At 52.9% G+C, this 57,671-nt stretch carries 52 protein-coding genes and 1 riboswitch (1 of these 53 running past the window's edge); of the genes, 12 read left to right on the forward strand and 40 right to left on the reverse strand.

Annotated features, from left to right (window positions below):
* Positions 1 to 141 precede the first annotated feature (141 nt).
* On the reverse strand, positions 142 to 2,118 hold the full coding sequence (locus ACR0KN_RS17760) for a bifunctional 2',3'-cyclic-nucleotide 2'-phosphodiesterase/3'-nucleotidase (RefSeq protein ID WP_480655411.1): 1,977 nt from the start codon (positions 2,116 to 2,118) through the stop codon (positions 142 to 144).
* Between the two features lie 260 nt (positions 2,119 to 2,378).
* Entirely contained in the window at positions 2,379 to 3,293 is a 915-nt protein-coding gene (locus ACR0KN_RS17765) for a LysR substrate-binding domain-containing protein (protein ID WP_480655413.1), read from the reverse strand.
* Positions 3,294 to 3,474: 181 nt separating this feature from the next.
* Here ACR0KN_RS17765 and ugpB point away from each other — a divergent pair, with 181 nt between their 5' ends.
* The 4 genes from ugpB to ACR0KN_RS17785 are packed head-to-tail and all read left to right on the forward strand — an operon-like array spanning position 3,475 to position 7,640.
* Positions 3,475 to 4,785 (forward strand): sn-glycerol-3-phosphate ABC transporter substrate-binding protein UgpB, encoded by a 1,311-nt coding sequence (gene ugpB, locus ACR0KN_RS17770; protein ID WP_010443485.1) that lies wholly within the window; start codon positions 3,475 to 3,477, stop codon positions 4,783 to 4,785.
* Positions 4,786 to 4,842: 57 nt separating this feature from the next.
* Positions 4,843 to 5,724: a sn-glycerol-3-phosphate ABC transporter permease UgpA gene (ugpA, locus tag ACR0KN_RS17775; protein ID WP_010443484.1), complete on the forward strand. Its 882-nt coding sequence runs from the start codon at positions 4,843 to 4,845 to the stop codon at positions 5,722 to 5,724.
* A gap of 20 nt (positions 5,725 to 5,744) precedes the next feature.
* The gene (gene ugpE / locus ACR0KN_RS17780) at positions 5,745 to 6,581 is read left to right on the forward strand and encodes a sn-glycerol-3-phosphate ABC transporter permease UgpE (protein ID WP_010443483.1); all 837 of its coding nucleotides are present in this window, start codon (positions 5,745 to 5,747) and stop codon (positions 6,579 to 6,581) included.
* Positions 6,582 to 6,584: 3 nt separating this feature from the next.
* Positions 6,585 to 7,640, forward strand: a complete 1,056-nt coding sequence (locus ACR0KN_RS17785; RefSeq protein ID WP_480655415.1) for a sn-glycerol-3-phosphate import ATP-binding protein UgpC — start codon at positions 6,585 to 6,587, stop codon at positions 7,638 to 7,640.
* Between the two features lie 60 nt (positions 7,641 to 7,700).
* Here the strand turns inward: ACR0KN_RS17785 and ACR0KN_RS17790 are convergent, their stop codons facing one another.
* The 7 genes from ACR0KN_RS17790 to ACR0KN_RS17820 form a co-directional block, all read right to left on the reverse strand.
* A complete protein-coding gene (locus tag ACR0KN_RS17790) occupies positions 7,701 to 8,633 on the reverse strand; it encodes a phosphotransferase enzyme family protein (protein WP_480655417.1) in 933 nt (310 codons plus the stop codon).
* Positions 8,630 to 9,919, reverse strand: a complete 1,290-nt coding sequence (locus ACR0KN_RS17795) for an aspartate aminotransferase family protein (protein WP_480655419.1) — start codon at positions 9,917 to 9,919, stop codon at positions 8,630 to 8,632. The genes ACR0KN_RS17790 and ACR0KN_RS17795 overlap by 4 nt, the downstream gene beginning before the upstream one ends.
* A gap of 20 nt (positions 9,920 to 9,939) precedes the next feature.
* Entirely contained in the window at positions 9,940 to 11,175 is a 1,236-nt protein-coding gene (locus tag ACR0KN_RS17800; protein ID WP_480655421.1) for a Tm-1-like ATP-binding domain-containing protein, read from the reverse strand.
* Between the two features lie 26 nt (positions 11,176 to 11,201).
* Entirely contained in the window at positions 11,202 to 12,686 is a 1,485-nt protein-coding gene (locus tag ACR0KN_RS17805) for an aldehyde dehydrogenase (protein WP_480655423.1), read from the reverse strand.
* 7 nt (positions 12,687 to 12,693) lie between these two features.
* Positions 12,694 to 14,226 (reverse strand): tripartite tricarboxylate transporter permease, encoded by a 1,533-nt coding sequence (locus ACR0KN_RS17810; RefSeq protein WP_480655425.1) that lies wholly within the window; start codon positions 14,224 to 14,226, stop codon positions 12,694 to 12,696.
* An 8-nt stretch (positions 14,227 to 14,234) separates the two neighbouring features.
* Complete coding sequence (locus ACR0KN_RS17815) at positions 14,235 to 14,771, reverse strand: tripartite tricarboxylate transporter TctB family protein (RefSeq protein WP_480457166.1); 537 nt, start codon at positions 14,769 to 14,771, stop codon at positions 14,235 to 14,237.
* Between the two features lie 62 nt (positions 14,772 to 14,833).
* Positions 14,834 to 15,766 (reverse strand): tripartite tricarboxylate transporter substrate binding protein, encoded by a 933-nt coding sequence (locus ACR0KN_RS17820; RefSeq protein ID WP_480655427.1) that lies wholly within the window; start codon positions 15,764 to 15,766, stop codon positions 14,834 to 14,836.
* Positions 15,767 to 15,890: 124 nt separating this feature from the next.
* On the opposite strand from ACR0KN_RS17820, the gene ACR0KN_RS17825 reads away from it, so the two are divergent.
* A complete protein-coding gene (locus ACR0KN_RS17825; RefSeq protein ID WP_480655429.1) occupies positions 15,891 to 16,676 on the forward strand; it encodes an IclR family transcriptional regulator in 786 nt (261 codons plus the stop codon).
* A 25-nt stretch (positions 16,677 to 16,701) separates the two neighbouring features.
* Positions 16,702 to 18,054, forward strand: a complete 1,353-nt coding sequence (locus tag ACR0KN_RS17830) for an aminotransferase class III-fold pyridoxal phosphate-dependent enzyme (RefSeq protein WP_480655431.1) — start codon at positions 16,702 to 16,704, stop codon at positions 18,052 to 18,054.
* A gap of 36 nt (positions 18,055 to 18,090) precedes the next feature.
* Here ACR0KN_RS17830 and hpaR read toward each other — a convergent pair whose 3' ends face one another.
* Positions 18,091 to 18,531 carry a homoprotocatechuate degradation operon regulator HpaR gene (gene hpaR / locus ACR0KN_RS17835; RefSeq protein WP_010443472.1) on the reverse strand — a complete coding sequence of 147 codons (441 nt, stop codon included), beginning with the start codon at positions 18,529 to 18,531 and terminating at the stop codon, positions 18,091 to 18,093.
* Between the two features lie 332 nt (positions 18,532 to 18,863).
* Between hpaR and ACR0KN_RS17840 the strand changes: the two genes are divergently transcribed.
* A complete protein-coding gene (locus ACR0KN_RS17840; RefSeq protein ID WP_480655433.1) occupies positions 18,864 to 20,018 on the forward strand; it encodes a glycosyltransferase family 2 protein in 1,155 nt (384 codons plus the stop codon).
* Positions 20,019 to 20,095: 77 nt separating this feature from the next.
* On the opposite strand, the gene ACR0KN_RS17845 is transcribed toward ACR0KN_RS17840, so the two are convergent.
* The 19 genes from ACR0KN_RS17845 to ACR0KN_RS17935 form a co-directional block, all read right to left on the reverse strand.
* On the reverse strand, positions 20,096 to 20,746 hold the full coding sequence (locus tag ACR0KN_RS17845) for an energy-coupling factor ABC transporter ATP-binding protein (RefSeq protein WP_480655435.1): 651 nt from the start codon (positions 20,744 to 20,746) through the stop codon (positions 20,096 to 20,098).
* The gene (gene cbiQ / locus ACR0KN_RS17850) at positions 20,743 to 21,525 is read right to left on the reverse strand and encodes a cobalt ECF transporter T component CbiQ (protein WP_480655437.1); all 783 of its coding nucleotides are present in this window, start codon (positions 21,523 to 21,525) and stop codon (positions 20,743 to 20,745) included. Before cbiQ ends, ACR0KN_RS17845 begins: the two co-directional genes overlap by 4 nt.
* Positions 21,525 to 22,106 carry a cobalt ABC transporter permease gene (locus ACR0KN_RS17855; protein ID WP_480655439.1) on the reverse strand — a complete coding sequence of 194 codons (582 nt, stop codon included), beginning with the start codon at positions 22,104 to 22,106 and terminating at the stop codon, positions 21,525 to 21,527. Before ACR0KN_RS17855 ends, cbiQ begins: the two co-directional genes overlap by 1 nt.
* Entirely contained in the window at positions 22,103 to 22,714 is a 612-nt protein-coding gene (gene cbiM / locus ACR0KN_RS17860) for a cobalt transporter CbiM (protein ID WP_480655441.1), read from the reverse strand. Before cbiM ends, ACR0KN_RS17855 begins: the two co-directional genes overlap by 4 nt.
* A gap of 6 nt (positions 22,715 to 22,720) precedes the next feature.
* A complete protein-coding gene (locus ACR0KN_RS17865; protein ID WP_480655443.1) occupies positions 22,721 to 23,506 on the reverse strand; it encodes a DUF4198 domain-containing protein in 786 nt (261 codons plus the stop codon).
* A 130-nt stretch (positions 23,507 to 23,636) separates the two neighbouring features.
* Positions 23,637 to 23,839, reverse strand: a riboswitch (cobalamin riboswitch).
* 112 nt (positions 23,840 to 23,951) lie between these two features.
* Positions 23,952 to 25,337, reverse strand: a complete 1,386-nt coding sequence (locus tag ACR0KN_RS17870; protein WP_480655445.1) for an aldehyde dehydrogenase family protein — start codon at positions 25,335 to 25,337, stop codon at positions 23,952 to 23,954.
* On the reverse strand, positions 25,334 to 27,007 hold the full coding sequence (locus ACR0KN_RS17875; protein WP_480655447.1) for an acetolactate synthase large subunit: 1,674 nt from the start codon (positions 27,005 to 27,007) through the stop codon (positions 25,334 to 25,336). The genes ACR0KN_RS17870 and ACR0KN_RS17875 overlap by 4 nt, the downstream gene beginning before the upstream one ends.
* Before the next feature lie 715 nt (positions 27,008 to 27,722).
* Positions 27,723 to 28,115: a beta-barrel domain-containing protein gene (locus ACR0KN_RS17880; protein WP_480655449.1), complete on the reverse strand. Its 393-nt coding sequence runs from the start codon at positions 28,113 to 28,115 to the stop codon at positions 27,723 to 27,725.
* A gap of 100 nt (positions 28,116 to 28,215) precedes the next feature.
* Positions 28,216 to 28,521, reverse strand: a complete 306-nt coding sequence (locus tag ACR0KN_RS17885) for an ATP-binding cassette domain-containing protein (RefSeq protein WP_480655587.1) — start codon at positions 28,519 to 28,521, stop codon at positions 28,216 to 28,218.
* A gap of 6 nt (positions 28,522 to 28,527) precedes the next feature.
* Positions 28,528 to 28,905 carry a hypothetical protein gene (locus ACR0KN_RS17890; protein ID WP_480655451.1) on the reverse strand — a complete coding sequence of 126 codons (378 nt, stop codon included), beginning with the start codon at positions 28,903 to 28,905 and terminating at the stop codon, positions 28,528 to 28,530.
* 6 nt (positions 28,906 to 28,911) lie between these two features.
* Complete coding sequence (locus tag ACR0KN_RS17895) at positions 28,912 to 29,136, reverse strand: hypothetical protein (protein ID WP_480655453.1); 225 nt, start codon at positions 29,134 to 29,136, stop codon at positions 28,912 to 28,914.
* Positions 29,137 to 29,700: 564 nt separating this feature from the next.
* On the reverse strand, positions 29,701 to 29,970 hold the full coding sequence (locus ACR0KN_RS17900; protein WP_480655455.1) for a hypothetical protein: 270 nt from the start codon (positions 29,968 to 29,970) through the stop codon (positions 29,701 to 29,703).
* 8 nt (positions 29,971 to 29,978) lie between these two features.
* Positions 29,979 to 31,295: a TolC family protein gene (locus ACR0KN_RS17905; RefSeq protein WP_480655457.1), complete on the reverse strand. Its 1,317-nt coding sequence runs from the start codon at positions 31,293 to 31,295 to the stop codon at positions 29,979 to 29,981.
* Between the two features lie 69 nt (positions 31,296 to 31,364).
* Positions 31,365 to 31,547 carry a hypothetical protein gene (locus ACR0KN_RS17910; protein WP_480655459.1) on the reverse strand — a complete coding sequence of 61 codons (183 nt, stop codon included), beginning with the start codon at positions 31,545 to 31,547 and terminating at the stop codon, positions 31,365 to 31,367.
* A gap of 188 nt (positions 31,548 to 31,735) precedes the next feature.
* Positions 31,736 to 32,521: a DUF7056 domain-containing protein gene (locus ACR0KN_RS17915; protein ID WP_480655461.1), complete on the reverse strand. Its 786-nt coding sequence runs from the start codon at positions 32,519 to 32,521 to the stop codon at positions 31,736 to 31,738.
* Positions 32,522 to 32,737: 216 nt separating this feature from the next.
* Positions 32,738 to 33,754: an ACR3 family arsenite efflux transporter gene (gene arsB, locus ACR0KN_RS17920; protein WP_170471912.1), complete on the reverse strand. Its 1,017-nt coding sequence runs from the start codon at positions 33,752 to 33,754 to the stop codon at positions 32,738 to 32,740.
* On the reverse strand, positions 33,751 to 35,016 hold the full coding sequence (gene arsJ, locus ACR0KN_RS17925; protein WP_480655463.1) for an organoarsenical effux MFS transporter ArsJ: 1,266 nt from the start codon (positions 35,014 to 35,016) through the stop codon (positions 33,751 to 33,753). Before arsJ ends, arsB begins: the two co-directional genes overlap by 4 nt.
* On the reverse strand, positions 35,013 to 36,011 hold the full coding sequence (locus ACR0KN_RS17930) for an ArsJ-associated glyceraldehyde-3-phosphate dehydrogenase (RefSeq protein ID WP_480655465.1): 999 nt from the start codon (positions 36,009 to 36,011) through the stop codon (positions 35,013 to 35,015). The genes arsJ and ACR0KN_RS17930 overlap by 4 nt, the downstream gene beginning before the upstream one ends.
* The gene (locus ACR0KN_RS17935) at positions 36,008 to 36,841 is read right to left on the reverse strand and encodes an arsenate reductase/protein-tyrosine-phosphatase family protein (RefSeq protein WP_480655467.1); all 834 of its coding nucleotides are present in this window, start codon (positions 36,839 to 36,841) and stop codon (positions 36,008 to 36,010) included. Before ACR0KN_RS17935 ends, ACR0KN_RS17930 begins: the two co-directional genes overlap by 4 nt.
* Positions 36,842 to 36,962: 121 nt before the next feature.
* Here ACR0KN_RS17935 and ACR0KN_RS17940 point away from each other — a divergent pair, with 121 nt between their 5' ends.
* A complete protein-coding gene (locus ACR0KN_RS17940) occupies positions 36,963 to 37,703 on the forward strand; it encodes a phosphate/phosphite/phosphonate ABC transporter substrate-binding protein (RefSeq protein WP_480655469.1) in 741 nt (246 codons plus the stop codon).
* A gap of 49 nt (positions 37,704 to 37,752) precedes the next feature.
* Here the strand turns inward: ACR0KN_RS17940 and ACR0KN_RS17945 are convergent, their stop codons facing one another.
* Entirely contained in the window at positions 37,753 to 38,424 is a 672-nt protein-coding gene (locus ACR0KN_RS17945; RefSeq protein ID WP_480655471.1) for a DUF1045 domain-containing protein, read from the reverse strand.
* 539 nt (positions 38,425 to 38,963) lie between these two features.
* On the opposite strand from ACR0KN_RS17945, the gene ACR0KN_RS17950 reads away from it, so the two are divergent.
* The 3 genes from ACR0KN_RS17950 to ggt all read left to right on the forward strand — a co-directional run bounded on the left by ACR0KN_RS17950 (position 38,964) and on the right by ggt (position 45,560).
* Entirely contained in the window at positions 38,964 to 41,756 is a 2,793-nt protein-coding gene (locus ACR0KN_RS17950) for a bifunctional aconitate hydratase 2/2-methylisocitrate dehydratase (protein WP_480655473.1), read from the forward strand.
* Between the two features lie 544 nt (positions 41,757 to 42,300).
* Positions 42,301 to 43,458, forward strand: coding sequence for an aminotransferase (locus ACR0KN_RS17955; RefSeq protein ID WP_480655475.1), 1,158 nt, complete (start codon positions 42,301 to 42,303; stop codon positions 43,456 to 43,458).
* A gap of 284 nt (positions 43,459 to 43,742) precedes the next feature.
* The gene (gene ggt, locus ACR0KN_RS17960; protein ID WP_480655477.1) at positions 43,743 to 45,560 is read left to right on the forward strand and encodes a gamma-glutamyltransferase; all 1,818 of its coding nucleotides are present in this window, start codon (positions 43,743 to 43,745) and stop codon (positions 45,558 to 45,560) included.
* Positions 45,561 to 45,655: 95 nt separating this feature from the next.
* On the opposite strand, the gene ACR0KN_RS17965 is transcribed toward ggt, so the two are convergent.
* Positions 45,656 to 45,988: an ArsR/SmtB family transcription factor gene (locus tag ACR0KN_RS17965; protein WP_480457190.1), complete on the reverse strand. Its 333-nt coding sequence runs from the start codon at positions 45,986 to 45,988 to the stop codon at positions 45,656 to 45,658.
* A 105-nt stretch (positions 45,989 to 46,093) separates the two neighbouring features.
* Here ACR0KN_RS17965 and ACR0KN_RS17970 point away from each other — a divergent pair, with 105 nt between their 5' ends.
* Complete coding sequence (locus ACR0KN_RS17970) at positions 46,094 to 47,023, forward strand: permease (protein WP_480655479.1); 930 nt, start codon at positions 46,094 to 46,096, stop codon at positions 47,021 to 47,023.
* A gap of 234 nt (positions 47,024 to 47,257) precedes the next feature.
* Here the strand turns inward: ACR0KN_RS17970 and ACR0KN_RS17975 are convergent, their stop codons facing one another.
* The 9 genes from ACR0KN_RS17975 to ACR0KN_RS18015 all read right to left on the reverse strand — a co-directional run.
* Positions 47,258 to 48,244 carry an ABC transporter ATP-binding protein gene (locus tag ACR0KN_RS17975; RefSeq protein ID WP_480655481.1) on the reverse strand — a complete coding sequence of 329 codons (987 nt, stop codon included), beginning with the start codon at positions 48,242 to 48,244 and terminating at the stop codon, positions 47,258 to 47,260.
* A gap of 4 nt (positions 48,245 to 48,248) precedes the next feature.
* A complete protein-coding gene (locus ACR0KN_RS17980; RefSeq protein WP_260027170.1) occupies positions 48,249 to 49,235 on the reverse strand; it encodes an ABC transporter ATP-binding protein in 987 nt (328 codons plus the stop codon).
* Positions 49,232 to 50,374: an ABC transporter permease gene (locus ACR0KN_RS17985; protein WP_260027172.1), complete on the reverse strand. Its 1,143-nt coding sequence runs from the start codon at positions 50,372 to 50,374 to the stop codon at positions 49,232 to 49,234. Before ACR0KN_RS17985 ends, ACR0KN_RS17980 begins: the two co-directional genes overlap by 4 nt.
* A gap of 5 nt (positions 50,375 to 50,379) precedes the next feature.
* Positions 50,380 to 51,384 (reverse strand): ABC transporter permease, encoded by a 1,005-nt coding sequence (locus ACR0KN_RS17990; protein WP_010443435.1) that lies wholly within the window; start codon positions 51,382 to 51,384, stop codon positions 50,380 to 50,382.
* A gap of 72 nt (positions 51,385 to 51,456) precedes the next feature.
* Positions 51,457 to 53,496 (reverse strand): ABC transporter substrate-binding protein, encoded by a 2,040-nt coding sequence (locus tag ACR0KN_RS17995; RefSeq protein WP_480655484.1) that lies wholly within the window; start codon positions 53,494 to 53,496, stop codon positions 51,457 to 51,459.
* 29 nt (positions 53,497 to 53,525) lie between these two features.
* Entirely contained in the window at positions 53,526 to 54,371 is an 846-nt protein-coding gene (locus tag ACR0KN_RS18000; RefSeq protein WP_480655486.1) for a DeoR/GlpR family DNA-binding transcription regulator, read from the reverse strand.
* Positions 54,372 to 54,547: 176 nt separating this feature from the next.
* A complete protein-coding gene (locus ACR0KN_RS18005; RefSeq protein WP_480655488.1) occupies positions 54,548 to 55,387 on the reverse strand; it encodes an EamA family transporter in 840 nt (279 codons plus the stop codon).
* A 10-nt stretch (positions 55,388 to 55,397) separates the two neighbouring features.
* Positions 55,398 to 56,543 carry an iron-containing alcohol dehydrogenase gene (locus ACR0KN_RS18010; protein ID WP_480655490.1) on the reverse strand — a complete coding sequence of 382 codons (1,146 nt, stop codon included), beginning with the start codon at positions 56,541 to 56,543 and terminating at the stop codon, positions 55,398 to 55,400.
* Between the two features lie 65 nt (positions 56,544 to 56,608).
* Positions 56,609 to 57,671, reverse strand: the 3' portion of a protein-coding gene (locus ACR0KN_RS18015) for an aldehyde dehydrogenase family protein (protein ID WP_170775545.1). Its footprint extends 320 nt past the window's final position; 1,063 of the gene's 1,383 nt are visible here — the last part of the coding sequence; the start codon falls outside the window, past its right edge; it ends in the stop codon at positions 56,609 to 56,611.

Below are 57,671 nucleotides of genomic sequence, written 5' to 3' on the forward strand. Positions count from 1 at the left end.
CCCCGTCAACCGCGTCGACAACGCATACGGTGACAGAAACCTCATCTGCACATGCCCACCAATGTCAGAATACGAAGAAGCCGCAGAGTAAACTCTCAAAACCCCCGCCAAAAAAGCGGGGGTTCTTTAATCTCGTACAGGTCAGAGCTTAATGCGGAACGCTGCAAAGCCATCTGCACCTTCTCCCGCATCTTCGATGACAACGCCTTTAACATCATTCATGTAGTCCCGCGCTTTTGGCCCGGTTTCAAACAATACGGTCGTGTCGGTGAGCGGCGCAAATGACCAGTTGGCATCTGCTTTAGGATCAATTGTACCCTGCTCGACAATATAGCGGACGATGACATCCCGGTTGGTGTCCGGAGCCTCAAAAACAACTGTGTCACCCTTTGCGCCGGGGAAAGAGCCCCCGCCCGATGCTCGGTAGTTATTGGTGGCGATAATGAACTCCATGTCATCCGTGACCGGTGAACCATTAAAGGCAAGGTTCACGATCCGGGCTGCATCTGGATTAAGTTCTTCGCCTTTTGGACCAAAGCGGGACGGTTGTGAAAGGTCGATCTGATAGGTCACACCGTCCATCACATCGAAATTATATGATGGGAATTCCGGGTTCAGCAGGATCGCGTCTTCAGAACCTACCTCAACCTGATTGAACATGCCCGCCGAACGTTCCAGCCAGCCTCGAACCTGCGCACCGTTTACACGCACGGCACGAACTGTGTTTGGATAAAGATAAAGATCGGCCACGTTCTTGATCGCAACGTCACCGACGGGAACATCAGTGTAGTATTCCGGGCCGCCACGGCCGCCAGCCTTGAATGGCGCCGCTGCCGAAAGGATTGGCAGACCCTCGTGCTCGGTGCCTTTCATCATCTCTTCGACATACCATTTCTGCGCGATCGAAACGATCTGCACAGACGGGTCATCAGCGACCAACGCGAAATAGCTGTGCAATGGGGCCGAAGTCTTACCCACAGCGCGGCGGACGTAGGCCAGCGTTTCGTCGTGATCTTTCGCCACCGAGTCGAGAACCTTTTGATCATCTCCGACCAGCGCAGTTATTGACCGATCTTCGTTGCGTTTGGAGATCGGCCGCGCCTCGGAAGTGGTGGTGACCACACGCCAGTCGTTACCATCTCGTTCCAGCAACAGATCAAGCAGGCCAAGATGCGATCCCCAGAATCCACCCATGACGGCGGGCTTACCCATCAAAGTTCCGGTTTCCACGTCAATACCGGGACGGTCCGCAAATGTTGGAGATGGGAAGACCAAATGGTTGTGCCCGGTGACCAAGGCATCGATACCGTCAACACCGGCAAGAACGACCGAGGCATTCTCCATTCCTTCCGAATGATCGGCCTCACCTATACCTGAATGCGAAAGTGCTATGATCAGATCACAGCCTTGCTCTTTCATCTCGGGTACGTAAGCCTGCGCTGTCTCGATGATATCGCGGGCTTCGACATTGCCTTCAAGGTGTTTGCGATCCCAATTCATGACCTGCGGCGGAGTGAAACCGATGACGCCGATCTTGATGGGATGTTTGGAGCCGTCCCCCATTTCAATCTCGCGATCAAGAATGGCATAGGGCTTCACCAGAGTTTCGTCATCGCGCGGGCTGGCCCCTTTTTTCTTGGCAATATTGGCCAGAACCACTGGGAAGTCGGCCCCAGCAAGCGCTTTATCAAGAAACTCCAGACCATAATTGAACTCGTGGTTGCCCAAGGTGGCGGCATCATAGCCGACCGTGTTGAATGCAGTGATAATCGGGTGGCTGTCGCCCGCCTTCATTCCACGCTCATAGGCGATATAGTCACCCATCGGATTGCCCTGCAGAAAGTCGCCGTTATCGACAAGGATTGAGTTAGTCGCCTCTGAGCGGATGTCGTTAATGATTGATGCCGTGCGTGACAGGCCCACGGTGTCCCGTGGCTTATCTGCATAGTAATCATAAGGGAAAACATGCACATGGATGTCTGTTGTTTCCATGATCCTTAGATGAGCCTGATTGTTGGCAGCAGACGCAGAGAAAGGATGCAGAGTAATCGCAGCTGCACTGGCTGTCGTTGTGGCAAGAAACTTACGGCGAGAGAGTTTACTGCTGGAAAAGGGCATATCACACCTTTCTGGAAATATGTTCGAAACGCTTTGTAGATGGCGATTGTAACAAAGATGAATAAAGATCACCTAAGCCGATCAAGCATCGAACTATGGTTAATATTGACGATACTGTGCCGACAAACCCTAAGAGCGTAAAGCTCATCAAGGTCTCAATTTGGAATTTATTTTGTGGCATTAGCCAAACCAAAACTGATGAAGCGCAGGCAGGTATCTGGCAAATCGACCAACACCCCAGAATTACAAGTGCTTAGTGATCAGCGCATAATCGATTTGACGCGAAACGGGTTCAAGCTTTCGCTGAACTGTTCAATAAATTCCAAAGTTACCAAAGATGGTTGTTTCAATATGGGGCGCACTAAGGAAAGTGTATGAGGTAACACCGGTACGAATGGCCTGTAGCACAGTCCAAGATGGGCATATTGAACCGCATCCAGTTTGCTCACTACCGAGACTCCCACGCCTCTTAAGGCGAGTTCACAGGCTGCCGTAAATTGCCTGACCTCGATGTGAGAGTTCAGTGAGATATTTGCGCTTTGGAACGCTTTCGATAGGCGTGCAAAAAAGTCGCTATCACGGCGGGTATGAATGACTTTCTCGTTCTCAAGCTCTTTGGGCGTAACTTCGGAAACGCTTTCCAGCTCGTGACCGCTTGGAAATACACAAACCGTGCGTAAGTGCACATCTGTATTTTGCACAGCCGGGTGGCTGATAAAACTGTCGGTGATCCCAAAATCATATTGTTCACCGATCATCCATTCAAGAATGCGCTCGGGCCGATCCGGCTCAATTGTCATTGTGACGCCGGGGCGATCTTTCAGAAATTCGGCGACAACTTGTGGCAGGTGGCTGGTTGCAAATCCGGGGAGGCAAGCAACGCGAATATGTCCCGCCTTTCGTTGCGTGATATCCTGGCTGACGTCGGTGATCTGTTTCATCAGCTCCAGAACACGCTCTACGCTGGGCTGCAAATACCGAACTTCCTGCGTCGGCACTAACCGCCCCTCGCGGCGATCAAAAAGCTGAAACCCAAGTGACTTCTCCAGATCAGATATTAATCGGCTCACAGCTGGCTGACTGACCCCAAGATCAGTGGCTGCAGAGGTGATCGATCCATTGGTCGTCACTGCCATAAGGGCTTCAAGCTGTCTGATTCTCAGGGTCTGTCGCATGTTCGAACCAGTACTTCTCAGTTTTTCGTTCACGAATATAATGCCGTGTTATTTTTTTTATCAATACTAAGGTCTTGAATTATATTTCTGTAACGCTAACGTCGTGAAATCGTCATGTGTGCCGTTTACCCGTAGCGGTCGGTATTCAACGAAGCATCGAACCTGATGCATGGGAGGAATCATGAAAAAGAGATTTTTCGGCGCTCTCGCCGTAGCAACTGCCTTGTCCCCTGTAGCGGCAATGGCTCAAACCGAAGTCCAGTTCTGGCACGCCTTTACCGGCCGTCTTGGTGATCTGGTGAAAGCCCAGGTTGAAGAATTCAACGCCAGCCAGGACGAGTTTGTCGTGGTTGAAAGCCACAAAGGGAATTACTCGGAAACGCTGAATGCCGGTATCGCCGCGTTCCGCGCAGGCGAACAGCCCCACATTCTGATGGTATTCGAAGTTGGCACCGCAACAATGATGTCGGCTGAAGGCGCCATCAAGCCAGTCTATGAAGTGATGGCCGAAAGTGGCGCGTCATTTGATCCCGACGCGTATATCGGCGCTGTAAAAGGGTATTATACCACTACCGATGGCGACATGTTGTCATTGCCCTTCAACTCTTCCACACCCGTTCTTTGGGTCAATCGCGATGCGATGGAGGCAGCAGGAGTCGATCCTGATACCGATCTTTCCACTTGGGAAAAAGTTGGCGAGGTTCTTGATCAATTAAAGGCAGGCGGTGAAGAATGTCCGCTTGTCACGGCTTGGCAAAGCTGGGTTCACCTGGAAAACATGTCAGCCTATCACGATGTACCATTTGCATCGAAAGATAATGGTTTTGCCGGTCTGGACACCGAATTGATGCTGAATGGTCCGGTGCAAGTGGCCCACCTAAGCGCAATGGGTGATTGGGCCAAGGACGGGAAATTCATCTACACCGGTCGCAGAAACGAAGGTGGAGCCAACTTCCGGGCCGGAGAATGCGCCTTGTTCACAGAAAGCTCGGCGGGTTACGCGGGCATCAGCTCGGAAGCTGAGTTCGATTTTGACGTACGGCCCCTGCCCTATTGGGAAGGTGTCACAGCCGAACCTCAGAACACCATTATCGGTGGTGCCTCTCTGTGGGTGATGGAAGGGCACGACCCCGAAGCCTACAAAGGAGTTGGAGAGTTCCTGAGCTTCCTGTCATCGTCAGATGTACAGGCCAATTGGCACCAGAATACCGGCTATCTTCCGATTACTGCTGAAGCGGGAGATGCAACCCGCGCGGCAGGATTCTATGAAGACAATCCCGGCACAGATATCGCGGTAATCCAGATGACTGCGAAAGAACCAACCGCAAACTCAAAAGGTCTGCGTTTGGGGTCATTCGACCAGATTCGCGGAATCATTGACGAAGAGCTCGAGGCCATCTGGTCTGGTGACAAAACGGCTCAGGAAGCGATGGACAGCGCCAAGGAACGTGGCGACGCGTTGTTGCGCCGGTTTGAATCAGCCAATCAATAAAAATGATATCATGCGGGCCTTTAACGGCCCGCATTTCTTTTTTGGTGGGACACTAAATTGGAAAAACGCGTCACCTTTCGGGGCTGGTTGCTGCCTCTGCTTCTGATCGCACCTCAGGTGATCGTCTCTGCCATATTTTTCTTCTACCCAGCGGCGCAGGCAATCTGGCAGTCGCTGTTTATTCCTGACCCGTTTGGGCTGTCATCTCAATTCGTCGGGCTCGGTAACTTTGAATTCCTTCTCAGCGACAAATTCTATCGTGCATCCTTCTTAACAACGGCGATCTTTTCGACGCTTGTCACCTTGTGCTCGATGATTCCGGCACTTTTTCTTGCAGTCATTGCCGACAGGTTGATCAAAGGCTCGGGTGTTTACCGTACCTTGTTGATCTGGCCCTACGCAGTCGCACCTGCTGTTGCTGGTGTGCTTTGGCTTTTCATGTTCAACACACGCGTCGGAGTTGTTTCCTGGTATCTTGGCCAACTCGGCTATGATTGGAACCACGTTCTGAATGACGCCGAAGCAATGGGGCTGGTCGTTGTCGCATCCGCGTGGGGGCGCATCAGTTATAACTTTTTGTTTTTCTTTGCGGCGCTGCAATCCGTGCCAAAGTCAGTCATCGAGGCAGCCGCAATCGATGGGGCGCATTTCTGGCGCCGGTTCTTCACAATTGTTTTGCCACTGCTGTCACCAACGGCCTTCTTTTTGCTGGTGGTCAACGTCGTCTATGCATTTTTTGAAACATTCGGTGTTATCCACACAATCACCGGAGGTGGTCCGCAACAAGCCACAACGATCCTGGTCTACAAGGTGTTTTCCGATGGGTTCGTCGGGCAAGATCTCGGGTCTTCGTCGGCACAATCCGTCATCCTGTTGATCGTGGTTGGTTTGCTAACGGTGATCCAGTTCAAATACGTCGAAAAAAGGGTGCATTACTGATGGCGGCCCAGCAACACGGAATGGTCGAGAAACGAGGCGCGGGTATCTGGCTAACCCACGCCTTTATGGTCCTGGGCGTCCTGATCATATTCTTTCCGATCTGGCTGGCTTTTGTTGCCTCAACAGTATCCCAGCCTGAAATCGTCTCGCCCCCTATGCCGATCTGGCCGGGTGATCAATTTTGGGAGAACTACCGAGCAGCCCTTTTTGCCGGAGTAAACGTGCCCGTCGCTACCATGCTGTTCAACAGTCTGGTGATGGCTATCGGTATTGCCGTTGGCAAGATTGTGATCTCACTTCTGTCGGCCTTTGCAATCGTCTACTTCCGATTCCCGGGGCGAACGACCTTTTTCTGGCTGATCTTTCTGACACTGATGTTACCTGTCGAAGTGCGGATTGTTCCAACATTCGAAGTTGTGGCCGGTTTTGGCATGCTAAACAGCTATTACGGGCTGATTTTCCCATTGATCGCCTCAGCCACTGCCACTTTCCTGTTCCGGCAGTTCTTTCTGACAATCCCGGATGAACTTGCTGAAGCGGCGCGAGTAGACGGTGCGCGGCCGATGCGGTTTTTTGTCGACATTGTAGTGCCGATGAGTAGAACCAACATCGCGGCCTTGTTCGTCATTCTCTTCATCTATGGCTGGAACCAATACTTATGGCCGTTGCTCATCACCACGGATCCCGAGATGAATACCATTGTGATGGGCATCAAACAGATGTTCCCATCCGGCGATGATGTGGCCGAATGGCCCGTCATCATGGCAACTTCGATACTGGCCATGATCCCGCCGGTCATTGTGGTGGTGTCGATGCAAAAATTGTTTGTTCGCGGCCTTGTCGATAGCGAGAAGTAAGAAATGGCAACTGTAACCCTAGAAAACGTCAAAAAGAGCTTTGGCCCCACAGACGTCATTCATGGTATCGACATTGATATCGCAGACGGCGAATTCATCGTCATCGTCGGGCCTTCAGGATGCGGCAAATCCACGCTTTTGCGCATGGTGGCAGGTCTTGAAACCGTGACTTCGGGTGAAATCTGCATCGGAGACGAGCGGGCAAATGACAAAGAACCGATGGATCGGGATATCGCGATGGTATTCCAAAACTATGCGCTATACCCGCATATGTCTGTACGCCAGAACATGGGATATGGACTAAAAATTGCCGGGTTACCTAAGGCGGAGATCGATCAAAAGGTGACCGAAGCAGCAAAGCTGTTGCAATTGGAACCCTTGCTAGACCGAAAGCCCAGACAGTTGTCGGGCGGGCAGCGGCAGCGGGTTGCAATGGGACGCGCCATCGTTCGTGAACCAGCCGTGTTTCTTTTTGATGAACCGCTTTCGAACCTTGATGCGAAACTCCGCGTTCAAATGCGCCTGGAGATCCGCGAGCTTCAGGAAAAGCTGGGGATTACGTCCCTGTATGTCACACATGATCAGGTCGAAGCCATGACGATGGCAGACAGAATGATCGTAATGAACGGCGGGATCGCCGAGCAAATTGGTACACCTCTGGACGTCTATGAAACCCCAAAAACCCTTTTTGCGGCTCAATTCATCGGCAGTCCCGCGATGAATATCTTTGACGCGCAGCGTGTAGGTGGAGTGATCAAAATTGAAGACGTGGAAATTGGTCCATCTCAAGGCCCAGATACCTCTGTAAAACTGGGAATCCGGCCAGAACACCTGTCAATGGATGAAAATGGCCCGCTGGAAGCCGCAATTCAGATGGCTGAACCTTTGGGCGCAAATACGCTGCTACACGGTCGCCTGACAGGCAGCCAAGATGTGATCACGGCCAGCCTCCCCGGCGTACACCCAATCGAAGGGCGGCATCCTGCGGTAAGGTTCTCGGTCGCCCCCGAGCAGATGCACCTGTTTGATCCGGATACCGGTAAGCGACTTGAGGTTTGATGGCCCTCTGGGCGGTTCTATGGTCGTTGGTCACTCAATATGTCGGTGCACAAAGCACCCCTAACCCAGATACCGAAGCGCAAGCTTGCGTGTTGTATCAATGAATCTCTGATTTCGGAGTTCAGAGCCTTCTTCCGACAGTTTGTCGATTACCCAACCCACGTAGGTCGCCGCACGCAGCAACAAAAAGAGATCAAGCGCGCTGTCATCCAGGGGTCGTTCAGACCGGTAACCCGCAAGCAAAGCCTCTTTTAATTCAGGATAGTCTGGCTCCTGCAAATTCTTGAGTAATGTCGTAGCCAGATCAAACAGGCGAAACCCAAAGCCGCTGTCGTCAAAATCAATGAGTTGAAGACGATCTCCATCAACCAGAATGTTTTCGCGCACCAAATCCGCATGGATCAGACCGTAGTCCAACGTATCTTCCAGTTGGGTCAATTCGGTCGCCATCTTTCCGCGCAAAGCCTCAAACAATTCGCGGTCCTCGGCAGACAAAGTTGGGTTTTCCCAGAATCTGCCCCACAACGGGTTATCCCCCAGCAGTCCATTCCGATCCCAGGAACATCTGTCAAAATCGTCAGGCAACGCCCACCTGTCCGAAACGTCATGCAACCGCGCCATTTCACGCCCGATGCCTAGGAATAGTGAGGTTCGGTCTTTCGTCCCCAGCGGCTGACCCGTTGCGCCCATTGGCGCACCGTTCAGCCAGGACAAAACGTCAATTTGGACCCCATCAACGATATGTAGAAAATCTCCTGACGCCGAGGTAATCGGTGCTGGCACATGTAATCCGCCGCGCGAAACCGCATCCATCCACTGTAGTTCCGATCGCAATTCCTCATTGGTACGATACCCCGCTCGATGCAATCGCAGCGCATAAGAGGAACCATTGATATCGACGCGGAAAACCTGATTTTCGCGGGCCGCGATCAAATGGTAAGATGCACCCTGCATCCCCCATAGCTCCAACACCCGATTAACCGCCAAATTCATGCGTCTAGCGGAGTTTTGGCCAGAACTTCGTCCAGCGTATCAAACAAAAGATCTGCGTTCTCGATCGAGAACGGCATCGGTGGACGTATCTTCAGCGTGTTCTTATGCCGCCCCAGCTTTGAGTGAATGACGCCCCGTTCCCGCATGCCATTGATTACTCGATCTGTGAATGCACTGGCGGGTTGCTTCGTTTCCCGATCCAGCACCATCTCGGCGCCGAAAATCAGGCCTGAACCGCGTACGTCACCAATGAACTCATGCTTTTTCGATAATCGAGTCATCCTCATACGCGCGTGCGCGCCGACTTTTCTGGCGTTTTCAAGCAGTTGTTTGTCCTCGATTTCTTCCAATACGGCCTTGGCCGCAGCGCAAGAGACCGGGTTGCCTCCGAACGTATTGAAATAGCGATAACCTTTTCTGAAAGTTCCCAGTATTTCCAAGTTGGTGACAACACCTCCGATCGGATGGCCATTCCCCATCGGTTTACCCAATGTCATGACATCCGGTACCACGCCCATCTTCTGATGCGCCCACATATGCGTGCCTGTACGACCAAACCCGGATTGAACTTCGTCGCAAATCAGCAGGCCACCTGCCTTACGCACAACCTCGGCAGTAGGCTTCAGCCAACCGTCCGGATTATCCGGGAAACCTTCGTTCAGAAAATACGGGCAGACAACCAATGCGGCAAACCCGATACCTGATTTTTCATGCTCGGCAATCTGTTCAGCTACAGATTCTGCAAATCTCATCCCCTCGGGATCAGGGTTGCGATAGCTGTCTGGCGCAGCGACAAATCGAAAAAATTGACCAAGGCCAAATCCAACCGTCGGAACGTTTGATTTGCTAAGCTGGCTGACAAGTGAGGTATTGCCATGATAAGTCGCATCCGTTGCGATGATTCCACGCTTGCCGGTCATACTTTCGGCCATTCGCAGGGCAATATCGTTGGCCTCGGAACCAGTACAGGTCAGAATGGCGGTATCCAGATGGTCATCCACGGTGCTGGTCAGCTTTTCGACATAGTCGAGAATGCCGTCATGAAGATATCGCGTATGAGTGTTCAGCGTGCTGGCCTGACGACAAATCGCATCGACCACGCGCGGGTTACAATGCCCAACATGTGGCACATTGTTATAGCAATCCAGATACTTGCGCCCGTCTGCGTCCCACAGCCAGACACCCTCGCCCTTCACGATGTGAACTGGGTTGTCATAAAATGTGGAGACATTCGGACCCAGCAGTCGGGCGCGATCTGCGATCAACTCAGCGTTCGATCTGGTCAATTGTTACCCTCCAGATGAGGTTATACTTTGCGCACAACGTCCTCAGCGACCCATTCGTCGAACTGTGCGAGAACGGCATCCGCAAAGGCCTGATCATTGATGTGCGCGTCAATCTCGGTTGTATTTACGACCGCAGGCATGACATTACGTGCCTCGTCAATAAGGGCGGCAAGACCCTCGGGATCGTACGCCTCCTGACCCTCACGATCCCATTCCTCAACTCCACCAACCGGTAGGAAGAAATGGGTCGGACCAGTGGCTTGTTCAAGACGTTTTGCCATCTCCCGGATACCGTTGCGACGCTCATCGGCGTTGAACACGGCACTCTTTATCAGGCGGTTATGCTCGTGGAACGGGCGGTCGGAAAACTGCGGGGGGATGTCTTGCCAACCCGCAAAATCCAGCAAGTCCAGCGCGCCCGGAGCAACCATTTGCGGAATTCCGGCCCGGCCCGCATTGGTCAGGCGATCTTCGCCAGATGAGACCAGCGAGCCTGCCAACATATTGGCAAATTCCTGCATGCAGAAATCCATCACGCACGCAAAGGCGCCTTCGCCCGCGAGCTTTTCGAACGCCATACCCCCCATCCCAGTCGAATGGAAAACGGCCACATCAAAACCGCGGGCTTCCAGCTCCGGTTTCAGGATCTTCATGTAGCGCAAACAGCTTGAACCCAGTGACGTCATACCCACCACCGGGCGTTCGGCCTTTGGTGGCTCAACAGCACGCGCCGCACCAAGTACAGCCCCCGCAGCCTGCGAAAGAGAGGAACGACAGATCGCGTTCATCCCGTACAGGCCTCCGGCCCACAAGATCATCTGGATGTCTGGTGCTAAGCGATGTGGTGGGATCAATGGGGAAAAGCTGACGGTCGACACAATGTATTTAGGCACTCCCATGGGGATCGCTTGCGCACAATCGAGCGCCAAATCGGTTCCCATTGTGCCACCGGTTGCCAACATGGCATCAAAGCGCCCTTTGGACAGGGCGTCGCGAACGACTTTGGCGGCCCCTTCTGACATAACGCGAAAAGCCTTGTTTTCATCGCCCAACGCGATCACGTCTTCGATGGTCATATCGCATGCTGCAGCAACATCATGTTTGGAAATGTCCGTGGTTTGGGACGGGTCGCCCAATACGGAAACATCCATCGTCAGCACTTGCCCCCCCTGCGCTACGATGCATTCCTCTAGATACCGCATCTCTGGATCTTTGGTGTCGTAGGTCCCGATCAACAAAATGGTTTTGTCACCCATGGGGGCTCTCCTTTGAAGTTCCGGGATCAGAGTTGAATCCACGCTGTTTTCAAATCGCTGTATTTCTCCAGCGCATGAAGGGATTTGTCGTGGCCATTACCGGATTGCTTCACCCCACCCAAGGGAACAGTGAGATCCGAACCGCCATATGTGTTGACATGCACCACACCCGAGCGGATGCCTGCCACCATCCGGTGCGCACGGCTGAGGTTAGATGTCCAGACGCCAGCGGACAGTCCATATTCTGTACTGTTGGCCAGTTGAATCGCCTCTTCCTCTGTTTCAAACGGGGTCACGGCCAGAACTGGGCCGAACACCTCGTTTCGAAACAGAGTGTCAGTCGAGCGGACTCCCGTCATAACGGTCGGGGCCATATAGTAACCACCAGTGTCCTTTAGAATTTGGTCACCACCAAGTTCTAGTTCAGCACCTTCCACCTGCGCCTTTTTGACATATTCCAGGTTCGCATCCAATTCGGACAGGGAGTGCACCGCTCCAATGTGGTTGTTCAGGTCTAGAGGATCCCCGACCTGCATCGCTTCGGCGTTCTCGACTAACTCTGCGACAAAATCGTCATGAATATCTGCCTGAACAAGCAAACGTGACGCCGCAACGCAAATCTGACCTGAGTTCCGGAATATCCCCGCGGCCGACACTTTCGCCGCCTGCGCAAGATCAGTTGCATCATTGAATACGATGTTCGGGGATTTTCCACCAAGTTCAAGGTAGCAACGTTTGAGGTTTGAACGCGCCGAATACTCAAGCAGCTTACGCCCCGTTGCGCCCGAACCCGTAAAAACAAGAATGTCCACATCCATCGACAGCGCCAGGGTCTCGCCCACGACCCGACCCGAGCCTGTGACGACATTTAGTACGCCCTCTGGAATACCCGCCTCGACCGCCAGTTCCGCCAGTTTCAACAGCGTCAAAGATGCGCTTTCCGCAGGCTTCAGTACTACCGAATTCCCCGCCGCCAGGGCCGGGGCCAGCTTCCACGCTCCGATCATCATCGGCATGTTCCAAGGCACAATCGCCCCGACGACGCCGACCGGCGCATGGTGGATCAGCCCAAGGACATTTTCGGCAGTGGGTGCGATCTGGCCATAGACCTTGTCTATTGCCTCGGCGTAGTAACGGAAAGTTCCAGCCGCAGACATGGGTTCGGCCTTCATGGCCATCGTTATTTCGGTGCCATTGTCACGCACTCCCAGAACCGCAAGCTCCAGCGCATGTTTCTCGATCAGATCGGCAAGCTTCAGAAGGATTTTCTTACGCTCAGATGGTGCGCGCCGTGCCCAACGACCATCTTCAAAAGCCGCCCGCGCGGAAGCGATGGCCGCATCCATATCAAAAGGTGTACCCTCGGCAATCTGCGTCAGAACCTGACCATCAATCGGCGACAGAACATCGCGTATTCTGCCTTCATTCGAAGGGATAGTACACCCATCGATAAAATGGTTTCGGGGCGTCAACACCTTGCCGCGAAGAGCGTCAATTTCTGACTGGATCATTAAAGGATTACCCTTGTTGGTTTGGGTGGTCTACATCAACAGGCTCAGCTGTAGGCTCGGGCCGCAACTTGTTTCTGAACTCGAAATACAGAGTGCGGAAATGAAGGATTAGGATCAGCAGTATCAGGCCAAACAAGATCGCTGCGATTGGCCGGTCGACAAAGTCGAGTGGGGTTTTCACCCGCGCCATGGCGCTACGAAGTTTCACCTCCATGATACCACCAAGAACCATTCCAAGAATGATTGGCACAATCGGCAAATCCAACCGCTTCAGAATAAGGCCAAAGACACCAAAACCCGCCGCAAGCGCACAATCTGTTATCGAGTTCCTCAGCGAATAAACACCAACAAAAGACAACACCAATATCATGATCCCCAGAAAGCGAGTTGGTATCTGGATAATCTTGAGAAGCAGGTTTGTCGAAAACAGCAGGAACACCAGAACGATAACATTCAACAAGATCAGCGCCATATACAGCGCCATCACAAAGTCCATCTGAGATTCAAACAGTTGAGGGCCAGGAATGACGTTGTGGACATAAAACACCGACAGCATCATCGCCGTCAGCGCTTCACCCGGAATGCCCAACGCAAGCAGCGGGATCATCGCAGCACCCGGCACTGCGTTATTGGCCGCCTCGGATGCCACCAGTCCCTCGGGTGATCCATCGCCAAACTTATCGGGATCCTTCGAGGATTTCTGAGCATAGGTGTATGACAAAAACTGCGAGGTGAATTCGCCAGTGCCTGGCACCATACCCATGAGAACACCAATGCTTGAAGACACCGTCGCGACGCGCTTGATGCCCAAAAGCTCTTTCAGGCCCGCAAAAATGCTGCCGCTGACATGCGCTTTACCGGGTGCATGGTTCTTTTCCAGAAGCAACAGCAACGCCTGACTGATCGCAAACAGGCCTAAAACCACAACGATCAAATCGATACCTGAAGCAAGCCAACTTTGGTCAAATGTGAACCGACGCGTGTACTTGACCGGTTCCAAACCCACAGTGTTCAGAAAAATGCCTAAGGCGGCCAGCATTCCCGCAGCAAATATTTGTCCGCGGTGGGCAAGCACCACCAAGATAATTCCCAGCAAAGCAGCTAGAAAAATTTCGCGGCTACCGAAATGCGGCGCAATCAAAGCCAGCACCGGCGACAGGATCATCAGACAGATGATTGAGAAGACCCCACCAAAGAACGAGGCCGAGTATGCCAGTGAGAGCGCCCGGTGCCCCTGCCCGCGTCTAGTCATGGGGTAACCGTCGTACGTTGTCAGCGCGTTCACGGCCGTGCCTGGCGTGTTGATCAAAATCGCCGGGATTGCGCCGCCATACATGGACGACCCGTATATTCCGAGCAGCAATGTCAGACCGACAATCGGCTCAAAAGCAAATGTTGCTGGCAATAGAATTGCGATGGCAACGGGCGCACCAACTCCGGGAAGAGCACCTATTATGACCCCGCCGATTGACCCGATCAGCAGCGCAATAATTACCTGCCATTGCGCCAGGATCGAAAGACCAGAAAATAGAGTTTCCATTTCGAACCTCAGAGATATGTCAGCGCAAAGGCGCGAACGCTGTCGGGCAGATATTCATAAACAGCACCAGCAGGGATTTTGACCTGCAGGAAGGCTCGGAAAACGACAGTGACAAAAACGCCGAACAAAGCCGCGATGCAGACTGTTCTCGCGTCCCGAAACCCGGTTCGTAACGCCAGAAAAACAGCAAACAAAACGGTCGACGGCAGGTATCCCAAAATGGGAACCAGCATCACGTAAACCAAAAAATATGCGACATATTCAAACGATCGCAGCCAGAACCCGACTTCTGTCCAGCGACCAAGAAGACGGGGGGACATGGCTGAGCTCAGCCAGTGAAGGAACCCAAAGATGACCATTGCCCAGAGCGAGATCATTGGCCAGAGGTTGGGCTGGGCAAACCATTTGGTCCGCTTTACGGCTTTGGTCTGCTCGCCCAATTGCGTCAGAAGAAAAACCGAAAAACCAAGGAAGAGCACTGCGAATACAACATCACCAGGTCGGCGATACCGTTTGAACATGTCCTGTAAGGTCTTCGCGATCATCTAAACCTCTCCCCTGATTGAAAAAGGCCCGGCAGATTTGATGCTGCCGGGCCAGTTTCATGTTATTCGCCCAGAATCTCTTCGATTTTGGCGAACGAGGCTTTGTCTTGTTCGATCTGTGCGTTGGAAGCATCCGGATCCTGCCAGTAGATCAGCGCACCCGTTTCCTCGGCAAGCTGCTTGGCCTTATCTGAACTCAGGGCCTTTTGCGCGGCTGCGGTGATCTTTTCACGTGCATCGGCTGGAGTGTCTTTGTGCACGAATAGGCCGTTCCAAAGTGCCAAAGGCAGATCAGGGTTAAGTTCAACAACGGTTGGCGTGTCAGGAACCAGCGATATCCGCTCTCCTCCGATGCTGGCCAAGACGTTCACCTGATCCAAGCAGGGAAGTATGAGTTGAAGCGTGGTGTTGATCACATCCACGTCGCCCGAAGCCAATGTGTTGCAGTCCAGTGCGTCGAAAGCGGCTTCGCTCGCGAAATCAAACCCGCTGCTAACAGCAGCTGCAAATGTTACCTGTGTGGGTGGCAGCACAGAACCGAAATGCCCCAATGCAACGTCGTTTTCCTTACCGTGCTCTACCAATTCCGCCCAAGTCGAAAAGGGCGCATCCTTGCTGGATGCGATCACAAATGGGTAGGTCAGGAAAATGCCAATCGGGTCAAAGGGATTGGGGTTCAGCTCGGGAATACCAATGTCAGGGCCGATCACCGGTACACCTATGACGAAAGAGCCCACTGTATATCCATCCGCCGGAGCTGTAGCCACTTCAACCGCGCCGGGAAACGGGCCTCCGCCACCGCCGGGCTTGTTAACCACTGCTGCGGGAACACCGTACATCGCCTGAAATTCGTCGGCGATGAGGCGGGTTAGCACATCCTCAAGGTCACCCGGTGGCCATGGCACAACAAAAGAAACGGGTTTTTCAGGATAGTCAGCCAAAACAGCGCTGGCACTGAGGGCCATTGCTGCGGCAGTAGCCATGAATTTTTTCATTACGTCCTCCCAAGCGGTTCATATATTGAAACACAGTATCAATTTTTTTATTGCTGTGTTAAGCTTTATTGTTGCTGTGTTAAGCTCTTTCTGTCAAGATAATTGTGAAACAAAGGACTGGATCATGGGGACTGCACTGAAAGTACTGAAACTTTTGGATAGCTTTTCTCTGCAACAACCTGAGCTTGGGTTGTCGCAGATTGCTCGGATGAATCAGATCAACAAGGCGACTGCACTACGGTATCTGACGAACCTGGCGGATTACGGCATGGTCGAACAGGACCCACAATCCAAACTGTATTCGATCGGTACCGCCCCCCTTCGTTTGGCCAATCTACGAGAGGCCGCCAAACCACGGCTGACAGCGGCCCGAAAAATTATGAAGGCGCAGGTGCTTAAAGTGCATGAAACGATGCACATGTCACTTTTGAAATCCGATCTACTGCAAACCACTTTGGTTGAAGAAACACAGGCTCATTCCGTTCGCATAAGTATCGGCGCCTCAGAAATTTTGCCTTTGCATGCGACCGCCTCGGGCATCGTTTCACTGGCGTTTGGCCCCAGAAATCTATTGCAACACGTACTCGATGGGTCGCTACCAATCTATTCCGAACACACCCTGACAAACCCCGATCGCCTGATGGATCTGGTCGATGAAACACGGCACAAAGGGTGGTGCGAAAGTGTGAGCGGCTATGAAACAGGCGTACACGGGTTCGCCGCACCAATCTTCGGCGAGGAACAAACCGCGATTGGAGCCATCGCCTGCGTCATTCCGCAGCCTCGGGTCACATCGGACCTGCGGATTGCCGTGCTCGACGCACTGAGCATTGCCTCAAAGGAGATCACATCAGTCTATGGCGGACAGTTTCATGCCAATTACCGCCTGAATCAGTTGCAGACCAGTTGATACCGACACGACGACAGAGAGAGCCATGAAAGACTCAAACTTCCTGAAAGAAAACAACGCGCGATATTTCTGGCATCCGATGGCCCATCCGGCGGACAGTCAAAAAAACCCTCCCACTATTCTAAGTGGCGGTGAAGGGGTCAGCATCGTGGATGTTGATGGCCACCGGGCACTGGATGCAGTCGGTGGTCTGTGGAACGTGAATCTGGGCTATTCCTGCGAACCAGTAAAGCAGGCCATTGCGGACCAGTTGAACGCCCTACCCTACTATTCCACGTTTCGTGGGACCAGCAACGACAAGGCAATCGAACTATCCTATGAGCTTGCGCAGTTCTTTGAACCTGATGGCCTGACACGCGCGTTTTTCACCTCGGGCGGTTCGGACTCGGTAGAGTTCGCCCTGAAAATGGCCCGCCAATACCACAAAATTCGCGGTGAGGCCGGCCGCACCAAGTTCATCAGTCTGAAGCAGGGTTATCACGGCACGCACTTTGCAGCTGCCTCGGTCAATGGAAATCAAAAATTTCGCGCAGCCTACGAGCCCATGTTGCCGGGATGTTTTCACGTCACCGCGCCTTGGACCTATCGCAACCCGTTTGATGAGACCGATCCAGCACGGCTAGCGCAGCTTTGCGTAAAAACGTTAGAAGCCGAAATCGCATTTCAGGGTGCAAACACCGTTGCGGCGTTCATTATGGAACCCGTTCTCGGCGCAGGGGGAGTGATCCCACCACATCACAGCTTCATGCCCATGGTGCGCGAAGTTTGCTCGAAACACGGTATTTTGTTGATTTCGGACGAGATCATTACCGCCTTTGGCCGAACAGGTAGCGAAAGCGGCGCGCGGCATTGGGGCGTGAAACCAGACATAATGACCACGGCCAAAGCGATTACAAATGGCTATTTTCCGTTCGGTGCAACGTTGATTTCTGGCGCAGTGGCCGAGGTGTTTGAAACCGACACCACTGGTCTGGCATCGGTTGATCAGGGGTATACATATTCGGGCCATCCAGTCGGCGCAGCGGCAGCACTTGCCGCACTGTCCGAAATTAACCGCCTGCGGGTCTGGGAAAACGCCGCCGCACGTGGAGACGAACTCTTTTCCGGATTGCAAAAGCTGACCGAAAAATATGACGTCATCGGTGACGTGCGTGGGGGAGAGGGCCTCATGTGTGCGCTAGAATTGGTTTCAGATCGCAAAACAAAAGCACCAATCGCGAAACACTTGCCTCTACAAGTACAAAAAACAGCCTATGAAGACGGTGTAATGGTTCGTGTGTCCGGCAATAACATTATCCTGTCACCACCTCTGGTGATCACTTCGGAAGATGTGGCCAAAATCCTCTCGGCGCTTGATACCGGACTGGCCAGTCTCTGACTTGTCTACTGACCTCGTTTTTTTGCCAGGACGGGGTCAGACTTTAACCTCTTGCAGCTCCTCGAGAAGATCCAGAAGTTGATCTAGCTTTTCACGTCCAAGCTGCGCTTCGATATTGTTCGATATTGCAAGCGATGTGGCGAGATTGTTCTCTAATATCATTCGACCCGCGTCGGTGATCTGCACCATAGTCCGGCGCTTATCCTCATTGTCTTGACGGCGTGTAATCTGCCCGTCTGCCTCCATCGTCCGTAGAATACGGGTCACACTGGGTAAAAGCAGGCAAGCCTCATGCGCAATTGCGCTTTGCTCCACCTCTCCCAACTCATCCAGTACGCGCAGAATTCGCCATTTCTGTTCGGTCAGGCGAATACCCTGCAGCATATCCCGGATGGGTGCCATAACAGTTTCACGCGCGCGCAAAAGCGCAATTGGAAGAGATCGGGCGGTACTTTTGGTATGAGACTGAGTATTCATATGACCTTCTTAATCGTCAATTCCTGGTTTGCAAAGTTTAACAAGGCAAGTTCCTGCGACCGTGCCTGTTATTGTAAATTTATCTCTAACTAGCGCCCGCCGCTTCGGAGAATTTCCAGCAAGCCCTTTCAAGCGAAATGTTCCAACTGCGGCCAGTTAAGGCCACGATTTGGACACTATTATGGCTATTATCTTTTATTGTTGATGTTACGATCCGCTATTGGGAGCTATCTGAACCATGGTGCCAGCCGAAAACTCGGTCGCTATCGTTATGCCTTGCCTGAACGAGGCGGGGAACGATTTCTTCCTGTGTAATCAGAGCGCAACAAGCCTTGCAGATACTCGCTGAGCGATGCCAGCTATCAGGCGAAGTAATCGTTGCAGACAATGGCAGCACGGACGGCAGTCAAGCCCTAGCTGAAAAGGCCGCCGCCCGAGTCGTAAACATTCAAGAACCCGGTTATGGCGCTGCCCTTATTGGTGGTTTTGCGGCAAGCGACGCCACGTATCTGGTGATGGGCGACAGCGATTGTTCCTATGATTTCGTCGAAGCGGTTCCGATGATCGAAAAGTTGATGAATGGTGCCGAATTATGCATGGGCAATCGGTTTCGTGGCGAAATCAAGCCAGGTGCAATGCCCTGGATAAACCGTTATATCGGCAACCCGGCCTTGTCGGGCATTCTTAGAATTTTGTTTTGCACTGGTATCGGTGACGCCCATTGTGGCATCCGCGCCATCCGGCGAGAGGCATTGGAGCGGCTCAACCTATCTTCAACCGGGATGGAATTTGCTTCCGAGATGCTGCGGAAATCTGTGCTGCGGAAGCTGAATATAGCCGAGGTTCCTGTAACCTTGTCCCCTGACGGACGCGGCAGGGCACCACATTTAAATCCGTGGAGAGATGGGCTTCGGCACCTGATATACATGTTCTTGCTCAGCCCAACCTGGCTGTTTCTGGTGCCTGCACTGGTCCCGTTCCTCGCAGGATTTGCAATCACCGTTCTACTGCAACTTAGCGGAGATCAGGAAATGGCGCTGATCGGTGGCTTCAGGATCGGCGATCACTGGGCCGTCGCGGCGAGTGCGGCCATGGTCTTGGCCTTTCAGACGGAGGTGCTGTGGCTGGCGGCACTGATGTGCAGCTATCGGGATGGGCTACGATTGCCAACAGAACGCGCTCGGGTATTGTTCGGATATTCGCGCTTGCAATATTGGATCCTGGCCGGGCTTGTCCTTACATTTGGCGGCTTAATCTGGGCGGCCACTATCACCCCTGGCTGGATTGCCTCGGACTTTGCGGCATTGAACGAGATGCGCACTTTGATCGCTGCGTTCACGATGATTGTTATTGGGGTGCAAACGTTTTTTTCCGAGTTTTTGCTGTCTATGATTGCGGGCAATCGCTCGCGTCATTCAGCGGTTCTACCCGAACGTGGGAATGTCTCTGCCAATCCCGATCTAATGGCTTTGAACCAACCAACATGATCTTCAGTTGATCTGCCTATTCCATTGGATCTGATGGTTGCCGCCAACGCGCGGCATCCGATCGTAGCGTATCAGCCTTACAACGTTACAAGCTTCCCACGTCGCAGTTCGAGGGTCTCGGGCGCCAACGAGCGGCGGAACGTAGGGGCATGACTGACCAATAGAATTGCCTGAGGTAATCCCTGCAAAATTTCCAGAAGCCGTGCTTCATTCTTGGCATCAAGCGCGTTGGTCGGCTCGTCCAATAGTAACGCCTCAGGCTCCATCGCGAGTACGGTGGCAAGCGTCACCAACCGTTTTTCACCACCTGATAGTTTATGCGTGATACGGTCACGCAGATGCATCAGATCCAAATCGCTCAGCACTTTGTCAACGATGGCAAGCGCTTCGGTCGTGCTGCGCCCAAGATTGAGCGGGCCAAAAGCGATATCTTCTGCCACGGTCGGGCAAAACAACTGGTCGTCAGGGTCTTGGAACACCAGTCCTATACGGCGGCGAACCTCGTGAAAGTCGGCCTCGACACACCTATCCTTACCAAAGATGTTCACGCGCCCAGAAGAGGGCGCTTGAAGGCCAAGGACAATGCGAAAAAGTGTGGATTTTCCTGATCCATTTGGACCTGCAATCGACAACCGCTGGCCAGGTTCAAGCCGCAGCGACGCTCCGTCCAGAACCGGGGCCTGACCCGGGTACGAAAAGCAAATGTCTTCGAGATTAAGGATCGTCATTGAAAATCCAGAATAAGAAGGCTGACACAGATCGCACACATCATCGTGGCAAACAAATAATCCCGTCGGGTCAGGTTAAATTCCTGTAACAAAAGAAGCTGGCCCGAAAACCCTCGGCACTTCATCGCGTCCAGAATGCGCTCGGAACGTTCAATGGCGCGGATCAGCATCATACCGACCAGATAACCAAAGCTGCGATAGGTGTGCCAGTTGGTGCCCGGTCGGAAACCTCTGACTTTCATCGCGCCGCGCAGACGCAGGTACTCTTCGCGCAGCACCTCGATATAGCGGATCGTGAACATCAACAGATGCACAAGCACCCCCGGGCAGCGAAGTTTGTGCAATGCATGACCTAATGTGACAGGCTCCATCGACCCTACCAGGACCATCAGCGCCAGTATCACGGCGTTTGCCGTCAGCGCGATCTCAATGGCTTTCCAGAACCCCTGCCAGCTTGCCGCAAATCCAAAGAGGGTGAACATGGTGTCTCCGGGCATGGAGAATGGCAAAAGCACCAACATGAAGATGATAAAGCTGTCCATCATCGCCATACGTTTGAGAGTTCGGCGAATGGGCAACCGCGACATCAGCAACAGCCCGATCGAAACTGAAAGCGCGATCAACAATGACGGGATTGAACTTAGTGCAACGGTAAGGACGGCAAAGAGACATGTTATTACGATGCGCATCCGCGGATCCAAATCCACGATCACCCCGTAGGGCTCAATCCCACCTGCCTCGGCCAGAGTTTTGGCTTGGGGTTCCAGCGCATGGGCCATCAGGCGGCCATCTTCCGGCGCGCGGCGAAATAGAACCCGATGCCAAAGAGACCAACGATATACCCGATGCCCCCCAAAATACTTTGCATATCGTTATGTTCGCGATAGGCGGCAATTTCTCGGCGCAGGGGGCGGGTTTCGTCGCGCACCACTTTAGCGATCGCGGCGCGTTCTTGATCGGACAGAGACGCAACCATCACGGTTCCAACGCTTGCAACAGTCGTAGACTGAGCGCCGATCTCCGCAACCTCAGCGGCAACTCCCATGATCTCGGCCACCTCGTTTGCGGGCATTGTCACTTCTGCCACATGGCCCGCGCCAAGATCGGCCTTGAAGGTATGCGCAACAGGTTTTGTGGGGATATACAAAAAGAACCCGTCCCCATCGGTAACGGTGTGACCTAGTTCAGCACCATCGGGGCCGTAGACGAAAACTTCCTGGTCGCTTGCCATATCGCCATTGGAGAACCCCAGCTCACCCTCGATCGCTTCGCCAGCGGGGAAAACCCCCGCGATGACCTTGTGTGCGAGGGCCGAAATCGGTGTGAGCATCAGCGTGGCAATAACAACCAGTTGTTTCATGTTAAAACCGCCTTTTTGAACAGTTCCGGTTTCACCTTGCGCGCCAACATCACGGCAAACCCCGTAAGCATGGCTTCAATGCCCATAACCGGTATATGGGCGAAAAACACCAGCTTGGCCGCAGGCAGGAACGCGTCACCGGACATCGCCAGTGAAATGGCAACAAACGCGGTTGTGGCTGCGATTGAGAACGCCCCCCCGATACCGCCCCAAATCGCCCCCTGAATGGCCGAGCCTCGGGCGATGAGGCGGCCAAAGATCATCCAGGTCAGTACCGCTGGCAGAGCAATGTTCACGGTATTGATCCCCAAAACGGTCAGTCCACCAAATCCAAAGAAAACAGCCTGTAACAGCAGCCCGACAAACAAGGCCGGAAAGGCGGCCCAACCGAGTAGAAGCCCGGCCAGGCCATTCAGGATCAGATGCACAGAAGATGGGCCAATCGGCACATGAATCAGCGAAGCAACGAAGAAACTGGCTGACAGAACACCCGCTGTGGGAATGCGATCCAGATCCAGCGACCTCAGCCCCATTGCAATCCCGCCTGCAGCAGCGATCGCACCGCCGATTACGACAGGGTTCGAAAGAGCACCATCTACAATGTGCATAAGGGCCTACTCCAGATCCCAGGCGCGGATCCAGATCACGGCATCCTGGCTCAGCTCTTTACCTTCATGCTCGGTTTTCGGACCAGAGCCCAGAGCGGCGAAACCCCAGTAACCGGCTTTGGGTACACCAAAACTGAAATATCCATTCTCGTCCGAAATCGCGACCAGTGCACCACCTGGCAGCGGCGACACCGTCGGTGCAGCGGCGCCCGTGCCTTTCAGGTCAGGGGCGGCGGCGATGTATTCGATCTCAATCTCGACCCCTGCAACTGGTTTGCCCTCGCTCAGCACGCGACCCGTGAAAGTTGAGCCCGCAATGATGTTGTAGGGCTTGTTCAGCGGCAGGATTTCTGTTGCCAGACCTTGCGGCTGATCCCAGTCGGTGGGCAGTTCATTTCGGTTCAGATAGGCCTTGGTGATCTGCTGGATATAAATATCCTCAGATTCTTCGTAGTAGGGCGCAGGAACGGTCACCACCACATAGTCGCCCGAACGCTTCACCGGGACCGAGCCTTTGAACGCCTTGGCGCTGTTGTCTGGGCCGTCAAATGTGGTTTCTTCCAATGTGTCCAGCAGATCGGTTTTACTGCCGTTGTGGATCACATAGAATTCTTCCGGTTTTTCAAGCGTCATCACATGACCGGCTTCAAACGGGTGCCAGAATATCAGCTTTACCGGCACATCACCGGGTCGCTCGATCATCGTGTTTTCTGTGTATTCCAGTAGGAAATGAGCGCTCGCAAACGTAGGCATCACTGCAGCAGCTGCGGCTGCCAAAAACAATATCTTCAAAACTCAGTCCTTCTCAGGTCGCGCCTTCCCCGGCACATATTTGGTTTTGACTTGGGGAGGGCCCGCGTCCGTTCGTCGACCGAGACAAACGGATACAGCGCACACCCCGTCGCCGACAATGAGCACCCTTTCCGAGGGCGCGTGTTCGGCAGGTCTCCTGACTTGCGGGTCAAAGCGCTATGCTGGCCTTCCCGGGATATCCCAGTGGCATTGTCAGCCGCGCTCGCCGCTTACAGTTGCGGGGGCAGTTGCAGATTTGGCGCGAAGAGCACCGTACTACATTCCCTATTGCTTCCGGGGGAATCCCCCGGAACCGAACATGGCGTGTTCATGCCAGAACATGCAAAGCGCGGTCAACAATCGTTTCCGTCACTAAGCAGGCCATTTGCGAAATTAGAGTACCCACATTCGCTCGATCAGTATCGGATCGATCCTGACAGCTTCATCACAGCCGTATTACAGCCATCTTATCTTGCGTCATGTCATGCATGGTGTAGCCGATACCGCCGGTGTTGTACCCTGATTGACGGCGACCCGCGAATGGCATCCAGTCGACCCGAAAAGCAGTATGATCGTTCACCATGACGGCCGTGGCGTCCAAATACCGCACGGCATGCATTGCTGTATCCAGGGATTTGGTAAAGACCGACGCCTGAAATGCAAAAGGAAGAGCGTTTGCAGCGTCGTATGCAGCACTAAGATCATCATATTCATAAACACAAACAACCGGCCCGAAGATTTCGGAGGTGGACACACTCGCATCAGCCGGTGGGTTTAGAAGGACAGTCGGTGCATAGGTCGTTCGGCCCAGCCGTTTACCCCCTGTCATTACGCGGGCACCTCCCGCAACCGCTTCGTCTACCCATTGTTCTACGCGATCAACTTCACCCGGACGGATCAGTGGCCCACATTCCACGCTGGCGTCACGGGCATCACCCACCTTCAGCGCTGACGCGGCTTCTGCCAACTTTCGAGCGACCGTTTCCGCCATCCCTGATGGAGCAAAAACACGCTGAACCGAGACACAAACTTGACCGGAATGATAAAATCCACCCTTGGTCAACAAGGGGATCATGGCATCAATGTCGGCTGTCTCATCGATGATAACTGGCGCCGCTCCGCCGTGCTCCAACGCGCATCGCGTCCCCGGCGCCAGCTTCGAGCGCAGCATCCACCCGACACGTGCCGATCCGATGAAAGAAAAGAATCCGACGCGCGCGTCCGTGATCATCCGTTCAGCTACATCATTTTGGCAAATCGCCAGATGGCACCACTCCTTTGGCAGGCCAGCCTCATACAGGATGTCGACAAATGCTTCGCATGACAGTGGTGTATCAAGCGCCGGTTTGACGAGGACCGGGCATCCAGTGGCCACAGCCGGGGCCACCTGATGTACGATCAAGTTCAACGGATGGTTAAACGCGCTTGCGGCAACCACAACGCCGATGGGTTCACGCTGTGTAAAGGCAATCCGACCCGATCCTGCTACTGTCAGATCCATCGGTATTTCCCGGCCCGCCATCTGCCCGATTTCATGGATACACAGTTCGACACCATCAATAGCACGTGCCACTTCGATGCGCGCGTCAATCAAGGGTTTGCCACCTTCGCTGGCGATCAGCATCGCAAGGTCTTCCGCGCGGCCGGACATGATCCGGGCTGCATTCTTCAGAACCTCAATCCGCCTGTAAGCAGGCAACCAAGTGCCCCGATCACGGTGCAGACCGTGTGCCACGTTCAGCATCACATTGATATCGTTCCAGCTTTTAACCTCGACACTGCCGATTTTCTCAAGATCAAACGGGTTCAGAACTTCAACAACATTACTCATATCAGACAGACCTTCGCCGCAAGCTCATCAATGAGGACACGTTGGTTTTCACTGTAATCGACCGGCAAGTCGATCAGATGCACACCACCTGCTTCAAACGCTTTTTCAAAGGTAGGCACCAGATCTTCTGTCCTTTCGACCCGATGACCCGCAGCACCATAGCTGTTGGCGTATTGCACAAAATCAGGATTCTTGAATTCCAATCCCCAATCATCAAACCCCGCATGCGACTGCTTCCAACGGATCATTCCGTACGAGCTGTCATTCAGAACAGTAACAACCAGATTGAGGCCAAGACGAACGGCGGTTTCAATCTCCTGGCTGTTCATCATGAACCCTCCGTCACCGCAAATGGCCATGACCCTGCGTTCGGGATATAGCTTCGCTGCCATCATGGCCGAAGGTAAACCTGCCCCCATGGTGGCAAGCGCGTTGTCCAACAAAACCGTATTGGGCTGATAGGCCTGATAATTTCTGGCGTACCAAATTTTGTAGATACCGTTGTCCAAAGCGATGATATCGCAATCCCCCATGACTTTGCGTGTGTCAGCTACAAACCGCTGGGGGATGACCGGAAAGCGCGGATCATCAGCGCGTTCTGATGTGTGTAGATCGGTCTCGTTTTTGACCCGCTGGAAGTAACTGCGGTCAAATTCCAAAGGTCCTTGCAGGAACTCACCCAATTTGGAGATGGATTGCGCCAGATCACCAACCACTTCAACTTGAGGGAAATAAACCTGATCGACCTGCGCGGCCTTGTAGTTAACATGGATCACTTTGGTGCCGCCCTCTTCCATGAAGAACGGCGGTTTTTCCACAACATCGTGACCCACATTGATGATCAGATCAGCGCGTTCGATGGCGCAGTGCAGATAATCACCATCCGACAGAGCGGCTGTGCCCAAAAACAGTTCGGAGCGCTCATCCACGACACCCTTACCCATCTGAGTATCGAAAAATGGAATCTGAGTATCGTTCACGAACTTGCTCAGTGCGCTGCGGGCGTGTTTTCGGTTCGCCCCGGCCCCCAAAAGCAAAAGCGGCATCCTGGCAGCGCGGATCATCTCAGCCGCTTCGGTCAGAACTGCATCACCGGCCACGGCATAGTGACGCTGATGCGGTTCAAGAACATGCTCAGAAGTCTCTTCGGCTGCAATGTCTTCCGGAAGTTCCAACAAAACCGCGCCGGGGCGTTCCTCTTGCGCGACACGAAAGGCTTCGCGGATCAATGAGGGGATAGTGTTGCCGTGTACAATCTGTTTGGACATTTTACAGATCGGATCGAACAGCCCAACAATATCGACAATCTGAAACTGGCCCTGTTTCGACTTCTTGATGGGTTTCTGCCCCGTGATCATGATCAGCGGCATACCACCCAGATGAGCATAGGCCGCTGGTGTGGCAAAGTTCGTAGCCCCCGGCCCCAGCGTCGCCATGCAGACCCCGGCCTTACCCGTCAGACGTCCATAGGTCGCAGCCATGAAAGCCGCTCCTTGTTCGTGACGCGTGAGAACCAACTCAATTTTTGAGGTTCTTAGAGATTCCAGAACATCCAGGTTCTCTTCTCCCGGAACAGCAAAGATGTACTCAACACCCTCCGCCTCAAGCGCTGCGACCAGCAGATCAGAAGCTTTATTAATTGGCGATACGATTTGGTCATTGGTAGACATGTAATCTCCTGATTTCACGACAGATCGGTGAGCTTGGGGTGGCCACGAAACTAAATGTACCACCATTTTGAACGAGGTTCAGGTCCATCGATTAACCACCGGCTTGTAATCGCTGTCGCTAGGGAAACAGCTTATCCTCAGAATTGGGTTCCGCGCTTATCGACTAACAATCGCAACTGAGTGGTCCTTCGCTCCCTGCTCCACTGTCTGCAATGGGCAATACGCAAAATGAGCCACTCCAATGGAGTGCAGATCACGCGTCGATCCGAGCGGAACAGTTGAAGAAACATTTTTGTAGGTGCACCCAATCCCTGACTGCTCTGACTGATTGAGGGGCGTTTCCACACGATCCTGAACAAAGAAATATTGCCAAAATAACCCGCACAAACGCTCAAAAACGAGACAACACCGGGCGACCACGGGAAAATTACGCCACATGGCCCTGTCGAATTGGGTGATTACCCAGACGTGAATCACAATGAGCCAAAGAACTGCAAGGCCAACGAGAGAACTGGATAGCTGCAACATGTTCTTTGGCTCGTTCTTGGTTCGACTTAGGCCCAGCCTAGGTGCGCTGCAATCAAGTCGATGGCTGAATATTCAAACTAGATTGGAACTGGAACGTCCATAATCCAGCACAGAGCTCATCACGTATTGGTGAAGTGATATCTACGCGGTAACAAAATGAGCGCGGAGACAGAACAGCCGTAATCCGTCAGTCTCGAAACACCCTGTCCTTTACGCGTATGACTGGCTTCGTCAGATACTCCAGCATTGTTTTTGGTTCGGACAGCATATCAACTTGAGCAACCATACCCGGTATCACGCCCAGATTCTGCCCATCCGCATCCGCCAACGCTCCAACCAGCCATATCTCCACGACATAGACCGACGTTTCTTCATCCGGGGCAAGTACCGTACCCGCACCGATGCGCGTTACCCGCCCGTCCAGTGCACCATAGCGTGAAGCGTCATATGCCGTAATACGTACCTTTATCTCCAGATCAGGTCGAATAAAGGCAATGTCATCCGGCGCGACAAAGGCCTCGACTGTGACGGTTTCACCAATCGATACGATTTCAACTACGGTCTGACCCTGCTGGACCACTCCGCCCAAAGTCGAAATCAAAACCTGATTGACAATGCCGCGTGTCGGTGCGCGAATTTCGGCACGTGCGAGGCGGGTCTGAAAGGCTGGAATACGGGTTTCAAGCGGAGCCAGTTTGTGAGCCTCTCCATCTGAAATGGTCCACCGCTATGTTTAAGAAACGGAGTACCAAGAATAGCAAACAAGCGACCGAAGCCAGAAGAGATTGTCTAAACCGGCCAGAAATGATGTTCTCCTTCAGAGTCCCTGAGAACAGCCAGTAATCCTGCAACACAGCGCCAATATTGCGCGTCTTATCCGCCGGATCCACGGCACGCGCATCCAGACCATCCAGCATGACCGCCCCGGCATCTGGTTCATACAAACCCAAGATCAAGCGCGCCAGATTGCTTTTCCCAGACCCAATCGGGCCCTATATCGCTACTTTTCCGCCCGGTTTGATCGCTAAATCGATATCCTTAAGAATCGAACCCAACGCGTCATCGTAAGCAAAACTCACACCTTTGAAGTCAATCTGACCTTCGATCCTGCGCCGAGACAAATAGCGCCAACCAGGCTGACGCTCGACCTCTTGCACCATCATCGCATCGATCTGGTGATAAGCCACGCGCGCTTTGCTCGGACGCGTCAGTACCTGCGCCAACTGGGACAGAGGCGACTGGGTTTTGCCCGTCAAGATCACGCAAGCGATCAGTGCTCCCATGGAGATCACCCCGTCCCGGATCAGGAACACACCGAAAAACACAATCGTTACCTGCGTGATCTGTTGAACCAGAAAGGTAAGGTTCACCGTTCCCTATGACAGCAAACGCGTCCTGCCGGAACTATCTGCCTGCGCGCGTACCGTCTCCTCCCAGCGGGCGCGCATGACCGGTTCGGCACCGGTCGTCTTGAGCGTTTCCATCCCCGTCTGCGTTTCCATCAGAACTGATTGTTTGATCTGACCATCAACACTAGATTCACGCGCATATTGGCTGAGGAATGGCTGCGCCAAATGCCCCGAAAGCAACGTAATCTGCACAGCAATTGCCGGAACCAGCGCGAGAGGACCGCCGATGGCTCAGATCACACCGATAAATACAAATAGGAAGGGCAAATCGACCAAAGCAACCAGAGAGGCTGAGGTGAAAAAGTCACGTACCACCTCAAGGTCCCGCAGGATCGAGCCCATTCGCCCATTCTGACCCTACGTGACTTCATCTTGAGCGTCATCAACTGATTGAACAGCCGTTCGGCGATCTTCCTATCCGCCCGTTTCCCTGCTGTGTCAATGAAACGCGACCGTAGATTTTGGATAAGAAAGTTAAACAGCAACGCAAAGGCAACACCAGCAACCAAGGCCAATAGACTGTCGATCGTTTCATCCGGCAGGATGCGATCATAGAAAACCATCGTGAACGGAGAGGTCGCCAGTCCAAGTACGCTGGTTACCACGGCGGCCAAAACCAATGCCCTGTGACGCTGAACGGTCCTCCTCCGAGCGGCGCGCAGAACCCCGCGCGCTTTGCTCGGACGCGGGTCCTCTAGCCGCCAAATTTGCGGCTCGGATGTTCCAGTACAGACATCAATCACTGGAAATCGTTCCTTATCCTTTCGATTCAGCACTACAAAAGGGGAGCCCTCGGCAAAGGCCCAGAACCGGAAAGAGGATCGGATCAAGCTTCAACAACCGTGCCTTGCCGAAATCCGCCCTGTAACCCGCCACCTCCAACGCACTTACAGCGTCTTCGACGGCATAAGCATCAGACTTGCCCTTAAAAACCCGAAACAGATCTGCCTCGGACAGAGCATGGCCTAGATGTTCCGTTAATAGCTGGAGATGATTGATCAGCGGGTCGGATGTGGCTGAATTCATCGGGACTGTCACAAGGTCGGATCGGTAGGCTGAGCGACACCCAAAGCGTCCAGGATGTCACCGGTGACCGCCAGCACAGCATATTCGGCGCGACGCGCCTGAGCTTCAAGTTGAATTACCCGCACCTGTGCAAGGTTCAGTTCGCGCAATGCATCCAATATCTGAACCAATGTGCTGCGCCCAATATTAAACTGACCCCGTGCAGCATCTAGCGCCTGCTCATTGATCTCGACCGCGCGTCGGGCTGTCGCTAGCCGCCGTTGGATTGAATTGGTCTCTTCCAGCGCCCGAGACAGATTACGCTGCAACTCGCGGCGCAACTCCTCTTCATCGGCTTGGCTTTGTTGAAGATTCGCGCGCGCCGATTTCACGTTGGCCCGTGCGGAACCACCTTGGTAAATCGGAACTGTCACACCCAATCGAGCCTGCGCCCCATCGTCAATGAACCCCTGATCGAAATCAGTCTCAAGAATCGCGGACAGGGTCGGCCGAGTCGCCCGTTCCGCAACGATAACTTCTTGCTGGCGCACCTGGCTAACGGCAACCTGAGTCCGTAAACGTGGGCTGCGCTCAACCATCTCCTGCGCCGAAGACCCAGCCAAAGCCGGGGCCGGCGGGATCGTCGGAATAACACCGGGACGGGTCCCAAAAACTTCTACCCAGTTTGCGGTTGCCAGTTCCACTTCTGTCTGCGCTTGTGCCAGTTCTGTCTCGGCATTGGACCTGCGCCCTTGCCCGGCCAGCAGATCTGCAACAGATCCAGCCCCCGCATCAAAGCGTGACTGGAGGTCGTCAACCAATACATCCGTGCGGTCCAGATTCTGCCGAGCCTGCTGTTCGAGGCGACGATTGCGGTCCAGATTGACTATGGTTTCGATGGCCTCAAAACTTAATGCGTTCAGCTCTGACAACTCACTTAACCATGTCTGCCGGGCTTCGATCTGGCGCAATCCTACGCGACTGTTGACTTTGCCCCCATCATAAATGATCTGGCTCAACCGCAGGATTGGAACCGGATCACCGCCAGACGTCAAAGACGTCTCGGCCTCTATCTGCGGCAGAAATGCCCCCTGCTCTGCGTCGATTCGAGACTTCGATGCCAGAACGTTCAAGGTGCCTGCGGCTGTTGCGGGTGAGGTCGCGACCGAAGTTCGTACCAGCTCGGCAAAATCAGTATGTGCAACGCTTCCCTTCAGATTGTTCCTACCTGATGCGGGTGCTTCCACGGGTTTTGCAGTCGGATCAAAGGACTGAGTACCCTGAATATCTTCAGTGCAACCTGCCAAAACTATCGTGGTTATCAAAACCGACAACCAAGCATTCATGATGCCGATGCTCCTGGTATTAATTATGCGCCAGACAACAAATCATCGGTCAATATTCTTAACAAAGTGCTATTCAAAGTTCTCGTTAGAAGGGTATTTTGACGGACAAACAACCTTATGATTTGCACGCATATTTACATTCGAGCGTAACAACAACGGCGCACGTGCGGCCCCTAATGCACCATCTGCACGCAGCCAAAGACCGCTTCCTTCGACCTGCGATGCATTGTCGACTGCATCGGCCAGTTCCACATCCGTGATCGCAATGCCCAGCCAGATATCATCAATTCAAGCTTCAAATCACGGTTAACGTCATCTACCTGCGCCACAATCGACCTGTCGAAACCGCCACCCACATCCAGAAAATCGGCGCTCGAGCCCAGAATTAACCTTTGGCTCTTTTCTAAGTCGATACCGATCCCAAAAAACGCAGGCTAAACTTAGTAGCTGTAGACGCCTTCAAAAAGTAAAATACGATCGCGTGGATCGGTCAAAACCGAATTGTTTGTTGCAAGGGGCATCATAATGTTTGGAGCTCGCAACTCATAATTCGCCTCAAGCACGGCGCCAAATTCCGATCCCAGATTGTCTGTACGATAAGATAATATCACAAGTTTTGGTTGGGAGCGGAGCAACGCCTGATACAGGGCAGATTCTTCGCCTGCAGACTTCGTATTGTTGACAGCTTGTGCATCAAGCCAGAGGCGCGGCTCCATGCGACGACTGGGAATCATGCCAATGCCGTCAAAATAGGTATCTTCTTGCTCAAGTAGTTCTTCTGCTCGCTGAATAAGCGCAAATTGGTCACGGTTATCGTGGGCCAAATATTGAGCATTTCGCAGCGTGCTCAGCACAGCAACAATTACCAGAATGCCAATAACACGCGAATACCACGTTTCTGATCGCAGCATCAATCGGGCGACGGCGTCGGCACAATAGAAAGCCAGAAACGGCAGCACCATGACAAAAACGTATGGCCATGTTTGATTATGAAAAAAGACCAATGCAGAAAGCACTAAGGTAAAGACAAAATGTACCCGCGCAGCACTATCACATTTGGCAAATCGAGAGGCGGCTACAAAAAGCCCAAATATTATCAAACCATATTGCAGGGAATTTCGCTTGAGCGTTTGCCAGACGAACGCATCAAGTCCTTCGTAATAACTGCCCCCATTGAACGCGAGTTCCGCTGGCCCAAAGAAAAGCACGGCAAGAACCTGTGGCATCGCCGCGCCTCCTAATAGGACTCCGTAAACTGCTATTGCGGCTGCCCACCCCAGTAAAAGCATTACCCCACGCTTCACCGCGCAAAACGACCGAAAGCGATAATACACGCACGTTGCATAAAAGCCCCACACGCACGATTAGGAATGCTCCGCTGAACCCCTGATTGGAAACAAAATTCAATCAGCGCATGACAGTTCGTAAGAAGTTTTTAGCGATTATTCCGGCACTGCAAACCGACTACGAGTGCGATTTGCGAATGCCACTAATGACAACATCACCGGGACCTCGACAAGCACCCCGACGACGGTTGCCAGCGCCGCACCCGAATTCAATCCAAACAAGCTGATGGCAACCGCAACCGCAAGTTCAAAGAAATTCGAAGTTCCGATCATGGCGCAAGGAGCAGCAATTCGATGCGGAACTTTCAACGCATAGGCCGTACCATAAGCCAAGAAAAATATGCCGTAACTCTGTACCAATATGGGCACTGCGATCAGCACGATTACAAATGGCCGGGCCAAAATCGTTTGCCCCTGCAGGCCAAACAAAATGACGACAGTGGTGATCAAACCCACAACCGACCAGGGCTTTATACCTGCCGAAAATGTATCGATTGCATCTTGCGACCCAAGCCACCTGCGCGTGATCAACCCGGCTATCAAGGGCAGAACTACATAGAGTACCGTTGCCAGCACAAGTGTTTGCCACGGAACCGAAATCTCTGTGACGCCCAATAAAAATGCTACTATTGGCGCGAACGCGACAACCATGATCAGATCATTCACCGAGACCTGCACCAAAGTGTACGTTGCGTCCCCTTTTGTAAGTTGCGACCAGACGAAAACCATTGCAGTGCACGGAGCAGCCCCAAGCAGGATCAGGCCCGCAGTGTATTGAGCCGCGTCTTCAGGTTGTATCCATGGGGCGAAGACGAACTCAAAGAACAAAACAGCGAGGATCGCCATGGTGAAAGGCTTTACCAGCCAATTCACGACAAGGGTGATGATCAGGCCCTGAGGCTGACGCGCAACGCCCGCGACAGCACTAAAGTCAACGCCAACCATCATTGGATAGACCATTGCCCAGATCAACAACGCCACAACCAGATTAACGCTCGCCACCTCTGCCGATGCGATAACCTCGACCAGCCCGGGCACTGTCTGGCCAATTAATACACCCCCGATCATGGCAAGCGCGATCCAGACGCTCAGGTAGCGTTCAAAGATACTCATAAGATTGCCTCATTGGTCGGTGCTGTAAGTTTACAGGATATGAGCGCAGAAAGGCCGATCATGATTGCTGCGGTGCCCAGCACAAATGGAAGCCCTCCCAATTGATAGGTCACGCCCGACAGAACGGTACCTATCAATCGGCCCGCGGCATTGGCCATATAGTAAAAGCCTATATCCATCGTGACCCTTTCAGATTTGGTGAATGCCAGGATCAGATAGGAATGAAGCGAAGAGTTGATCGCGAATATCGCCCCAAAGAACAGCAAGCCAATTACCAAAGTGACAGTCAGCCATACCGGCGCCCCTTTAGACAGCAGGGCTGCGACAGTCAGAATTGCTGGGATGCAGAACAATACAGCAGCCCAGTCACGTGCGGCGCGTATTAAATCTCGTTCAGAGCGCTCAGACGCGCGCAGGATTTTTGGCGCACCGGCCTGAACCGCACCGTATAATATCACCCAGATGGCCATAAACGTGCCGATCAAAAAGAAGGCAGCGCGGTTCGCTTCCTCAGTGCCATCGGAAAGCACGGCATAGAAATAGATTGGAATGCCGACGACAAACCAAACGTCCCGCGCGCCGAACAAAAAGACCCGTGCCGCCGAAAGCCAGTTTACATTGGCCGATTTCGAAAAGACCTCAGAGAACTTGGCACCCTTTCGCCCATTGGGAAGACCGACTGGCATGAAGGCAAGAATAGCACCCAAAACCACAGCCAGTATGATAGCCATAAGTAAAACGGCCCAATTGAAACCCAAAGTCGCCAACAGCGCCGCCCCAAACAAGAATCCAATACCTTTCACGGCATTCTTTGATCCTGTCAGGATGGCAACCCATCGGAATAGACCGCCACCTTCGGTTGGGGCAAGCAGTTTGACTGCCGATTTTGACGACATCTTTGCCAGGTCCTTAGCGATCCCACTTGCCCCCTGAACAATCATCACAAATGCCACCGAGACACTCATGGCCCATTGCGGGTCAAGCTGCGTCAGCGCAAGCAATGCCACGATCTGCAGCGCCAGACCTGCATAGAGAGTTGCCGCGAGCCCAAACCGGGCTGCAATCCAACCCGCAGCGAGGTTGGTCACCATTCCAGCGATCTCGTACAAAACAAACAGGTAAGCCAACTGCACCGGTGAAAAGCCCAGAGTATGAAAGTGCAACAACACCAGCATCCTGAGCGCGCCATCGGTCAGCATAAACGCCCAATAGGCGGCCGTTACGGCGATGTAGGCCGGCAGCCCATCGGGTCTTTGCGTCACAATGATGCCCCGACCATCAAGGCAACATCAACCAGGCGGTGCGCATATCCGAATTCATTGTCATACCACGCATAGATTTTCAACTGAGTGCCATTCACCACCATGGTTGAAGGCGCATCAACGATCGAAGAGCGTTGGTCGTTTGTATAATCTGCCGACACCAAGGGTCGCGTTTCATAACCTAGAATACCGCTGAGTTGCCCTTCAGCGGCAGCCTTGAACAAGCCATTGACCTCCTCAATGGTTGTTTCTCGTTCAACCTCGAAAACACAATCTGTCAGCGACGCATTCAGCAATGGAACACGCACGGCATGGCCATTCAATCGACCCTTTAGTTCCGGATAGATCAGCGTTATGGCCGTTGCTGACCCAGTTGTGGTTGGGATCAACGAATTCAATGCCGAGCGGGCACGACGCAGGTCCTTGGCTGGACGATCTACCATTGTCTGCGTGTTCGTCACGTCATGAATTGTGGTCATCGACCCGTGCCGGATTCCAAGGTTTTCATGAATGACTTTTACGACCGGAGCGAGACAATTGGTCGTGCAGGATGCTGCAGTCACAATTTGATGCATTTTGGGGTCATATGTATCTTCGTTGACACCATATACAATGTTAGAGGTCGGACCGTCCTTGACCGGCGCAGAGACAACCACCTTCTTAACACCGGCTAAAAAATACGGGGCCAACTTGACCTCGGTCTTGAAGGCACCCGTGCAATCGATCACCACGTCGATGCCATCCAGTGGGAGTTTTGTCAGGTCGTTTGTTCCGACGAACGGTATGTGCGTTCCATTGATGGTAATGCTTTCGTCATCATGATCGAAAGTCCCAGCCCAACGGCCGTGCACAGAATCAAACTCTAACAAGTGCGCGTGCATTGCGGCGTTACCCACCGCGTCGTTGATCCATGCGACAGGTGCCCCTCTTTCCAAAAGCGGCTTCAGGGCAAGCTTTCCCATCCGGCCCAGGCCATTCACTGCATAAGTTGTCATGTTGTACTCTCAGCGGCAGATTTGCCGATTTCATCGATGGCGGATTGCAAAGCGAGGCGATCAAGACTTTCGACCGGCAACGCAGAAAAGGCCTCAATCCGACGTTTAAGTGCACCATAGGCGTTTTGAAACGCGAGGCTCTTTTCCGCATGGGTACCCTCGGCCTTGACCGGATCCGCCATGCCCCAATGACCGCTGATCGGTTGGCCATCCCAAGCCGGGCATTCCTCGTTTGCCGCTTGATTGCAAACCGTAAAAACGAAATCGAGGTCTGGTGCATTAGACCCTGAGAATTCAGCTATGTTCTTTGAACGCAAAGCCGAGATATCGTGGCCTTTGTCTTTCAGCACCTGAATGGCAAACGGGTTCAATTCTGAGGAAGGCTTGATCCCTGCCGAGAATACATTGAACCGATCCCCTGCAATTTCACGAAGCAGAGATTCCGCAAAAATAGAGCGGGCTGAGTTTCCTACGCAGAGGAACAACACGTTGAATTTCCGATCATCCTCGACGTCAGTTCCCAAATCGAAGGGCATGCACAAATCAGGTCGTCCGAGGCAGCAATCCAAGAACAAGAAGTCGAGCATTTCCCGCACAGAATGCATATCAATTGAATAAAGCAAAGAGGTTCCAACCCTCTGCTGATTTATGATCTGAGCGTTCTGCAGTGCACTAAGATAGCTCGACATGGTGCTGGGCTTGATATCAAGCGCCGAACCCAACTCTCCAGCCGGTACCCGATCAGGATATCGCCGCATAAGCATCCGAAACACCGCTAGCCGATGTGGATGGCCTAATGTGTTAAGTTGGCTTGAGATAAATGATTCCATATTTCGAGAAATAATGAAATTATACCTAGAGTGCAAATACTTTCTATGAGTCAGGACTTTCAATGCAAGACAGACATGCTAACCAAAGGAACAGTGTGCACCAACCAAGGCTCTGAACAGAATGATTGCAAATCTGATGATGTATCAGCGCCCGCAACTGGCAGCGGCCCATGATCGTTATTGGCAGCTGATACTTCGGACCCTAAATGAATTAGGTATAGATGGCCCCGAACATCTCTCTCAGAACGCAGAAGAGTTTTTTGTCTGGAAAAACCCGAATTTGGTATTAAGCCAGACTTGCGGCATGCCGTATCGCATCTGGCTGCATGACTTGGTCGAGCTGGTCGGCACACCGGACTACGGGCTTGATGGCTGCCCCCCAGGATATTATCGTAGTGCACTTGTCGTGCGTTCCGATGATGCCCGACAGGACATCGTAGAATTCAGCGAGTCAATCTTTGCGTTTAATCAGACATTCTCGCAGTCAGGTTACGCTGCTCCGTACTGGCATCTACGCAAGCACGGTTTTTGGTTTCAAAATCGTCTACACACGGAACAGCATATCAAATCAGCTCAAGCGGTCGCCTCAGGACGTGCGGACATCGCATCGCTAGACGCTATGTCCTGGAAACTGATGGAGAAGCATGATGCGTTCGCGCAGGAATTGCGGGTTTTGGATTGGACCGCGCCGACACCTGGATTGCCGCTTATTACCGCGAATGGAAATGACGCAGATTCCATATTTAGTGCAGTGAAATCTGCGATCGAACTCCTTGATCCGCTCGATCGGGGCCTTCTCGGATTGTGTGGTATCGTCCGAATTCCAAAAGACAAATACACCGAGATACCCAACCCACCTTGATTTGAGCGTTTATCGAGGCTTCGGATCAAAGATTGGAAGGCAATCTGATTCAACCCGCGAGCTTGTAGCGATTAATCAACTCAAACCGCCCATCTTTGCGTTCACCACACAACGCGATCTGATCAACAACAAACGGAACCGGCAGTTCAGGCAGAGACTTCAATATCGTTTCTGTCCAATCCGAAATATCCAGCTTGGGCAACCGTGCGGTAAGGGTCATGTGGAATCGGAATTCGTCCATCACATACGGGTAACCCCATTGGGTCAGTAGGGTATTCTGACGGGCGCTCATCCCCGGTCGCCGCCGCCGTTCAAGTTCTGCCACAGGCAAAGGCGCTCGGAATTCATCCAAGTCTTGGACGCAGGCCGCAGCAACCTGTTGCAACGCCTTAGATTCACCGCGTGGTATCAGCGCCAAAAAGCGGCCAAGTCTGGTCAGTTCCAAACCATCGCATATCGCTGGAGCAAGCCCCGACGCCAACTCAGCCACGCGCATGTGCAATTCCTCGGCTGTGCTGTCACCGGCCAACCGAAATGGCGGTTTCAACGTTCCGTGAAAGCCGTATTTGCGCGGCGTCATCGTGATTCCATCCAAACCGGGAAAATCGAATAAAGGCGCTTCACACGCACTGATAATGTCCCAACCTAGCCAGGACGCCCCGAAACGGGCCAACGGGCCCTGGGGTGGAACATAATAGATCGCAAAACGAGTATACGACATGAACTCCTCTTATCCTGCATCCTCTGTGATAGCGATGTGTCAGGCATTCCGTGGCTTGCCAAGGTGCGGTTGGCTTTGCCTGATCAGGTTTTAACCGGGGCAGTGACCACCGAACAGGGCGTGGTTGCGGATACTCAAAAATGGGAGCACCGCCCTCGCGCTGGCCTCAACACTGTATTCTATGCACTGCACATTGGGTCTATGCACCGTGCCCTCACCCCCCTTGCTCGGCATCTGGAGCGATCGCAAAAGCGCTGTTTAACGGCAGGTAACATTGACTAATCGCAGGTAGAAAAGGGTTGTCTCTAGGGCTTTGAGAATTTCGCCCACCTTCTCATTTCCCATTCACTTCAATCTTGAAACTTAGAGGGAATGCACCGGGATTCGAGATGGCCTAAAGGATTTTCATGTAATATGCGGCAATCCGGCGCTTGAACTCCGTCAATCTAATGTATACGAAAGTATACTATACTGATCCAGCGACAATTATGCCGCCGCGAATATCGCCCCATAGCATGCCAGAGATGCGGAAAAATAACATGAGCCTCTACAACGACTACTTGACCGAGATCGAAGACCGCAAGCAACAGGGTCTCAGCCCCAAGCCCATCGATGACGGCGCACTGACCCGCGAAGTTATCGACCATATCAGGGACACCGGCAGTGCGCACCGCGATGATTGCCTGCACCACTTTATCTATAACACCCTGCCCGGCACCACGAGCGCCGCAGGTGAAAAAGCGCGCTTTTTGAAAGAAATCATTCTGGGCACTGTCGAGGTTGAGGAAATCAAGGCAGCCTTCGCCTATGAGCTATTGAGCCACATGAAAGGCGGCCCGTCGGTCGAAGTGTTGCTTGATCTTGCACTGGGCACCGACGAAGCGACAGCGCGAGATGCGGCTGAGGTGCTCAAGACTCAGGTCTTTCTTTACGAGGCCGATACAGATCGCATCAAGTCGGCCTATGAGGCAGGCAATACCATAGCTTCAGATCTTCTGGACAGCTACGCCAAGGCAGAGTTCTTTACCAAGCTTCCTGAGGTCGACGAAGAAATCAAAGTTGTCACCTATGTGGCGGCCGAAGGCGATATCTCAACCGACCTTCTAAGCCCAGGCAATCAGGCACATTCCCGCGCTGATCGCGAGCTGCACGGCAAATGTCTGATTTCGGAAGACGCTCAAAAAGAAATTGAGGCACTGAAACTTAAGCATCCAGATGCACGTGTCATGCTAGTCGCTGAAAAAGGCACGATGGGCGTCGGATCATCGCGCATGTCTGGGGTTAACAACGTCGCCCTTTGGACCGGCAAGCAGGCAAGCCCGTATGTTCCGTTTGTCAACGTCGCACCCGTCGTGGCGGGAACGAATGGCATCTCTCCCATTTTCCTGACCACGGTAGGCGTGACCGGTGGGATCGGTGTGGACCTTAAGAACTGGGTCAGAAAGACGGACGAAGACGGCAAGACGATCCTGAACAATGACGGCAACCCGGTGCTGGAACAGAAATACTCGGTTGCGACCGGAACCGTTCTGACAATCAACACAAAGCAAAAGAAACTATTTAGCGAAGATGGCAGCGATGAACTGGTCGATATGGCCGGATCATTCACACCGCAAAAGATGGAGTTCATGAAGGCTGGTGGGTCTTATGCCATCGTGTTCGGCAAAAAACTACAGACTTTCGCCGCTGAAACTCTGGGAATCGAAGCACCGCGTGTCTTTGCGCCTTCGAAGGAAATCAGCGCCGTGGATCAAGGTCTGACCGCGGTCGAAAAAATCTTTAACGCAAACGCACTGGGTGTAGCGTCCGACAAGGTGCTGCACGCAGGGTCTGACGTGCGGGTGCGCGTCAACATCGTTGGCAGTCAGGACACAACCGGACCAATGACGGCACAAGAACTTGAGGCCATGGCCGCCACGGTCCTATCCCCGTCGGTCGACGGGGCCTATCAGTCGGGCTGCCACACTGCATCGGTCTGGGACGCCAAAGCGCAGGCCAATACGCCCAAATTGATGGCCTTCATGCACAAATTCGGCTTGATAACCGGTCGTGATCCAAAGGGCGTCTATCATGCGATGACGGACGTTATCCACAAAGTTCTCAACGACATTACTGTTGACGATTGGGCAATCATCATTGGTGGTGACAGTCATACCCGGATGTCCAAAGGTGTCGCGTTTGGCGCGGACTCCGGCACCGTGGCGCTAGCTCTGGCGACAGGTGAGGCCACCATGCCAATCCCTGAATCCGTAAAAGTGACCTTTAAGGGCAAGATGGCCGATCACATGGACTTTCGCGACGTGGTTCATGCGACACAGGCGCAGATGCTGGCACAACACGGTGATAACGTGTTCCAGGGTCGGATCATCGAAGTGCATATTGGAACGCTGTTGGCGGACCAGGCCTTTACCTTCACCGACTGGACTGCGGAAATGAAAGCCAAAGCTTCAATCTGCATATCCAACGACGAGACCCTGATCGAGTCACTGGAGATTGCCAAATCGCGCATCAAGATTATGATCGAAAAGGGCATGGAGAACGATGCCCGGATGCTCAACAGCTTGATCGAGATCGCGGACAAGCGCATCGAGCAGATCAGGTCGGGAGAGAAACCCGCGCTGACTCCCGATGAAAATGCCAAATACGCTGCCGAGGTCATTGTCGATCTGGATGAAATCGTGGAACCGATGATAGCAGACCCAGACGTCAACAATGCGGATGTCTCAAAGCGTTATACCCACGACACCATCCGCCCGATTTCATTCTATCGTGCAGAAAAGAAAGTGGACCTTGGGTTCGTAGGGTCATGCATGGTGCACAAGGGTGATATCAAGATCGTCGCTCAGATGCTGCGCAATCTCGAAGCCGATCAGGGCGATGTCACATTTAAGGCTCCGCTGGTCGTGGCCGCTCCGACTTACAATATTGTTGATGAATTGAAGGAAGAGGGCGACTGGGAAATTCTGCAGAAGTATTGCGGATTCGAGTTCGACGATGCTGCACCTAAGGTCCAGGCCCGTACCGAATACGAAAACATCCTTTATCTTGAACGTCCGGGCTGCAACCTTTGCATGGGCAACCAGGAAAAAGCGGCCAAAGGGGATACGGTTCTAGCCACATCGACACGCCTGTTCCAAGGCCGGGTGGTTGCGGATTCCGAAACCAAAAAGGGTGAATCCTTGTTGGGCTCAACTCCTGTTGTTGTCCTATCGGCAATTCTGGGACGTACACCAACGCTGGATGAATACAAAACAGCAGTTGAAGGCATCGATCTGACCAAGTTCGCACCTCCAATCCAGAAGCCCTTGGCTGGTCTGTCCGTACATTTCTAGATCGGCGATCAACATCGGGAAGACGGTGGAAGATGCAGGGGCTTTGGTCTTTGTAGATGCGGTGCTATTTGCGCCGCATCACTTGGTCGACGTTAAAGAACTGGGCTGTGATTTTCTGGTCTACTCCCGTACAAGTTTTTCAGACCGCATTTGGGTATCGTCTGGGGATTCTGGCGTTATTGACTCCGCTTTTCCCCTAAAAGGGGCGGTGCGTGTCGGATGCAAACCCGAACCGATATACGATGGGCACCCCTCAATACGAGGTGCTGGTGGGCCTGTCGGCGACTGTACGCTATTTTGAGGAAATCGGTTGAGCCACTGGAGCCAGCGGAGGAGATATGGATCGCTAGGGTTGACCATGGATGATGGTCGGATCAGAACAGTGGCGTTCTGGGTTCACTGCCCTGCGGCAAGGCTCGGTTACCTGACTACACCAGGTCAGTGTATTTCCGTTCAGTCGGCTTGGGCCTTGAGGGCATCGCCATGGTTTGTGGCATCTGTAAGCTTCCTTAGGCGCAAGGACTGAGCAACAGGGAGAGATGAAATGAAAATCAAGCCTTTTGGCGTTGAGATCTGGATGAATGAATTCGAAAACTATTGCGAGTTCAATCTGGCCGAAACCTGTGTTGCATCTCTGACAATCGAGCAGCTTTTGGAATTGTCTGGCAAGAACTCCGACGTTCTAGATGACCTCAAACCAATGAAGCTGACCTATGGCGCGATCGAAGGGTCTGACCGATTGCGTGATGCGATTGCGACGCTCTATGAACGGCAAGAGCGCCACAATATTGTCGTCACACACGGGGCGATTGGGGCCAATGCACTGGTCCATGAAACGCTGGTTGAACCAGGCGACCACGTGATCTCGGTCCGGCCAACCTATCAACAGCATTATTCGATCCCCGAGAGTTATGGCGCCACCGTGGATATCCTTCAGCTGAGGCCGGAAAACGGCTTTTTGCCCGATCTCGATGAGTTCGCCGCATTAATCCGACCAGACACAAAGTTGATCGCAATCAACAACCCCAACAATCCGACCGGCGCTTTGATGGATGCCGGCTACCTGGAGCAATTCATTGAGATTGCCCGGCGCAGTCAGGCCTATGTGCTGTGTGACGAGGTGTATCGTGGCACCAGCCAAACCGGTGACGGATTCTGCCCCGCGATAGCGGACCTCTATGAACGAGGTATCAGCGTGGCTGGTATGTCCAAGACCTTTTCGCTGGCAGGATTGAGACTGGGTTGGATCGCAGCGGCAACGGAGGTGCTGAAGGCGGTCTCCATCCATCGCGATTACAACACGATCAGCGTTGGAATGCTGGACGATTATTTCGCCGCCCTCGCGCTGGAAAACAAATCCCGCATTCTGGAGCGCAGCCACCGCATTACCCGCGGAAACCTACAAATCCTTGATGATTGGGTATCGAATGAACCCAGGATTTCTTATGTCAAACCACAGGCGGGCACCACCGCGTTGCTTAAATACGATTTCGATATGTCGTCTCGCGAATTCTGTGTCTCATTGCTGGAAGAAACTGGCGTGATGTTAACACCTGGCTCAGTTCTGCATATGGAGGGTTGGTTACGTATCGGTTACGCCAACAACCTTGAAATTCTCAAGACCGGTCTTGAAAAGGTCAGCGGTTATCTGAAGCGGCTCGAAGAGAGAGGCGTTCCCTTCGCCACAGAAACCATCAATTGAAATGGCCAATCCAAGAAAAACTCTGGAATGCAATGCAGATCCACCCACGTTTTCTGTCTGCATTTTTTTTAAGTTAAATTGACGGTTCTCTAAAGAACCGTGCAGAAGGCCTCGTTCAAAGCCCCGTACGTTTTTCGAATTGCCCCGGGCCCGTATGTAGTCGCCGCATTGAATTTGTTGCGTTGTCTTTTGGATCAGTATCATTACGGTGATCGTATTTCTTACTTGGTTCGCACCTTTTTGCCCAACTGTTTGCTTTAATGCGTTCTTGGAGGAACCCAACAATGAATACCAAACTGAAACAAAAGTGCGGTCTGACAGCCTCTGCTGTAATTCTGAGTGCGCTATTGAACAGTACTGCCTTCGCCCAACAGACCACAGATGCGGTCGCACCCGAAGCAGCTACTGCCGGTGCACTGGATAAACTGTCAGAGCGCGCTGAAGCCGCCTTGGTTAAGCGCGATACTGGGCAGCCCGTTGTCTCTTCAGACTGGATGGTCTCGGCAGCGAACCCGTTGGCTGTAGAGGCTGGCGCTCGTGTTTTGTCAGAAGGCGGAACTGCAGCGGACGCCATGGTCGCCGTACAATCTGTACTTGGATTGGTAGAACCTCAGTCTTCGGGGCTGGGCGGTGGTGCATTTCTTGTCTGGTTTGATGCCGAAACTGGTGAACTGACCACATTGGATGGCCGCGAAACCGCTCCAGTTGAAGTGAACCCACGCCTGTTTCAGGATGCCGAAGGCGAAAAACGGGGGTTCTATGACGCGGCCATCGGTGGCATCTCGGTCGGCGTGCCAGGCACCCCTGCCCTTATGGAAGACGCGCATCGCCGCTGGGGCAGCGCAAACTGGCCCTCATTGTTTGAGGATGCAATAGACTTGGCCGAAAACGGGTTCACAGTTACGCCCCGCCTTGCAGGTATGATCGAGTGGGATGCTGAGCGACTCAGTCAAGTGCCGTCAACAGCCGAATATTTCATGCCCGATGGCGCAGCATTACAGGTTGGCGATCATCTGCAGAACCAGGCCTACGGGCAAACTCTACGTAGTTTTGCGGTCGAAGGGGCCGATGCATTTTATACGGGTGAAATTGCCGAGGATATTGTGGCAACAGTGCGTGGAGCCGTACGCAACCCAGGGGTTCTTAGCATGCTGGATATGGCCAACTACCGTGTGGTGGAAAGACCTGCGGTCTGCGCGACATATCGGAGCTTTGAGGTCTGCGGTATGGGACCGCCATCATCGGGGGGCCTAAGCGTCGGGCAAATCCTTGGCCATTTGCAACCTTATGATATTGCCGCGATGGGCTCCGAAAGCCCAGAGGCATGGCGTCTGATCGGGGATTCCTCGCGGCTCGCTTTTGCTGATCGTGGGCGGTATATCGCAGACAGCGATTTTGTTCCAGTTCCGGTTGGTGGCCTGCTGGACGAAACCTACCTGAAAGACCGTGCATCGTTACTAGAAGGCCCAGCGGCGCTGGATACCGTCTCACCTGGACAACCCGAGTTCGACCACGCGCTGCTTTGGGCCGATAATATCGATATTTCGATGCCCTCCACATCTCATATTTCAATCGTAGATCGCTATGGAAATGTGTTGTCGATGACCACGACCATCGAAACAGGTTTTGGTTCACATTTGATGACCAAGGGCGGCTTTCTGCTGAACAACGAATTGACCGATTTCTCGTTTGCCACACATAGTGATGGTGTCCCGATTGCAAATGCAGTTGCGCCGGGAAAACGACCAAGATCATCAATGGCACCGACGATTGTAATGCAGGACGGAGAGCCGGTTCTAGCGGTTGGATCTCCGGGCGGGTCACGGATCATCGGTTATGTGGCACAGGCTATTATTTCCGTATTGGACTGGGACATGGATGTCCAAAGCGCCGCAGCCGCTCCTCATCTGATCAATCGGTTTGGCACATATGATCTCGAAGAAGGGACGGATGCCGAAGCCCTGGCTCCGGCACTGGAAGAAATGGGATTTGAAACCAACAGCCGCGCGCTGACCAGTGGATTGCATATGATCAAAATCAGTCCAACCGGATTGGAGGGCGGCGCAGATCCGCGTCGCGAAGGCATCGCATTGGGCCAGTAATCGCACCTATAATGCAAAGACCGAAAGGCGGCTGATCAACAGCCGCCTTATTAATCGAACTATCGACTGTCAATAACACATCGCTGCGGCGGCACTCAATCGGTAGGAGGCGCCTTAAAAACCGGTCGGTTTGGGTCGCCCCCTTGATCAGCGCAACATTCGTCCTGAAGAAATTCGATCACTTCCCACAGGCGATTATATTGCGGTACACAACGGAGAATACGCCCTTCACGCTCTTGCGTTATCAAACCCGCGCTAACCAAGCTTGCGATATGATGGGTCATGGATGAATGCGGAATGTCCAGATCTTCCCTGAGAACCCCCACCGGTAGACCTTGGTATCCTGATTTCACCAACCTTTTGAATATCTTAATTCTGTGGCTGTGGCCGAGCTCTTTCAGCACTTTGGCAGCATCATCTATCTGCATTCTCACCTCACAATCTCAATATTACGATATTACCCGTAATACCTTGACACAAGTTTGAATTGCTATTATTTCGATATTTCTAGTAATATAATATAGTATGACATCATGTCCCAATCAACCCTGACTGCTGTGCAGGAAACACTCAGTATGTTCACCTTCCTCGCGGTTGAACTGACATTGCTTTTTCTGATCATCAGCTATGGCGTCGGCCTGCTGCAGGCATATGTCTCGCCAGCGCGCATTCAAGCCATCCTCAGTTCACGCAACGGTCGTGGCTATGTAATTTCAGCTATGTTGGGTGCAGTAACCCCATTCTGCTCATGCTCCACCATCCCATTTCTGAAAGGACTGCTCAGAGCACGGGCCGGATTTGGGCCGATGATGGTCTTTTTATTCTCCAGCCCTTTGTTGAACCCTATCATCATCGGTTTGTTCGCTGTCACGTTCGGCCTCAAAGTGACCCTGGTCTATTTTGTAATCGCCCTCGGCGTTTCGATATTCGCCGGTTTCGCACTCGAAAAACTTGGCTTTGAACGCTTTGTAGAGCCCGCCGCATATGAGGCCCCAGCTCCATCCGCTGGGTGTGGGGCAAGCCGATCGGCTGAGATCAAACCCAACAGCCAATGGGGGCGGGTATGGAAAAGCACCTGGAAAGATTTTAAAACCGTGCTGCCCTATTTGTTGGTCGGTATATTAATCGGCTCCATGATTTACGGTTTCCTCCCCACCGATCTGATCACGAAGTATGCCGGGAACGATAATCTGCTAGCAATCCCGATATCCGCCGTAATTGGCATCCCGCTTTACATTCGTGCAGAAGCGGTCATCCCGCTGAGCGCCGCCCTTGCTGCCAAAGGCATGTCTTTGGGTGCTGTAATGGCGCTGATCATCGGTAGTGCTGGGGCAAGCCTAACCGAAGTCATCCTGCTACGTTCTATCTTCAAACTGCCCATGATCGCGGCTTTTCTATTTGTCATTCTGTCCATGGCGATGATTGCAGGTTTCTTCTACGCTTTCACCCCGTTGGGCAGCTAGACTTTCGAAAAGTGGACTATTCGAGGCAGTACAGGCAACTCCTGCTGACTGGCCCAATTAAGCCGCTAATGCATGATCTTACCCTCTGAGCCACCTGCCCAATGAAGGGTTTTAGCTCGACGGCAAGAGGGTAATATCTTGGCACAAAGCCCTAATTCGAAGGCGGGCCAATTGAAAAAGGATCTTTTTTCTAAAACTTAACGGGACGCAATCCAATTTAACTTAGACTGCGGTCTAAAGTTCCTGCCAGCGGTGACAGGAAACGGAATGGCCGGCTTCGCATATCTCCATCTCAGGCTCTTTCTGTCTACACAGGTCTGTCGCAAAGGGGCATCGTGTGTGGAACTGACATCCTGTTGGGCGGTTTGTCGGCGATGGGATCTCACCCTCCAACCGCTGCACTTTTCCTTTATCATCGGGGTCCAGAGAAGGGATCGCCGAAAACAACGCCTTCGTATAGGGATGCCGAGGTGCTTCAAACAACTGCCGCGTCGGGGCACTTTCCATAATCTGACCAAGATACATTACCGCCACATGATCGCAGGTATGTGCGACCACGGACAGGTCGTGGCTGATAAACAGGTAAGTCAGGCCCATTTCATCTTGCAACGACTTAAGCAAATTCAAAATATCGGCCTGAATCGACACGTCCAAAGCCGCAACACTTTCATCTGCAATAACAAACCGAGGTCTGGAAACTAGGGCACGTGCGATCGAAATACGCTGACGCTGTCCGCCGGAAAACGCATGTGGGAAACGGCGCAGGTGTTCGATATTGAGCCGACACATCGCGGCCACTTCGCGAACCCGCTCGTCCACCTCATCGCGCGACTTGCAGAGCCCCATAACTTCAAGAGGTTCAGCGATAATGTCGCGAACCGTCATGCGGGGCGACAGCGCTGCGTAGGGATCCTGAAAAATCAACTGTGCCCTTCGCCGGTATTCTTTAAGATCTGCTCCGGCCAGATCTCCAAGGTCATAGTTTACTTCACCATCATCATAATGCGCTGAACCGCCTGTGATCGGTACCGCGTTCAACAGGGCACGACCAAATGTCGTTTTTCCAGACCCGCTTTCACCGACCACCCCAAAGAACGACCCCTTTGGGATGTCGAGAGTAACATGATTAACCGCCTTCAGGACCCGCCTATTGAAGAGTTGACCACCCACCGGGAAACCAACCGAAAGATCGCGTGTTTGGATTAGGTATTCAGAACTCATTCACTTATCCTTCAGCGCACAAGTGACACGCGGTGCGGTGATTTTCGCCCGTATCAGACCATTGCGGCACAACAGTGCGACAAATGTCGCCGATCACCTTGCCGCAACGGGTGTGAAAGACACATCCCGCAGGCCGTTCCAGAGGTGACGGAATATCTCCTGGAATCGGCATGAGCGGTTTCTCCAGGTCATCCAACTGCGGCAGGGCATCGATCAGACCTTTGGTGTAGGGGTGATACGGGTTCCGAATAACTTCGCGCACCGGTCCCTGCTCAATCATCTTGCCCAGATACATCACCGCCACTTTGTCAGCGGTTTGTGCAACGACGCCAAGATCATGAGTGATAAAGATAATCCCCATGCCAAACTCAGCCACGAGGTCTTTCATCAGGTCTATTACTTGCGCCTGAATGGTTACATCTAAGGCCGTCGTGGGCTCATCCGCGATCAGCAGCTTGGGTTTGGTCGATAGGGCCATGGCTATCATCGCCCGTTGCCGCATACCGCCGGACATCTCAAACGCATATTGCCCAAACCGAGTGGATGCGTCAGAGATACCGACCCGGTCCAGCATTTCAATTGATAGCTCTTTAGCCTGTTTGTTGGACAAGTCAGTGTGGATCAACAACTGCTCAACCATCTGGCTACCGACTGTCATCGCCGGCGCAAAACTGGCCATGGGTTCCTGAAAGATCATCGAGATCGACCCACCCCGTACAATTTCCATATCGCGGGGCCGTTTCAGGCTCATAACATCCACTGGGCCGCTATCAAGATGCAAGGTAATCCGACTTTCCGGAGAATAGACCGCATTTCCCGGATTAAGCTTCATCAGAGATTTCGCAGTCACGGACTTTCCAGAACCACTTTCCCCTACAAGGCCCATGACTTCGCCGGGCGCCAGTGAGAAAGACACATCATCTACCGCAGTGATCAAACCTTCGTCGGTCCTAAATTGCAGCGTAAGATTTTCGACGTCGATCAGGCTCATTTGCGGGACTCCGAATATGGATCAGCGGCATCACGCAATCCATCACCAACGAAGACGAAAGCCATGACCAGAGCGATGAAGAAAAAGACCGGAATAAAATACCAATGATAGTTCAATAAAACGTCCGCCTTGGTCACGTTCTGGAGCATTACACCCAATGAATTGACCGGATCCTTAAGCCCTAGCCCAATAAAACTGAGAGCCGTCTCGGACAGGACAACATACGGAAACGAGATCACCAGATCGACGATGATATAGCTGGTAAAGCTGGGAAGGAGATGTCGCCGAATAACGTGCCCTGCAGATGCTCCGCAAAGTTGAGCCGCCAAAACATATTCCTGATTACGCTCGGTCAGCAGATGCGTTCGCACCCTTCGCGCCAGCGTCGGCCAACCGACCAATCCCAGTATCAGGGTAATAACGAAAAATCGGGTCTCAGCCGACCACTCGGGCGGAATAAAGGCCGCAATAGCCATAAAGAGCGGGATCGAAGGCACCGTCCTGACCGCGTCGGTAATCATCTGGATCACGCTGTCAATCGCGCCACCGTAGTAGCCAGCAATCCCCCCGATCATTAGCGCAAGAACGAATGAGATCACAACTCCCAAAGTTCCCACTTGAAGCGACGTCCAGACAGCATGAAGCGTACGCGAGAAGATGTCTTTGCCCGCACTATCAGTTCCGAATAGATGAACGTATCCTTGCTCCATACCGAACAAATGGATGTTGCCAGGTATAAATCCGAATAGCTTGTAGCTATCGCCCTTTACGAAGAACTCCATATAGCGGCGTTCATCCTCGTTGACCTTCTCAACCCATCGAAAATTTGTCGCCAATGATCGTTCGCGTGTCACAGTGTGCAGGAACGGACGTATGGAACAGCCATTCTTGTCGCAGAATTTCGGGATCTGAGGTGCCCCATTCAAGTAATCCTTATCCCGACCAGCGACTGTCGGATCATAGGGTGACAGGAAAGGTGCAAATAGACCTGACAGGATCAATACAACCAGCACTGTAGCGGCAATCATGGCCGCACGTTGTTTTTTGAATCTGGCCCAGATCAGTTGGCGCTGTGAAGCCGTAAAGTAAGCTTCTTTTGCCTTCTGATCGTCAATTTTCGTAGACGTTTTTGCAGACATGGGCGTTACCTCAGAATGCTCTTGCGTACGCGCGGGTCAATTACAGCCAACAGGATGTCGGTCGCGAAGTTCAGCGTGACGATGGCAGCCGTCAGCAGGAATATGATCGCACCAGCCAACTGCTGGTCATTCGACCGTGCCAGCGCCTCAAGCAGTAGAGATCCAGCTTCGGTGAGTGTCAGGATCAGGGCCACAATGGGCAGTTCATTGAAGATACGGTTCAGGTCGAAGCCAAGCGAGTTGACGATCGGCCCCAGCGCATGGCGTGCGGGATAGCGCCATAAGAGTCGGCGGCCATATATCCCGCGCGCGGCAGCGGCGGTCACGTAAAGCTTGCCGATCTCGTCCGACATCAGTGCACGAACGGTTTGCAGAGCAAATGCGGTTGCCGACCATCCCAGAATGAATATCGGCAGCCAGGCATGCTTCAAAAGATCCACAAACTTGGCCCATGACCAGGGCGCTTCACGATATTCAGGGCTGAACAGGCCGGTCAATGTCTCTCCGAAATACACGGTGGAAAACAACATCACCATTAACGCCAGCAGAAAGTTCGGCATTGCCAGACCCAAATAGCTGACCAGTCGCAGGGAATTGTTGAGGAAAGCGTTCCTTGACGCCGCTGAGATAATGCCAACCGGGATTGCGATCATATATGCCAGTGTCAAAGAGCCCAAGCAGATCCACAAAGAGATCCAAAACTTGTCACCTAGAAGTTGCGCGATATTGACGCGCAAAATGCAGCTATCCCCGAAATCACCGCGGAAAGCGCCGCTTAACCAAGTAGCCCAACGTACCAGAAAAGGACGATCAAGCCCCAGCCTTACCCTCTCAGCCTCGATATCAGCCAATGTAATGGCCGAGCCTTGCGTGTTTTTGTAAGCGAGATAGCGTTCAGCACAATCACCCGGCACAAGCTCCATCAGTGTAAAAACGATGAGCGAGACCAACACGAGAGTAACCACAGCCATCACTGCGCGCGTGGCGGCAAAGCGAGCGAATTGGAGCATTTCTTAGTTCCTGGCTAGCATGTGGAAAGGGGCGCTGACGCCCCTAACCGTTGTCTTAGATTGAAACGCCTATCACTCCGACAGCCACCACTGGGCAGGGCGGTACGGATAGGTTCTATAGAACTCGTAGGACTGCGTTTTGAATTCAGTGAAGTTCTGCAGGTTGTTCGAATGATAGATCGGAGCCGGAGCATTAACTGTACCAATGAACAGCATCTCCCCAGTCATGATCTCGACCATCTTCTGCGCAGCGGCGACCGAGGCGTCTGATCCGGGCGCACTGGATTGGTAGGTGTCCAAGGCCGCTTTCAGATCAGCAACCCAAGATGGTGGTTCCACACCATTTTCCCCATTTGAACTGATGTACTCCGCCCACAGCATACCGGTACGCACGTCGAAATACCCGTCAAACGGCGGCACCCAGATTTCACCATCGCCAAGAACCGAACCGGCTGGCTGGCTTTTGAGCCACATGCCCATGTCCAGAGTGTTTGCCGATTGCGCAGCACGGAATTCATCCGAGGTAACCTCTTTGATTGCCGTGTTTACGCCCACATCTTTCCAGTTCTGTGCGATCAGTTCCACCAGTTGAGCCGATGCAGATTGCGTCGAGAACTGCCAGTCCAGCACAAACGGATCACCGTTTGGCAAATCGCGGAAACCGTCTCCGTTCTGATCAACAAGGCCAACTTCATCCAGAAGAGCGTTCGCGCGTTCCTGATCAAAGTTGATCTCGTAGTTCGACCACTTTTCGTCGATGAAATCCGGACGTGGAGAAAAACCAATATACTGTGTTGGTTCACCAAGACCGAATGCGGTTACCTCATTTAGCTGATTGCGATCCATCGCAACCGACATCGCTGTCCTAAAACGAATGTCATTGAAGATCGCTCTTTTAGCTTCATCCTCAGCAGTTACGTTGAACGTCAGCACCGGGTAGCCAATTGCCGGCTTCACTTCTAAAGTGTAGTTCCCGCTTTCCTGACCTTCCAACAGAACCGGAGCAGATGTCAGGTTTACGCCCTGCGACTTGTAATCCACCTCACCGTTCAACAGTTTAAGGTTCCGCACCTCTTCATCTGGAACATAGGTCTCATCCATCTCAGAGATATAGGGCAGCTGGTTTCCTGCCGTATCCACCTGGAAGAAATATGGGTTCGCAACGTAGTGGCGCCCCTCTGTGCTTTCCTTGACCAGAATGTGGCTTTCCAATGTTGGCATCGCATCCTTGGGCAGACCTGCCAGTTTATCACCCGCGGTCAGCATCGGAGATGGCGTGTCCATCCAGTCGGAATTACCGTAATAAGCTTTAATCAGCTCATAGCCGTTCTCATATCCAAGTGCTTGTGCATTGGCGTCCGCATTTGCATCCAGAGCCGGATGGAACTGTTCAAAGAAATGCTTTGGCTGGAAGGGCTGAACATACGTGAATGAGAACGTCTCGGTCAGACCCGGCTTCGGCGCTGCCAGCGTAAAACGAACGGTAGTATCGTCCAGCGCCTCAACCTTCATCGGTTCACCACCTGCCAGCGCGTAGTCCTTCGCTTCGGCTATAACGTTGGTGTCCATCATCAGGTTATCATACCAAAAGACAACATCTGCAGATGTAAACGGCGCGCCGTCCGACCATTTGTGACCTGAACGCAGATGAACCGTCAACTCGGTGAATGCGTCATTCCATTCCCAGGACTTCGCAACATTGGGCACTAAGGTTTGCAAGTCGTCGGAATAACGGAACAGATTGACGTGGCGCACAGACAAGAAGTCGGATGTACCGCTTTCCGTAGCGTTGGACAGCGCGTCCAACTGTCCGCCATACTGGCCAATGCTGTCGTAGGGTACGATAACCAGTGGATCAGCTGGCAAACGATCCGCAACTGCTGGTAGGGCTTCGTTGCCTCGGATCATGCCGTTGAGATCTGCGATAGATGGGTTTTCCGAAAATCCAAGCGTACAATTTCCTGAGGACTGGAATTCAGACAGATCAAATTGCTGAGGATATGCCCCATCCGTCAGGCCTTGCATATCTGCCACCGTCGCAGTCGGACAATTTGCCCAGGCAGCACTTCCAAGAGTCGCAAATGCGGCTCCGGACATCAAAAGCTTCTTCATGATAACCTCCCTAAAGATAGCTCTGTTTCTTAGTTTTCTTCATCTATGGCGTCATTGGCATCATCTGCACTTGCGCCATTGCTGGTTCCACCCCTTTCAGAAGAGACGTGGACCCTGACCCCAGCCTCATGCAGCGTGGAGCCAAAGTTGGCGGGTGGGGCAATATCTGTGACCAGATCAGTCACCTGATCAAACCGGCAAGCAATATTGGCCGCTCGCGCTCCAAATTTTGTGTTGTCCGTTGCGACAATCGTACGTGCGGTGTTGTCCAAAAGCGCGCGTGTCAACTCGGCTTCCAGCAGATTCGAGGTCAGCACTCCGCCTTTCAGAGACAAGGCATCGGCACCACAGATAATGGCGTCATAGCTATACTGACACGCCAGTTGCTCGGCGGCACGCCCAAAGCTTCCGCGTTCTGAGCGGATGACTTCGCCTCCGGCAAGAATGGCGCGCGTACCGTTGTGATCTGCCAAAGATGCGATAACCGACAGCGAATTGCTCACTACCAAAAGGTCCTTATGATCGCGAAGTTGTTCTGCAACATGCGTCATGGTCGAGCCTACCGAAACGAATATCACCATTCCGTCTTCGATGATCTGGCTGACCCGATTTGCAATAAGGGTCTTCTCTTTCGCATTATGTTCGAGCGCCCCAGAGAACATTGGCGTGTCCTGCGCTCGCGACAGATACGTCCCTCCGTGAACACGTTCGACCATGTTTTCGCGTGCGAGCGCTTTGACAAGACGGCGAACGGTTTCTTCGGACACATCCATGACCTGGGCGATTTGGGTGTTGCGTGCAGAGCCGCCCAACCGTGCCAACACGTCAAGAAGCTCCCGCCCTCGATGCGGTATGTTTCCACTATCATCGTTCATTTTTTAACTTCGCCATAATTCCATCTATAAATCCACAAAAAAAGTAATAGATTTGTGACAATTTTGGTTTTTCACAAAAATATATATCTGATTCAAACATAAACGGTCACGCCATCAACTGCCCAACGGGCGAGGCATTGCGGCACAAAATGATTGTTGTATTACTTCCTGACAGCTCAGGACGCCAAAGCGATCAATGCCACGCCGACTGCCATAATGATTGCAGCCATGATTCGACGGACCGGGTGACCTTCACCAAGCAGCAAATACCCAATCAGAGCCGCAAATATCACGGACGTTTCCCGCAAAGCCGAAACGGCACCAAGAGGCGCGAAGTTTTTTGCATAGAGGACAAGACCGTAGGCTGTCATCGATACGAATCCACCCGTGAGCCCGATAACCCATGTCTTAGCAGGTAACTTCAACATCGCCCTGCCACGCCTGATACCAACAAAAGCCGCTATGAAAACATGCAACAGAGAGTGCCAAGCCCAGTACCCAAGCGTATTTTCGGACAGGCGCACTCCGACACCATCGACAAGCGAATAGGCTGAAATACACACACCGGTTCCCAGGGCGTATCCCAATGCCGCGCGGCCAACGCCCTGTCGTAACGCCGCCCAACTGGATAGCTGAATAGCCCCCGCGATCAGCGCTATGCCCAACCACGCTTGTGCGGGTAGCACCTCACCCACAAAAATCATTGCCCAAAGCGAAACCAATGCAGGCACGATGCCGCGCGCAATCGGGTAAACCACGCTGAGATCGCCATGTTTATATGCCTGACCGAGCATATAAAAATATCCGAAGTGGATCACCGTTGATCCCAACAAATACGGCCAGCTTTCAATGGCTGGAAAAGGCAGATAGGTCACCAAGATCAGGCCCGGGAAAACATGCCCAAGCGCGACCAGCCCCAACGTCACTGTTCGGTCACCGGCTGCCTTAACGATCGTATTCCAAGCGGCATGCAAAACTGCCGCCGCAAGGATAATTATGATGATACCCGTGCTCAAATGACGTGTATCAAATCAGCGCATTAAACAGGTGGCGCAAATTTTCGCGCGTCAGTTCCACTGGATTGCCACCACAAGACGGGTCAGAGATCGCCCCTTCCACAAGCGCATCCATCTTGTCTGCAGTTACACCCATCTCGGACAACTTTCGCGGAATATCAAAACCGTCATTGAAGTCCTGCACAAAGCTCTGAAAGCCCTCAAATCCCCCATCAATACCCAGATAACCGGCCGCCAGATTAAAGCGATCGCGAATGACGTCCGCATTGAACTTGAGAACCTCTGGCATGCACACAGCATTTGTGGTGCCGTGGTGAGTGTTAAAGATCGCGCCGATCGGGTGACTCAAGGCGTGAATAGCACCTAGTCCCTTCTGAAAGGCCGTGGCCCCCATGGCTGCAGCACTCATCATATGGGCCCGTGCCTCAAGGTCCGTACCGTCTGCATAGGCACGCGGCAGATTGTTGATGACAAGGCGCATGCCTTCCAGTGCAATACCCTGACTCATCGGATGGTAATGTGGCGAGGAGTACGCCTCAACACAATGAGCAAAGGCGTCAAGACCGGTGCCAGCCGTAATGAACTTGGGCATGCCAACGGTCAATTCCGGATCACAAATCACAACCGAGGGTAAAACTTTCGGGTGGAAGATGATTTTTTTGACGTGGGTTTGTGAATTCGTGATGATGCTCGCACGGCCAACTTCAGAACCCGTACCCGCAGTGGTTGGTACCGCTATGATAGGCGCAATTACATCGGCCTCCGCACGTGTCCACCAATCGCCCACATCTTCAAAATCCCAGATCGGACGCGTTTGATTGGCGTGGAATGCCACCATCTTACCGAGATCGAGACCGGACCCGCCGCCAAATGCAATGACCCCATCATGGCCACCCTCTTTGTAGGCGTCTACACCCGCCGCCAGATTCAACTCTGATGGGTTCGGATCCACATCAGAAAACAAACCGCGACCAAGACCTTCTGCTTCCAGGATATCGAGCGCGCGTTCCGTGATCGGCAGATTGGCCAAACCTTTATCCGTCACCAATAGCGGGCGTTTTATTCCGAGATCCTTGCAGGCACCCGCCAACTCAGAAATGCGCCCAACGCCAAATTTGATCGCGGTCGGGTAAGACCAGTTTCCCGTGATGCTCATTCTCTCACCTATTCAAGTCAAAGGGTGCATGCACCCAACATGTGATGTCTGCGTTGCCACAGAGATTATTTGGTCACCTTTTTCAGGTGATAGCTCTTTGGTCGGGTTAAGTTGTGATAACCAATGACCGACAATCCGCCGCCACGTCCGGTGTTTTTACAACCCGTCCAGCAAAGCCCGGGATCAAGATAATCTGCCCGGTTCAAGAATACCGTGCCTGTCTCGATCCGATCACCTATGTGGGCAGCCCGGTCGACGTCCTGCGTCCAAAGACTTGCTGTCAGCCCAAATTCGCTGTCATTCATCAAAGCAACGGCTTCATCGTCTGAAGACACTTTCATGATGCCAACAACTGGGCCAAAACTCTCGTCACGCATGACGCGCATATCATGATTGACGTTTGTCAAAATCTGCGGCGTCAGATACGCGCCACCATCGTCTTCGGCAAACAGATCGATATGCGCGACAGCTCCATCTGCCAGAGCCTCTGATATCTGCGCCCGGACTTCTGCAGCAAACCGCAAATTGGCCATTGGCCCGATCGTCGTCTCAGCATCTAAAGGATTGCCAAGCTTGTATCCCTTTACAATCTCGACGGCCTTCTCAACAAATTGATCATAGAGACTTTCATGCACATAGATACGTTCGATGCCGCAACAGCATTGGCCCGAGTTGAACATCGCGCCATCGATCAGGGTATCAACCGCAGCGTCCAGATCGGCATCCTCCATCACATAGCCCGGATCTTTTCCTCCAAGCTCGGTCCCGACCCCAGTAAAGGTTCCTGCGGCAGCTCTCTCCATGGCGATACCACCACCGACAGAACCTGTGAAGTTTACAAAATCAAACGCATTGCCTGCGATCAGATCATTGGTCACATCATGGGTCAGGAAAACATTCTGGAATACGTCTTCCGGCACGCCCGCAGAATGAAATGCTTGCGCCATACGTTCCCCGACAATCAGTGTCTGAGTTGCGTGTTTCAGCAAAACTGCATTGCCCGCAATCAGTGCCGGAGCCACCGTGTTGATCGCGGTCATGAACGGATAATTCCAAGGGGCTACAACAAAAACCACACCGTGCGGAACACGCTTTATATAGCGTTTGAAGGTCGCATCCTCGCCCACT

This window comes from Ruegeria sp. AP7 (assembly GCF_056539905.1).

Coding starts and splice junctions, on each gene's coding strand:
- ACR0KN_RS17760 (WP_480655411.1), bottom strand. CDS start 2,118: ATGCCCTTTTCCAGCAGTAAACTCTCTCGCCGTAAGTTTCTTGCCACA.
- ACR0KN_RS17765 (WP_480655413.1), bottom strand. CDS start 3,293: ATGCGACAGACCCTGAGAATCAGACAGCTTGAAGCCCTTATGGCAGTG.
- ugpB (WP_010443485.1), top strand. CDS start 3,475: ATGAAAAAGAGATTTTTCGGCGCTCTCGCCGTAGCAACTGCCTTGTCC.
- ugpE (WP_010443483.1), top strand. CDS start 5,745: ATGGTCGAGAAACGAGGCGCGGGTATCTGGCTAACCCACGCCTTTATG.
- ACR0KN_RS17785 (WP_480655415.1), top strand. CDS start 6,585: ATGGCAACTGTAACCCTAGAAAACGTCAAAAAGAGCTTTGGCCCCACA.
- ACR0KN_RS17790 (WP_480655417.1), bottom strand. CDS start 8,633: ATGAATTTGGCGGTTAATCGGGTGTTGGAGCTATGGGGGATGCAGGGT.
- ACR0KN_RS17800 (WP_480655421.1), bottom strand. CDS start 11,175: ATGGGTGACAAAACCATTTTGTTGATCGGGACCTACGACACCAAAGAT.
- ACR0KN_RS17805 (WP_480655423.1), bottom strand. CDS start 12,686: ATGATCCAGTCAGAAATTGACGCTCTTCGCGGCAAGGTGTTGACGCCC.
- ACR0KN_RS17810 (WP_480655425.1), bottom strand. CDS start 14,226: ATGGAAACTCTATTTTCTGGTCTTTCGATCCTGGCGCAATGGCAGGTA.
- ACR0KN_RS17815 (WP_480457166.1), bottom strand. CDS start 14,771: ATGATCGCGAAGACCTTACAGGACATGTTCAAACGGTATCGCCGACCT.
- ACR0KN_RS17820 (WP_480655427.1), bottom strand. CDS start 15,766: ATGAAAAAATTCATGGCTACTGCCGCAGCAATGGCCCTCAGTGCCAGC.
- ACR0KN_RS17825 (WP_480655429.1), top strand. CDS start 15,891: ATGGGGACTGCACTGAAAGTACTGAAACTTTTGGATAGCTTTTCTCTG.
- ACR0KN_RS17830 (WP_480655431.1), top strand. CDS start 16,702: ATGAAAGACTCAAACTTCCTGAAAGAAAACAACGCGCGATATTTCTGG.
- hpaR (WP_010443472.1), bottom strand. CDS start 18,531: ATGAATACTCAGTCTCATACCAAAAGTACCGCCCGATCTCTTCCAATT.
- ACR0KN_RS17845 (WP_480655435.1), bottom strand. CDS start 20,746: ATGACGATCCTTAATCTCGAAGACATTTGCTTTTCGTACCCGGGTCAG.
- cbiQ (WP_480655437.1), bottom strand. CDS start 21,525: ATGGCCCATGCGCTGGAACCCCAAGCCAAAACTCTGGCCGAGGCAGGT.
- ACR0KN_RS17855 (WP_480655439.1), bottom strand. CDS start 22,106: ATGAAACAACTGGTTGTTATTGCCACGCTGATGCTCACACCGATTTCG.
- cbiM (WP_480655441.1), bottom strand. CDS start 22,714: ATGCACATTGTAGATGGTGCTCTTTCGAACCCTGTCGTAATCGGCGGT.
- ACR0KN_RS17870 (WP_480655445.1), bottom strand. CDS start 25,337: ATGAGTAATGTTGTTGAAGTTCTGAACCCGTTTGATCTTGAGAAAATC.
- ACR0KN_RS17875 (WP_480655447.1), bottom strand. CDS start 27,007: ATGTCTACCAATGACCAAATCGTATCGCCAATTAATAAAGCTTCTGAT.
- ACR0KN_RS17900 (WP_480655455.1), bottom strand. CDS start 29,970: ATGAATTCAGCCACATCCGACCCGCTGATCAATCATCTCCAGCTATTA.
- ACR0KN_RS17905 (WP_480655457.1), bottom strand. CDS start 31,295: ATGAATGCTTGGTTGTCGGTTTTGATAACCACGATAGTTTTGGCAGGT.
- ACR0KN_RS17915 (WP_480655461.1), bottom strand. CDS start 32,521: ATGCCACAGGTTCTTGCCGTGCTTTTCTTTGGGCCAGCGGAACTCGCG.
- arsB (WP_170471912.1), bottom strand. CDS start 33,754: ATGAGTATCTTTGAACGCTACCTGAGCGTCTGGATCGCGCTTGCCATG.
- ACR0KN_RS17930 (WP_480655465.1), bottom strand. CDS start 36,011: ATGACAACTTATGCAGTGAATGGCCTGGGCCGGATGGGAAAGCTTGCC.
- ACR0KN_RS17935 (WP_480655467.1), bottom strand. CDS start 36,841: ATGGAATCATTTATCTCAAGCCAACTTAACACATTAGGCCATCCACAT.
- ACR0KN_RS17940 (WP_480655469.1), top strand. CDS start 36,963: ATGATTGCAAATCTGATGATGTATCAGCGCCCGCAACTGGCAGCGGCC.
- ACR0KN_RS17945 (WP_480655471.1), bottom strand. CDS start 38,424: ATGTCGTATACTCGTTTTGCGATCTATTATGTTCCACCCCAGGGCCCG.
- ACR0KN_RS17950 (WP_480655473.1), top strand. CDS start 38,964: ATGAGCCTCTACAACGACTACTTGACCGAGATCGAAGACCGCAAGCAA.
- ACR0KN_RS17955 (WP_480655475.1), top strand. CDS start 42,301: ATGAAAATCAAGCCTTTTGGCGTTGAGATCTGGATGAATGAATTCGAA.
- ggt (WP_480655477.1), top strand. CDS start 43,743: ATGAATACCAAACTGAAACAAAAGTGCGGTCTGACAGCCTCTGCTGTA.
- ACR0KN_RS17965 (WP_480457190.1), bottom strand. CDS start 45,988: ATGCAGATAGATGATGCTGCCAAAGTGCTGAAAGAGCTCGGCCACAGC.
- ACR0KN_RS17970 (WP_480655479.1), top strand. CDS start 46,094: ATGTCCCAATCAACCCTGACTGCTGTGCAGGAAACACTCAGTATGTTC.
- ACR0KN_RS17975 (WP_480655481.1), bottom strand. CDS start 48,244: ATGAGTTCTGAATACCTAATCCAAACACGCGATCTTTCGGTTGGTTTC.
- ACR0KN_RS17980 (WP_260027170.1), bottom strand. CDS start 49,235: ATGAGCCTGATCGACGTCGAAAATCTTACGCTGCAATTTAGGACCGAC.
- ACR0KN_RS17985 (WP_260027172.1), bottom strand. CDS start 50,374: ATGTCTGCAAAAACGTCTACGAAAATTGACGATCAGAAGGCAAAAGAA.
- ACR0KN_RS17990 (WP_010443435.1), bottom strand. CDS start 51,384: ATGCTCCAATTCGCTCGCTTTGCCGCCACGCGCGCAGTGATGGCTGTG.
- ACR0KN_RS17995 (WP_480655484.1), bottom strand. CDS start 53,496: ATGAAGAAGCTTTTGATGTCCGGAGCCGCATTTGCGACTCTTGGAAGT.
- ACR0KN_RS18000 (WP_480655486.1), bottom strand. CDS start 54,371: ATGAACGATGATAGTGGAAACATACCGCATCGAGGGCGGGAGCTTCTT.
- ACR0KN_RS18010 (WP_480655490.1), bottom strand. CDS start 56,543: ATGAGCATCACGGGAAACTGGTCTTACCCGACCGCGATCAAATTTGGC.